Below are 56,491 nucleotides of genomic sequence, written 5' to 3'. Positions count from 1 at the left end.
CCGGGCCGCCCTGGACGACGCCCGCAGGCGCGGGCTGCCGGTCCTGGCGACGTGCCCGTTCATCAAGGCCTGGATGGTGCGCCACCCCGAGTACGCGGAGCTCGCGTACGAGAACCGCGGCCGGGTGAGCGACTGATGGCCGCCAAGGAGGGCGCTGGATCCGGCGCCGACGCCCGGCGTCCGGCGCCGAAGGCGTACGAGGCCGCGGGCATCGCGGTGACCTTCGACCCCGGGATCTGCCGGCACGCGGCCGAGTGCGTACGCGGGCTGCCGTCGGTGTTCGACACGGCACGCCGACCGTGGATCATGCCGGACGCGGCCGAGCCGGGGGTGCTCGCCGAGGTGGTCCGGCGCTGCCCGACGGGCGCGCTGCGCTACCGCCTCGCCGACGGCGGGACGGAGGCGCCGGACCGGCCGACCTCGGTGCGCAGCATGCCGGACGGGCGGCTGCTGGTACGCGGGGAGCTGCGGGTGACGGACGCCGAGGGTGTCGTCCGGGAGACACCGAGGGCGATGCTGTGCGGCTGCGGGCGCAGCTCCGGCCAGCCGTACTGCGACCGGAGCGGTGCGTGCGGTGACGACGGCGGCGGTGCGGCGGGCGGCGAGCGCCGGGCGGACGGGGGCTGACCGGCGGGTCGCGGCCGACATCCGACAGCCGACAAATCACAAATGACAGAAAACAGATAACAGACGACGGCTGACAGATTTTGAAATCTGTCAGCCGTCGTGTCATAGTCGAATCAAGCCACCCAGCACACCCCGCCCCTCCGCCCCCGCCCTTTCCCTCCCATCGCCAGGAGCACTCCGTGTCCACCACCCCCCGGATCCACCCGCGCACCCTCGGTGCCACCGGCCCCACCACCTCCGCCCTCGGCCTCGGCTGCATGGGCATGTCGGACCTCTACGGCCCGGCCGACGAGGCGGAGAGCATCGCCACCATCCACGCCGCGCTCGACGCCGGCGTCACCCTGCTCGACACCGGCGACTTCTACGGCATGGGCCACAACGAGCTGCTGATCCACGACGCGCTGCGCGGCCGCGACCGCGAGAACGTGCAGATCAGCGTGAAGTTCGGCGCCCAGCGCAGCCCCGACGGCCAGTGGCTCGGCTACGACGCCCGCCCGGCCGCCGCCAAGACCGCGCTCGCCTACACCCTGCGCCGCCTGCGCACCGATTACATCGACATCTACCGCCCGGCCCGGCTCGACCCGGCCGTCCCGGTCGAGGAGACCGTCGGCGCGATCGCCGACCTGGTCAAGGCCGGCTACGTCCGCCACATCGGCCTGTCCGAGGTCGGCGCCGACACCCTGCGCCGCGCGGCCGCCGTCCACCCGATCAGCGACCTGCAGATCGAGTACTCGCTCATCTCGCGCTCCGTCGAGAGCGGGATCCTGCCCGTCGCCCGCGAACTGGGCATCGGCGTCACCGCCTACGGGGTGCTCTCGCGCGGCCTGCTCAGCGACCACTGGAACAACGACCGGGCCCTCGCCGGCAGCGACTTCCGCGGTCACAGCCCGCGTTTCCAGGGCGAGAACCTCACCCACAACCTCGCCCTGGTCGAGGCGCTGCGCGAGGTCGCGGCCGCACGGGGAGCCAGCGTGGCGCAGGTCGCGATCGCGTGGGTCGCCGCGCGCGGCGAGGACATCGTGCCGCTGGTCGGCGCCCGCCGCCGCGACCGGCTCACCGAGGCCCTCGGCGCCCTGGACGTCGCCCTCACCGAGGCCGACCTCGCCGCCATCGAGGCCGCCGTCCCCGCCGGGGCGGCCGCCGGAGACAGGTACGCTGCCGCTCAGATGGCCCACCTCGACAGCGAGCACTGACCGCGGCACCCGCCCCGGCCTGCGGTTTGCCGCCGGGGCGGGCCGGGCACCGCCACAGCAACACCGTCGCAAGCACCACGACCACGACCGCCGCACCACCGCCCGCTGAACAGGCGGCGGCGCTCCACCGTAAGGACGTACTCCGCCGTGACCACGGACAGCGCACTCACCTCCGAGCAGATCCTGAGCGCGACGGAGGACGTTCTCAGGCGGTTCGGGCCGGCCAAGGCCACCGTCGTGGACGTCGCGCGGGTCCTGGGCGTCAGCCACAGCAGCGTCTACCGGTTCTTCCCCAGCAAGGCCGCGCTGCGTGAGGCCGTCACCCAGCGCTGGCTCGACCAGGCCCATTTCGAGCTGCAGTTCATCGCCGACGAGCCGGGCCCGGCCGCCGAGCGGCTGCACCGCTGGCTGGCGACGCTCTTCGCCGCCAAGCGGAAGAAGGCGCTCGACGACCCGCAGTTGTTCGCGACGTACATGACGCTGGTCGCCGAGAACAGCACGACCGTCGAGGCGCACGTCGGCACGCTGGTCGGCCAGATCGCCCAGATCGTCCGGGCCGGCATCGAGCGCGAGGAGCTCCGGCCCGCCGACGTCGCCCCGACCGCACGCGCCGTCTTCGAGGCGACCGCCCACTTCCACGACCCCGCGTACGCCGCCGAGTGGGCCGGCCCGCAGGCCCAGCAGCGGTTCGAGGCGCTCTGGACGCTGCTCCTCGGCGGCCTCCGGGCCGCCTAACGGGGCCGGCCGGGACAGCGGGCCGGCCTCCGCGGTCACGACGGCCGCTGCGCTCGCCCCGGGAAATCCGCTCGCCCGCGGATGCCCGGAGCGGACACACTGGCACGCACAGTTGATCTCACCCGGAGGATGACATGCGTGCCACTGGTCCCGTCCTGGACAGCCTGTACGGGCTCGCCCTCGGTGATGCCTTCGGTGACCGCTGGTTCTCCGTGTCGCCGGACGAGGCACCCGCCGCGCTGGCGGCCCGGCTGCCCCGGCCGGCGCCCTGGCACTGGACGGACGACACGGCCATGGCGCTTGTCCTGGTGCGGCACCTGGTCCGCAACGGCGAGGTCGTCCAGGATGCGCTGGCGGACGGGTTCGCGGCGGAGTACACCGGTAACTACGGCCGGAAGTACGGTCCTTCGATGCACCGCGTGCTGCGCGAGATCCACGCCGGGGCCGGTTGGCAGGCCGTCACCGCACGGCAGTTCGACGGCCAGGGCTCGTACGGGAACGGCGCCGCGATGCGGGTCGCCCCACTCGGCGCCTGGTTCGCCGAGGACCTCGACACCGTCGCTCGGCAGGCCGAACTGCAGGCGCTCACCACACACTTCCACCCGGAGGCGGTGACGGGCGCGGTCGCCGTCGCCCTCGCGGCGGCGCTGGCCGCCCGCAGTCGCGGCCAGGACGCGCCCGGCCGGGCCGAGTTGCTGGCCGAGGTGGCCGGCCGGCTGCCCGACAGCGACGTGCGCTCCGGCCTGCGGATCGCGGCCCGTCTCCCCGGGCACACCTCCGTCCGGCACGCCGCGCAGGTGCTCGGCTCGGGGCTGAAGATCTCCGCGCCGGACACCGTGCCGTTCGCCCTCTGGTCCGCCGCCGGGCAGTTGGACTCCCTCCCCGAAGCGATCTGGCAGACCCTGGCGGGCTGGGGCGACATGGACACCACCTGCGCCATCGCGGCCGGCGTGGTCGCCGCCCGGACCGGCCTCGCGGAGGTGCCGGCCGGCTGGTCGGCCGCCCGCGAGGAGCTGCCGGCCTGGGTCTCCGACGCGGCCGTCGGGACGTGACGGGACGTGAACGGACCGGCCGGGCCCCTTCCTCGGGGCCCGGCCGGTCCGGTGTCGGGGGCAGGTGACGGCAGCGGTACAGGTGTCCGCCGCCGGCGGATCCGCCTGTCAGTTGCGGGAGTTGCCGAAGAAGATCCGGTAGAGGATCAGCAGCACCAGTGCCCCGCCGATCGCCGACGCCCAGGTCGTCAGGTCGAAGAAGTGCGCGGTCACCTTCCGGTCCAGGAAGCGCGAGGCGATCCACCCGCCGACGAAGGAGCCGGCGATGCCGATCAGGGTGGTCACCACCAGGCCGCCCGGGTCCCTCCCCGGCAGCAGCAACTTGGCCAGGGCCCCGGCCACCAGGCCCAGCACGATCCACGCGACGATGCCCATCCGTCCTCCCACCCTCCACGACGCGGCCCCGACCGGGCCTCTCTCCAGCGGAGGACGCAGCCGCACACCCTTGCGGTTCCGCCCGGCCGAGCACACCCGCGCCCGTCCCACCCGCCACACCCGCACCACCGGGCGTGGCAGCCGCCACCGGGGCGGCCCGCGCCGCGATACTGCGGCCATGCGCATCCTGATCGCCACCGCCGGATCGCGCGGCGACGTGGCCCCCTTCACCGGGCTCGGTGCCCGCCTCCGCGAGGCCGGTCACCAGGTGGCCGTCGCCACCCACACCTCGTTCGCCGAATCCGTCCGTGCGGCCGGCCTGGAGTTCCGCGCCCTCCCCGTCGATCCGCGGGCCGAGCTCGCCTCGGGCCGCGGCCAACGCCTCCTCCGGGCCGGCAGCGGACCGCTCGCTCTCCTGCCGCTGCTCCGGCTCGGCCGGGCCTTCATGCCCGCCCTCGGCGACGGCATCGCCGCGGCCACCGAACAGGGCGCCGATCTGCTCCTGACCACCAGCACCACCGCCGCGCTCGGCCAGGTCGCCGCCGAGGCCGCCGGCATCCCCACCCTCACCCTGAATCTCCAGCCCCTGGCCCCCACCCGCGAGTTCGCCCCGGCCGTGACCGGGACGCGGTCGCTCGGCCGGACCGGGAACCTGCTCGCCGGTCATGCCGTGCAGGCCGCCACGGACCGTCTGTTCGGCCCCGCCGTCCGCCAACTGCGGCGCCGGCTGGGGCTGCCGTCGCGGAGTGCCGCCCGGGCCCGCCGCGACCATCTCGTCCTGCACGGCTTCTCCCCCGCCGTCGTGCCCCGCCCGGCCGACTGGCGGCCGGGGCTCGACGTCGTCGGCTACTGGTGGCCGCACTCCGATCCCGGCTGGCAACCGCCGCCCCGGCTGGCCGACTTCCTCGCCGCCGGGCCGCCGCCGGTGTTCGTCGGGTTCGGCAGCCTGGTCGTGCCCGATCCCGAACGCCTCACCGTCACCGTCCTCGCCGCCCTGCGGGCCGCCCGGGTCCGGGCCGTCCTGCAACGCGGCTGGAGCGGCCTCGCCGCGGAGGACGACGAGTCCGTCCTCACCATCGACGACGCTCCGCACGAGTGGCTGTTCCCCAGGACGGCCGCCGTGGTGCACCACGCCGGAGCCGGCACGACCGCGGCCACCCTCCGGGCCGGCACGCCCGCCGTGCCGGTGCCCGCGCAACTGGACGCGCCGTTCTGGGCCGACCGCCTCACCCGGCTCGGCACCGCCCCGGGGCCGGTCCCCTTCGCCGCCCTGACGCCGGGCCGGCTGGCCACCGCGATCCGCCAGGCCGTCGACACCCCGCACCATCGCACCCGGGCCCGGGCGGTGGCCGCCACCCTCGCCGCGGAGGACGGCACCGCCGCCGTCCTCACCGCCATCGACCGACTCACCGGCCGAGCAGGCCGAACCAGCTGAACGGGCCGAGCAGGCCGAACGGGCCGAGCCGGGCGGACCCGACCGTCCCCCGTCAGCCGTGCCCACCCCGCGCCCGACCACCCCGCCCCGTCGCCATGGTGAGCCCGACGTACAGCAGCAGGGAGGAGGCGAAGCCGACCGCCCAGCCGTAGTCGGCGAGCCCCTTGAGCGGCGGGACGAGGCCGTCCGCCGGGAACGGGCCGCCGTGCGAGCCGCCGACCGCGAGGAGGCCTCCGAGCAGCAGGGCGGCGACGGCGCGCCAGTTCCAGCCGGCGGCGTACCAGTAGGCGCCGCCGGGGCGGTAGAGGTCGGCGAGGTCGAGGCCGGTCCGGCGGAGCAGCCAGTAGTCGGCGATCAGGATGCCGGCCACCGTGCCGAGCAGTCCGCCGACCACACCGAGCCAGGTGAGGATGTAGACGTGCGGGTCGGAGATCAGCTTCCAGGGGAAGAGGGCGATCCCGACGACGCCCGTGATCAGCGCCCCGGTACGGAAGGTGACCAGGCGGGGCATCAGGTTGGCGAGGTCGTAGGCGGGCGAGACGACGTTGGCGGCGATGTTGACGGACAGGGTGGCCACCAGCACGGTCAGCAGGGCGAACAGGATGCCGGCGGGGCTCTCCATCCTGGCGGCGAGGGCGATCGGGTCCCAGATGGGTTCGCCGTAGACGGCCTGGGAGCCGGAGGTGACGAGGACGGAGAGCAGCGCGAACAGGGTCATGGTGGTGGGCAGGCCGAGGGCCTGGCCGCGGATCTGGGCGCGCTGGCTGCCGCCGAACCGGGTGAAGTCGGGGATGTTGAGGGAGAGCGTGGACCAGAACCCGATCATGCCCATCAGCGCGGGGAAGAAGACCTTCCAGAAGTCGCCGTCCCAGCCGAGCCGGGAGGGCTGGTCGAGCAGCGGCCCGAACCCGCCCGCCTTGACGGTGATCCAGGCCAGCAGCGCGAGGGCGCCGACGATGACGAAGGGCGCGGCCCAGTTCTCGAAGCGGCGCAAGGTCTCCATGCCGCGGGCGATGACGGCCATCTCGATCAGCCAGAACAGCAGGAAGGAGAACCACTGCGTCCACGGGTAGCCACCGAACTCGGCGGCGGTGCGCCAGGATTCGCCGAGGAGTTTGCCGGCGAGCAGGAAGATGCCCTCACCGCCGATCCAGGTCTGGATGCCGAACCAGGCGCAGGCGACGGCGGCCCGCACGAGGGCGGGGAGGTTGGCACCGCGCAGGCCGAAGGAGGCGCGGGCGAAGACCGGGAACGGGATGCCGTACTTGGTGCCCGCGTGGCCGGTGAGCAGCATCGGAGCCAGCACGATCAGGTTGGCCAGGCCGATGGTGAGGACGGCCTGCTTCCAGTCCATGCCGAGCGCGACGAGGCCGGAGGCGAGGGTCCAGGAGGGGATGTTGTGGGCCATGCCGACCCAGAGCGCGAGGAAGTTGTAGGTGCTCCAGGTGCGGCGGGCGACGGGGACGGGACGGAGGTCCTCGTTGGTGAAGCCGTTGCCCGGCAGGGCCGCGGCGGCCGGGTCCAACTCGACCCGGCCGTCGGCGTGCCGGACCTGCCGCGGCGGGCCGGCGCCGGCGCCCCCGGTCGCGGTGGTCTCCCTCACGGGCGTTCGCCGCCTCGCAGCCGCGGGATGACGTCGGTGCCGTAGGCGTCGATGGTGGCTTCGACGGCGTCGTGCATGGCGTAGACGGCGAACTGGTCGACGCCTAGGTCGCGGAGCTGTTCCAGGCGGGCGAGCTGGGCGTCCGGCGGGCCGATGAGACAGAAGCGTTCGACGATCTCGTCGGGGACGAATGCGGTGTCGGGGTTTCCGGCCCGGCCGTGGTGGCTGTAGTCGTAGCCCTGCCGGCCCTTGATGTACTCGGTGAGGGCGGCGGGGACGAGGGCGGAGTGCTCGCCGTAGTGGGTGACGAGGTCGGCGACGTGGTTGCCGACCATGCCGCCGAACCAGCGGCACTGCTCGCGGGCGTGGGAGAGGGCGGCCGGGGAGTCGTCGGCCGTCACGTACGCGGGGGCGGCGACGCAGATGGTCAGGGCGTCGGGGTCGCGGCCGGCCTCGGCGGCGGCCTTGCGGACGGCCTTGATCATGTACTCGGTGAGGTAGGGGTCTGCGAGCTGGAGGATGAAGCCGTCGGCCTGACGGCCCGTCAGGGCGAGGGCCTTCGGACCGTAGGCACCCATCCAGATCGGCAGGGCGGCGCCTTCGCGGACCCAGGGCAGGTGCATGTCGGTGCCGTCGACCTCGACGGTGCGGCCCTCCGCCAGCTCCTTGATCGCGTGCATGGCCTCGGAGAGCCGGGCGAGGGTGGCGGGGCGCCGGCCGGCGACACGCATCGCGGAGTCCCCGCGGCCGATCCCGCAGACGGTGCGGTTGCCGTACATGTCGTTCAGGGTGGCGAAGAGGGAGGCGGTGACCTCCCAGGTGCGGGTGGAGGGGTTGGTGACCATCGGCCCGACGGTCAGCCGGGTGGTCTCGGCGAGGATGCGGCTGTAGATGACGAAGGGCTCCTGCCAGAGCACGCAGGAGTCGAAGGTCCAGCCGTGGGTGAAGCCGGCCTGCTCGGCGCGGAGCATCCGGTCGATGAGCAGGCGGGCGGGCGGGTCGGTCTGCAGGACGAGGCCGATGTCCATGAAGTCTCCAGAGTCGTCGGGGCAGCGGGAGCGTCGGGATGGTGGGAGCGTCGGGATGGTGGGAGCGCGCGTGCACGCGGACGCGCCCGCGCGAGCAGGTGCGGAGTCACGGGACGCCGGGGCAGCCCGCCCGGGGCCGGGTGGCCCGGCCCCGGGCGGCGCCGGCGGCGTCGGACGCCGGCGGGCGGTGCTGACGTCGTCGGGCGGTGCTGACGTCATCGGGCGGTGCTGACGTCGTCGGACGCCGGCGGGCGGCGTCAGACCAGGTACTGGCAGGTGTCGCGGCGCAGGAAGGTCCCGTGGCCGGCCCGGCCGAGCCACCGGCCCTCGTCGAGGACGACGGTGCCGCGCGAGAGCACGGTGCGGGCACGGCCGGTGAGTTGCCGGCCCTCGTACGCCGAGTAGTCGACGTTCATGTGGTGGGTGGCGGCGGAGACGGTCTGCACGGCGGTGGGGTCGTAGATCACCAGGTCGGCGTCGGCGCCGGGGGCGATGGTGCCCTTGCGCGGGTGCAGGCCGAACATCCGGGCCGGGGTGGTGCAGGCGATCTCGATCCAGCGGCGGCGGGTCAGGTGCCCGTCGACCACGGCCTGGTGGAGCAGGTCCATCCGGTTCTCCACGCCGGGCAGGCCGTTGGGGATCTTCGAGAAGTCGCCCCGGCCGAGCTCCTTCTGGCCCACGTAGCAGAACGGGCAGTGGTCGGTGGAGACCACCTGGAGGTCGTTGGTGCGCAGGCCCCGCCAGAGCGCGGCCTGGTGCTCGCGGGGGCGCAGCGGGGTGCTGCACACGTACTTGGCGCCCTCGAAGCCGTCGGCGCCGTCCTCGGCGAGGTTGTCGGTGGAGAGGAAGAGGTACTGGGGGCAGGTCTCGCCGAAGACGTTGAGGCCGGTGTCGCGGGCCCGGGCGATCTCGGCGAGGGCGGACGCGGCGGAGACGTGGACGACGTAGAGCGGGCTGCCGGCGACCTGGGCGAGCTTGATGGCGCGGTGGGTGGCCTCGGCCTCCAGGAGTTCGCGGCGCACTTCGCCGTGGTACCGGGGGGCGGTCCGGCCGGCGGCCAGGGCCTGCTCGACCAGGACGTCGATGGCGATGCCGTTCTCCGCGTGCATCATGATCAGCCCGCCGTTGGCGGCGCCGCGCTGCATGGCGCGCAGGATGCGGCCGTCGTCGCTGTAGAAGACTCCGGGGTAGGCCATGAACAGCTTGAAGGAGGTGGACTCGCCGGAGTCGACGAGGGCGTCCATCTCCTTGAGCACACCGTCGTTGACGTCGGAGACGATGGTGTGGAAGGCGTAGTCGACGGCGCAGTTGCCGTCCGCCTTGGCGTGCCAGCTGTCGAGGCCCTCGCGCAGCGAGCCGCCGACGGGCTGGACGGCGAAGTCCACGATGGTGGTGGTGCCGCCCCAGGCGGCGGCGCGGGTGCCGGTCTCGAAGGTGTCGGACGCGGCGGTGCCGCCGAACGGCAGCTCCATGTGGGTGTGGGCGTCGACGCCGCCCGGGATGACGTAGTGGCCGGTGGCGTCGATGACGGTGTCGGCGGTCCAGGCAGCGGCGGCGTCGCTGCCGGTGGCGGCCAGGGCCACCACGCGTTCGCCCTCGACGAGGACGTCGGCGTGGAGTTCGTCGGCGGCGGTGATGACGAGGCCGCCGCGGATGACAGTACGGCTCACGGTGTTCGCCCTCCTCACGCCTCGGTCAGTGGTCCGTAGGCCTCGGGGCGGCGGTCCCGGTAGAACGCCCACTGCTGGCGGACCTCCTCGATGAGCCCGAGGTCGAGGTCGCGCACGACGAGCTCCTCCTCCTTGTCGGAGGCGACGTCGCCGACGAACTGGCCGCGCGGGTCGACGAAGTACGAGGTGCCGTAGAAGTCGTTGTCGCCGTACTCCTCGGTGCCGACGCGGTTGATGGCGGCGACGAAGTACTCGTTGGCGACGGCGGCCGCGGGCTGTTCGAGCTGCCAGAGGTAGGCGGAGAGGCCGCGGCTGGTGGCGGAGGGGTTGTAGACGATCTGGGCGCCGGCCAGGCCGAGCGCGCGCCAGCCCTCGGGGAAGTGGCGGTCGTAGCAGATGTAGACGCCGACCCTGCCGACGGCGGTGTCGAAGACGGGCCAGCCGAGGTTGCCGGGCTTGAAGTAGTACTTCTCCCAGAACCCCTTGACCTGGGGGATGTGGTGCTTGCGGTACTTGCCGAGGTAGCTGCCGTCGGCGTCGATCACGGCGGCGGTGTTGAAGTAGACGCCGGGCTGCTCCTCCTCGTAGACGGGGACGACGACGACCAGGCCGAGTTCGCGGGCGAGGTCCTGCATCCGGCGGACGGTGGGGCCGTCGGGGACGGCTTCGGCCCAGCGGTAGTGCTCCGGCTCCTGGACCTGACAGAAGTAGGGCGCGTTGAAGACCTCCTGGAAGCCGATGATCTTCGCGCCCTGGGCGGCCGCCTCACGGGCGTACCGCTCGTGGAGGGCGATCATCGTCTCCTGGTCTCCGGTCCACCGGGTCTGGACGAGGGCGGCGCGGACGATCTGCGACATGGGTACCTCCGCAACTCCGTGGCCCGGCCGGGGGGACGGGCCTGCGGTCCGAGGGTTGACGGGGCGGTTCTGCCTGCGGCTCCACGGGCGTCGACGGGCGTGCCGGCATGCGCGCCGACGCGCCTGTCTACGTGCGTAGAACGTGGTGCGTAGACCGTAGGCCCGGCCTCGGTGGCCTGACAATACGTCGGGTGCGACGCGGCCGGGGCGATCCGGTGGGGCGGACACGCAGGTGCGAGTAGATGGGATGAAACGGTCATCTACCCCGCCAGCGCGCTCCTTACTCATTCGGGTGAATCCTGTGCGCGGTACTGCGGATCGGGGTAAGACGCGCCATGATGCTGCTCCGCTGTGTCACCGGCCGGTGGCCGATGGTGATCGCCGCGAGCGGCCACCGGTGATCCGCGGCGGGTCACCGGGGTTCGACGGACGTCCTGCGGGGAGGTCGGCGTGGCAGCTGTGTCCGAGGGGTCCCCGGTGCCCGGCGACGAGCCGGCGGCGGGCACTGTGCCCACGCCGAATGACGTGGCGGCGGCCGAGGACGTGCCGGTGGCCGAGAACGTGCCCCCGGCCGAGGACGTGCCGGTGGCCGGCGGACCGTCGGCAGCCGGGGTGCGGCCGGAGCGGGGCGGACGCCCGGTGCCGCCGTGGGCCGGCGTACTGCTCGCACTCGCCGTACCGCTGCCGTTCGCCGCGGGCCGGCTGGCGGCCGCGCGGCCCGGCCCGGCTGTGCGTGGCATCGCCCTGCAGCTGGCCGGCGCCCGGGGCACGGTCGAGGCCGTCGTGGGCGGACAGCTCGCCGCCCACCGTGCGGCGCTGGTCGCCGACCGGTGGCTGCTCGGCGGCTACGCCCTGACCCTCGCGGGGGCCGGGCTGCTGGGCCACTACGTGCTCACCCGGACGCACTGGCGGCGCGCCGCACTCGCCGCCGGCGGTGCCGGGCTGCTCGCGGCCGCCTGCGACCTCACGGCCAACGTGCTGCTCGGCGCGGCACTGGACGGGCCGCCCGGGGCGGCCGGGGCCGGTGCCCCCGGTGACGGCACCGGCTCCGATGCGCCCTTCGCCGCCGCGACCGCGCTCGCCACACTCAAGTGGCTGCTGCTTCTGCCGGCCTCGGTGGTCGCCGCGGTCGTCGTGGCCGTCACCCTCCACCGCGCGTTGCGCGGCCTGCTGCGGGGCCGGCCGGAGCCGGCCGACGACCCGGCGGCCGCGCGCGGAGCCGGCGGCCCGGCCGGGGCCGGGCCGGCGCTGGTCCCGCCGTGGCCGGTGGCCACCGCGCGCGGCCGCCACTGGCCGCCCGGCCGGCGCCCGCACCCGCCCCTCGACCACCAGGCCCGCTGGCGCAACGGCGCGGTGGTGCCGCCCGGGCGGGAGCACGCCCGGCTGGGCTTCTGCGTCTCCGGCGGCGGCATCCGCTCCGCCTGCCTGACCCTCGGCGCCCTCCAGGAGCTCCGGCCCTGGCTCAAGCAGGCCCGCTACCTGGTCTCCGTCTCCGGCGGCGGCTACACCGTCGGGGCCCTGCAGCTGGCGCTCAGCGACTCGGCGCCCGGCAGCCCGGTGCACGCCGTCTCCGGACTGACGGCGGACACCGTCCTGGAGCCCGGCTCGCCGGAGGAGGACCACCTCCGCCGGCACGCCAAGTACCTGGCGGACGGCGCCGGGCAGTGGCTGGTGGCCCTCGGGACGCTGCTGCGCGGCCTGGTCACGGCCCTGACGCTGCTGCTCTCCGCCGTCCTGGTGCTCGGCCTCGGGCTCAGCCGCTTCTACCACCTCGTCCCGCTGACCGACCTGGACGGCCTGGCCGCCGTCGGCCTGCACACCGGCGGGGCCGGCGGCCGGGGCCCGGGCCCGCTCGCCGTCCGGATGCCGGCCGTCCTCGCCCTGCTCGGGCTGCTCGCGACCGCCGTCGGCTGCTGGCTGCTCCAGCTGCTGGCGTTCTCACTGCTCGGCTGGAACTCCCCGCTCCCGCGCGCACTGCGGTGGCTCTCGTACGGCGCGCTGGCGCTGGCGGCGCTGCTGACCACGGGCGTCCTGGTGGTGCCGGGGCTCGCCTGGGGCGCGATCGCCCTGCAACAGGCGCTCGCGGTCGGCGCGCGCCGGACCGGCGCGGGGCTCAGCCTCACCGTCCTGCTCAGCTACCTGGCCTTACTGCTCGGCATCCTCTGGAGCGGGCGCCGGGCCATCGAGCAGGGCGCGGCGGCGATCGGCGGCCTGCTGCACGGCGCCCGACGCCTCGGCGGCGGGCTGGGGATCAGGATCACCGAGTACCTGGTGGTCTGGGCGGCGCTGGCCGCGCTGTCGGTGGGGGCGCTGCTGGCCCTCGGCTGGGCGGTCGCCACCGGTCATGCCTGGCCGCCGGCCGCGCAGGTGCTGCTGCCGCTCGTCCTCGGCACCGTCGGGCTCAACCTCGACCAGACCTGGATGGGCCTGCACCCGTTCTACCGGCGCCGGCTCGCCTCCGCGTTCGCCGTCCGCCGGGCCACCACCGAGGACGGCGAGGTGCTGGCCCGGCCGTACCGCTTCTACCGCGAGCAGACCCGGCTCAGCCACTACGCCGCACGGCACCCCGACTTCCCCCAGGTGGTGTTCGCGGCGGCGGCCAACCTGTCCGGCAGCTCCCGCACGCCGCCCGGGCGCCGGGCGGTCTCGTTCACCTTCTCGTCCGACTACGTGGGCGGGCCGGACGTCGGGTACGCCCGGACGGACCTGCTGGAGCGGCGCACCCGGCGGCACATCGCCCGCGACCTCACCGTGCAGTCCGCGATGGCCGTCTCGGGTGCCGCGTTCTCCTCCGCGATGGGCAGTCAGTCCCGCTCCTACCAGGGCCTCTTCGCACTCACCAACGCGCGCCTCGGCACCTGGCTGCCCAACCCGGCCGTGCTGGGGCCGCTCTGGGCGCCCGACCGGGACTGGCGGCAGGCGCCGCAGCCAGTCGTCCGCCGGCTCCCCTACCAACTGCGCGAGCTGTGCGGGCGGTTCCCGATGGAGGACCGCTTCCTCCTCACCACCGACGGCGGACACTACGAGAACCTCGGGCTGGTCGAGCTGCTGCGGCACGGCGTCCGGACGGCGGTCTGCCTCGACGCCAGCGGGGACACCTCGTACGCCGCCACCCTGGCGGCGGCGATCACGCTGGCCCGCGAGGAGTTGGGCATCGTCATCACCCTGCACGAACCCGAGCTGCTGATCCCGGGCAGCGCGGGCGGCGAGCCGCTGCGCGGACTGGCGGCACGGCTCGCCGACCGGCTCTCCGCCCGGGCGGTGATCACCGGGGACATCCGCTACCCGGGGCCGATCACCGTCCCCGGCGAGGAAGCGAGCAGCACGGACAGCAGCACGACGGACGGCAGCACCGCGGAGGCGGGCGGCGGCGGGGGCGCCGCGGACGCGGAGCGGGCGTGCCACGGCACCCTGATCGTCCTCCAGGCGGTGCTGACCACCGACATGCCCTACGAGTTGCACTCCTACGCCGTGGCCAACGCGGCCTTCCCGAACGACTCCACCGGGGACCAGTGGTTCGACCACCGGCAGTTCGACGCCTACCAGACCCTCGGCCGCCACCTGGGCGCGCAGGCCGCGCCCGTGCTCAAGGCCGCGCTGGCCGGCACCGGTCCGTCGCCGGCCCGGCCCGCCCCTCCGGGCCCGCCGTCCGCCGGGGCCGCACCCGACGCGCCCACCGCAGCCGTCCCCCCGGCCTCCCCCTCCACCACGCCGCGCATCCCGTCACCGGCCCCGCCGGCCCTCCGACGCGCCGCACAGGAGTGACGGGGCTCGCTTGACTCACGCCGGTTCCGTCGGGAAGGATCCGGCTCATGGACACCGGCACCACTCTGGTCTGCCGCCTGCACGTCGATCTGCGACGCCAGGCGAGTTCCATCTGTGCCTGTTGACCTTGCCTTTCCCCGCCCGGCCCGCCCCGTGACGTCTTCCGGGGACCGCGTCGTGCACCCGCACTCCTGACCCTCCCCGCCCGGCGTACCCGTGCCGAAAACCGGCACCACGGCACCCGCATCCGCCTCCGCGCCCGGGCACGGCCATCGCTCGCCCCGCCTTCCCCGAGGACGCCCACATGAGCCTGGACCTCGCCATCGGCACGACCGCACCCGCCGAGACCGGCACCGGCACCGGCACCACTGCACCGGCCGCCGAGGTGGCCGGGGGCACGGCGCCCGCCGCCCCCGGCGAGCCCCGCGCCCCGCTCACCCCCAACACTCTGCGCCGGATCGTCCGCGACCTGGCCGAGCAGCCCGACCAGTGGATCCACCACGTCCGGCTCTCCACCGAGGAGCGCTGGTACCGGCGGCTGACGGCCGACGAGGACCACGAGGTCTGGCTGATCAGCTGGCTGCCCGGGCAGTCGACCGGCTTCCACGACCACGGCGGCTCGCGGGGCGCGTTCACCGTCGCCCTCGGCGAGCTGGAGGAGCTCTCGCTCGGCGGTCCCGAGCAGGGCCTGCTGATCCGCCGGGTACCGGCCGGCACCACCCGCGCGTTCGGGCCGGAGTACGTGCACGACGTCCGCAACACGGCGTCCGGCCCGGCCGTCACGCTGCACGCCTACTCGCCGCCGCTGAGCTCGATGGCGCACTACGAACTGCGGGCCGGTGGCCTGGTCCGCACCTCCCAGGAAGGACCGGAGCAATGGTGACCACCGTCGACGACCTGGTGGCGCGCTCCCGCGAGGGCGTCCACCGACCCCGGGGCCGCGAGGCCCACCAGGCCCAGCTGGACGGCGCGCTGCTGGTGGACATCCGGCCCGCGGCGCAGCGGGCGGCCGAAGGGGAGATCCCCGGTTCGCTGGTGATCGAACGCAATGTGCTGGAGTGGCGGCTCGACCCGACGGGCAGTCACCGGATCCCCGAGGCGTCCGGGTACGACCTGGAGGTGATCGTGGTCTGCTCGGAGGGCTACGCCTCCAGCCTGGCGGCCGCCTCGCTGCGCGAGCTGGGGCTGAGCCGGGCGACGGATCTGGACGGCGGTTTCGTCGGCTGGGCCGCCGACGGGCTGCCGACCCGGCCGGGCGGTTGAGCAGCCGGGCGGTTGAACCGGCCCTGCCGCTGAGCCGGCCCTGCCACCAAGGGGCCCGACGGCCGCGTGACTGAGCAGTCGGGCGGACGAGCAACCGGGCGGTCGCCGGGCACGACCTGGCGCCGCCCGGCGACCGATCGCCCCCGTCGGCACGGTTCCCCAGGGACAGGAGATGATCCAGTTCATAGGGTGATCGGAGTTTCCACCGGTCCGATGCTGGGCAGCCACGCGGGCGGAAGAACGCCCGCGTAATTGATATGACAGAGGGACAGTCGTACTACGTATCGTCACCTGTGTCGACAAGCCGCCACTGACCCAGCCACCGAACGACCGCCACCATCGGCGCCGCCACCGCGGGGCGCCGAGACGAGGAACTCCCCGTGATCAGATTCGACGGCGCCGGCAAGCGCCACCCCGACGGCACCATCGCCGTCGCGGGCCTGGACCTCGACGTGCCCACCGGCCGCACCACCGTCCTGGTCGGCCCGTCCGGCTGCGGCAAGACCACGCTGCTGCGCATGGTCAACCGGATGGTCGAGCCGACCTCGGGCCGGGTGCTGCTGGACGGCACGGACGTCGCCGAACTGGAGCCGGCCAAGCTTCGCCGCGGCATCGGGTACGTCATCCAGCAGGCCGGGCTCTTCCCCCACCGCAAGGTGATCGACAACATCGCCACCGTCCCCCTCCTGCTCGGCTGGGACCGGAAGCGGGCGCGCGCCCGCGCGGCCGAGCTGCTGGAGCTGGTCGGGCTGGCGCCCGAGACCGCCAAGCGCTACCCGTTCCAGCTCTCCGGCGGCCAGCAGCAGCGCGTCGGCGTGGCCCGGGCACTGGCCGCCGACCCACCGGTGCTGCTGATGGACGAGCCGTTCAGCGCCGTCGACCCGGTGGTCCGCGCCGGGCTCCAGGAGGAACTGCTGCGGCTACAGGCGGAACTGCACAAGACCGTGCTGTTCGTGACGCACGACATCGAGGAGGCCGTCCGGCTCGGCGACCAGGTGGTGGTCCTGCGCGAGCAGGGCCGGATCGCCCAGCTCGCCGACCCGCACACCCTGCTCACCGCGCCGGCCGACGACGCCGTGGCCGCCTTCCTCGGCCGCGACCGCGGGCTGCGCGGGCTCGGTCTGCGCCCCGCCGCCGGCATCGCCGTCCGCCCGGTGGCCGACGGCCCGCACCACGGCGGCTGGGAGCTGACGCTGGACGACGGCAACCGGCCGATCGGCTGGATCGACCGGACGGCGGCCACCGCCACCCTGCACCCGGCACCCGGCTACCGGCCGGCGGCCGACACCCTGCGCACCGCGCTGGACGCCGCCGTCCTCTCCCCCGCCGGGATCGCCGTCGCCCTGGACGCCGACGGCCGGGCCACCGGGACGGCGAGCCGGGAGGCCGTCCTCGCCGCGCTGGCCGGCCCGGTGCCGGTGACCGTGAACGGCGCGGTCCGGGCCGCCGCCGGGCCCGCGCCGGACGCCCCGGACCCGCTCGACGACACCCCGGATGCCTCCGGCGCCCCCGGGGTGCCGAAGACCCCGGCCCGGACCGAAGCGGGCGGAGCCACCGGTGGACGATGAACCGATCGTCCGCTGGTACTGGATCGGCGACCACCTCGGCTACCTCGGCGGCCTGCTCGCCGACCACGCAGTGATCGCCCTCGTCCCGGTCCTCGTCGGCCTGCTGCTGGCCGTCCCGCTCGGCCTGGCCTGCACGCGACACCCGCGGCTCTACCAGCCGTTCGCCGCCGTCTTCAACGTCGTCTACGCGCTGCCCTCGCTGGCCGTCTTCGTGGTGCTCATCCCCTACACCGGGCTGGCCACCCAGGCCACCGTGATGATCCCGCTCACCTTCTACGCGGTCGCCGTCCTGCTGCCGACCACGGTGGACGGGCTGCGCGCCGTCCCCGATCCCGTCCGCCAGGCGGCGAGCGCGATGGGCTACGGGCCCTGGCACCGGCTGGCCGCCGTCGAGCTGCCCGCCGCCGTGCCGTACCTGGTGGCGGGGCTGCGAGTGGCGGCGGTCTCCAGCATCTCGCTGGCCAGCGTCGGCGCACTGGTGGGGCGCGGCGGGCTGGGCTACCTGTTCATCGACGGCTTCCAGCGCACCTTCCCCACCCCGATCGTGGCCGGCATCGTGCTGATCGCCGCCCTGGCCCTGGTCGTGGACCTGCTGCTGCTCGGCGCCCGGCGGCTGCTCGCGCCGTGGGCCGTCCGCGAGAAGGGGGCCGGCCGATGAACTGGCTCTCCTGGCTGGGGGACTTCTTCTCCTCCCCGGACCGCCGCAGCGGCCCGGACTCGATCGTGCACCGCGTCACCGAGCACCTGCTGCTCTCCGGTGAGGCGCTGCTGCTCGCCGCGCTGCTGGCCGTCCCGCTCGGGCTGCTGATCGGCTACACCGGGCGCGGCGCCGCCGCCGTCACCTCGCTGGCCGGCGCCGCCCGTGCGCTGCCCACCCTCGGGCTGGTCACGCTGGCGGTCCTGCTGGCCGGGGTCGGCGACACCGCCGTCCTGATCCCGCTGGTCGCACTCGCCGCGCCGCCGCTGCTGGTGGCGGCCGTCGAGGGGGTGCGCGGCACCGATCCGGACGTCCGGGACGCAGCGCGCGGCGTCGGGCTGACGCACCCGCAGGTGCTGTGGCAGGTCTGCCTGCCGTCGGCGCTGCCCACCCTGCTGGCCGGGTTCCGGACCGCGACGGTACAGGTCGTCGCGACGGCCACGGTCGCCGCGTACGTCGGCCTCGGCGGTCTCGGCCGGTACGTCATCGACGGGCTGGCGACCAGGAACTACGCCGTCACGGTGGGCGGCGCACTGCTGGTGGTGCTGCTCGCCGTCGGCGCCCAGCTGTTCTTCGCCCTGCTCTCCCGGTACGCCCTGCCGCCCGGGCTCCGGGCCCGCCGCCGGGCCCGCTGATCCTCGTTCACGCCCCGCTGTCCACAGCCCGACTCGTTCACGCCCGACTTGTTCACGTCCTGAAAGGACACACATCACCATGTCGACATCCGCGTTCGCTCCGCACAGAAACGGCCGCCGGGCCGTCGTCCTCGGCACCCTCGCCGCGCTGGCGCTGGGCACCGCCGCCTGCTCCTCCTCCGGCGGGGACCCGCTCGGCGGCGGCTCCTCGTCCGCGGCCGCGCCCGGCGCGACGGGCGCCGCGCCGGCCGCGGGCTCCGGTTCGACCGTGGTGGTCGGCTCGGCGAACTTCCCCGAGAACGTGCTCCTCGGCTCGATCTACTCGCAGGCGCTGAAGGCCAAGGGCGTCAAGGTCGAGGAGAAGTTCAACATCGGCAGCCGCGAGGTGCTCTACGGGCAGTTGCAGAACGGCAGCCTGACCGTGCTGCCCGAGTACAACGGCGCGCTGCTCTCCTACCTGGGCGGCAAGGCGGCCTCGCCCACCAAGGACGAGGTCAACGCGGAGCTGGTGAAGACCCTACCGGCCACACTCGGCATCCTGGACTCCTCGCCCGCCGAGGACAAGGACACCCTGAGCGTCAGCCAGGAGACCGCCGACAAGTACAGCCTGAAGAGCATCGCCGACCTCGCCGCCAAGGCGGGCGAGTTCGTCCTCGGCGGCCCGCCGGAGTTCAAGTCCCGCCAGGAGCAGCCCTTCAAGGACGTCTACGGGCTGACCTTCAAGGAGTGGAAGCCGACCGGCGAGACCACCGCGAACGCGGTGAAGGACGGCTCGGTCCAGGTCGGCAACGTGTTCTCCACCGACCCGAAGATCACTCAGCTGAAGCTCGTCCCGCTGACCGACCCGAAGAACGTGTTCGGCGCGCAGAACGTCACGCCGCTGGTCAACAAGGCCGGGGTCGACGCGACCGCGACGGCCGCGCTCAACGCGGTGTCGGCCAAGCTGGACACGGCCGGCCTGCTGGCCCTGATGAAGAAGGTCGCGCTCGACAAGGAGGACCCGTCGGCGGTCGCCAAGGAGTGGCTCAAGGCCAACGGCCTGGGCTGACCCCGGCATCCGCGGGTGGGCGCGGCGGCCCCGGGGGGCGACCCCGGTGCCGCCGCCCCGCGGTGTGCTCCCCGCGCCGGGCTCCCCCGGCCGGGGGATCTTCCCTTGAGCGCCGCGGACATGACAGTGTGGCGGGATGCGCACTCGTCTCCTCGCCGCCACCCTCACGGCATTCGCCGCGGTGAGCCTCGCCGCCTGCTCCAGCTCGGACTCCGGCACCACCGCGGCCGGTGTCTCCGGCTCCCCCAGCGCCTCCGCCTCCGCCACCGCCTCCGCCGCCACCACCCCGGCAGCCGGCACACCGAGCGCCCCCGGCGCGAACACCCCCGCCGCCGGCGACCCCACGGCGCCCGCCCCGACCGGCCCCGCCGCGGGCAGCACCGACGGGCCCGCCCCCGGCAGTACCTCGCCCGGCGCACCGGACGCCCCGGCCGCGAACAGCCCGGCGCCGCCCAAGCCCGCTCCGCCGGCCGACGCCGGGCTCCCCAGCAAGCCGGGCGACGGCGCCACTGCCAAGCTGGTCGCCGCACTCGACGCGATCGACCCGGCGATCGTCGGCGGCAAGGCCGACCAGGCCGTCGACCGCGCCCGCAACCAGTGCCAGTCGATGTACCAGTTCCCCAAGGACCGGGCCAAGCTCGTCGAGCTGGCCAACCAGCGCTTCACCGCACCGGACCACCCGCAGGGCTTCGGCACCGAGAAGGCCGAGAAGATCCTCGACGCCCTGCGCGCCACCCTCTGCCCGCCGGCCTGACGACCCGGCCCGCCCCGATCGGCCCGGTGTCCTGAGCGCCGGGCGACCGTGGCCGCGCGCGGCGACCCGCGCGCGGCCACGGTGCACCGATCGGCAGCGCCACCGTCGCGGCACCAGGCCGCACCGCACGCGGCGTCGGCCACCGAAGCTCGAACTTCTGTGCGGCCGGGCCGAAGCCTGGTGTACGGTCGGCACCAGGTGAGCCGGGAAGTCTGGTCGGCATGATGATGCCGCCTGCCCGAGGGAACGCCGTGAACGCCACCGCCGCCGACCAGCCCCGCAACCACGCTCCCGCCACTCCGGACGCCGCGCCGGACGCCGCGCTGCCCATGCCGCCCGCGCTGCCCGACCGACTCGGTCCGCTGGTCCGGGCCGACGGCCGCTGGGTCGTCGGGGACGCCGCCGGCAGGGCCCATCTCACCTTCGAACGCGAGGGCCTGGTCCACCACGTCGCGGGCCGGGACGCGTACCTGGTCGAGTGGGACCGCCTGATGGAGCTGGGGGTGGCGGTCACCGTCGACCGGTTCTCCAGCTCGAAGTTCGGCGGCCTGTTCAGCAAGGGCTCCGGCATCACCGTCCACGGGTCCTGCGTACAAGCCATGGTCCGCCACCCGTACGACATGTGGTCGGCCGAGTTCAGCCACCACCGCGGCTTCTACTCCGCCCGCGAGATCGTGCTCCTCCAGGGACTCCTCGGCGTCGTCGTCGACCGGAAGCGGGCGGACCTGCTCGGCGACGACGCCTGGCTGACCGCCGCCGTCCAACGCGTGGCCCAGCACCACTTCGCCGTCAAGTGGCGCAGCGCGGACGATGTCACGGCGATCGTCGACGAACTGCTCGCTCGGACTTCCTGACGTCGCCTCGGGCACGGCGGACCGGCGCAGCAAGCACAGCAGCACAACAGGCGGGGCGGTTCGTCGTCCGGGGCGTCCGGATCGGGCGGAGCGGTCGGATCAGCCGAACCGCCCGCTGCGCACCGGACCGCTGGAGCGGCACCCCTCGCGCGGGCCGGCCGGCCAGCGGGCGCCGACCGCGCGGGCGAAGCCGGCCAGTAGCTCGTCCGAATCGGCCGGGGTCGCACCGTCGCCGGGGTCCGCGGCCGGATCCGCGGCGCGGATGTCGGCCGCCAGCTCCTCCGCGCTCCGCCCGTCCGGCTCGCCACCGAGCGGCTCCCAGGGCGCACGGACCACCTGGCCGAGCAGGCCGCAGACGTCCGCGGCGACGCCCGGCGGGGTGGTCCAGCAGGTCGCGTGCTCGTACAGCACCTCGCCCGGCGCCCGCTCGCGCAGCCGGTCCCGCAGCTCGCCGTCCACCGCGCTCAGGTCGTACGCCACCACCACGGTGTTGGCGGTGCCCGGCCGGTAGGGCTGTACGGGCAGGCCGAACAGGCCCGCGGCGGCCAGGCCGAGCGCGCGGTCGGAGCGGCCGGGCAGCAGGGAGACCGAGTGCGGGCGCGTCCCGGTCGCCGCCAGGATCACCCCCAGCCGCTCCAGGCCCCGCCGGCAGAGCTCGTGGCTGTCCTGGAGGAAGGCGAACCGGCCGGTCATGCCCGCGTCCCAGCCGTACGGGGAGAGGGTCGCGAGCAGGCCGCCGGTGAGTGCGAAGTGCCAGGCGCGCAGGGCCTGGTGGCCGAGCGGGTCGGGGCCGCCGGGCTCCGCGGTGGCGGCGACGGTCGCGACCCGGTCCAGGCAGCGACGCAGCCGGTCCGCGGCGGGCTGCCACTCGCCGGCGTCGGCGGGCAGGCGGTCGAGGACGGCCCGGGCACCGGCGGCATCCCCGGCCATCAGGGAGTTGTAGGCGATCAGGTAGCGCTCGGGCCAGTCCCGGAGCAGCTCGTCGTGCTCGCTCAGCACGGCGACGGCCTCCCCGTGGCGCTCCTCGTCCTCCAGGGCGATCGCGAGTTCGGAGAGGATCGCCGGACGCCGGTCGGTGCCGCCGCGGTGCCGGCCGAGCAGCCCGCGCGACGGGGCGGCCGCGCGCAGGCCCTCGGTGAGCGCGGGGACGGCGAGGAAGGCGGCACCGCGCCCGACGCAGGCGTAGCCGTACCGGTAGAGCGCGACGGGGTCGGCGGGTGCGGCGACCAGGCCGCGGGCGGCCTCGGCGAGGTCGTCGAAACCGCCCGCCGCGGCCAGCCGCTCGACCAGCGGGGCCGCCTGGACGGCCGGCAGGTCCGGTGCCGAGGAACGGAGTTCGCGCATCGCGGCGCTCACGTCACCGGCTTCCAGCAGGCTCCAGGCGGTGTCCAGCGGGGTCGTCGTCACAGGTGTTCCTCCAGAGGTGGGTGTGTGGGGTGTGGTGGATGCGGGGGCGCGGCAGGCCCACCGGCGGGCGGCGCAGCGGACGCCCGGCCGGGTGGAAGAGCCGGCCGGCGGGCGTGGGCGAACGGGGGTACAGGCTCGCCCCCGCACCTGCGCGCGCCGGAGGACCGGCGGTGGATGCGGTCGGGAGAGCACCGCTGCACGGGGAGCGGCACTCGCCGCGCCGGTGACACGCCGGCGGCCCGTGCGGGTGCAGGCACAGGCACAGCTACGGGTACAGGTACGGGCGCAGGGTACGGGGTGGCACGGGCCGGCCGCCGATGACCGGCGGCGGGCGGGGCTCACCGGCTCGGGCGGTGGCCGCCCTTCCTGTGGAGATCGCGCATGGGAAGGATCATGTCCGAACGGCTTCGCCCGCCGCAAGCGGATTGTTCGTCCGGCGACCGCCCCTTCGGTGCGCTGACGAACTGTTAGGACTCTTGACAGAGAACTGGTCTAGTCCAACCATAAGCATGTCGATCCGACCGGGATGCACTGTGGGGGTGTGACCACCGGCGGCTGAGGCACTGCCTTGCCCTGCTCCGCTCCGCCCCCGACCCGTACGGCGTACGCGCACCCGCGCACCGTGGCCCTTCCGTTCCACCCGCTCCACTCGCTCCACCCGTGGCGCCGGTTCGACGCGACCACGGGGCCACGGCACGTCCGCACACCCGCACGTCGAGCTCCTCAGGCACGTCCGCACGTCAGGCACCCCTGTACGCCCCTGCGCACCTGCACGCCCCCACGCAGTCGCACCGCACGGTCGCGGTCGCACTGCTCCACGGTCGCGCAGCGGCGGTCACCTCGCTACCAACGTCCTGCCCCACCAAGTCTGTTGGAGAATCCATGCGTCTACGCAGAACGATCCAGGCCGCTCTGACCGCCTGTGCCACGCTGGTCGCGTCGGCCGGGCTGGTCGCCGCCGGGACGAGCTCGGCCGAGGCCGCGACCCCGCTCCCGAACCGGGTGTTCGCTCCGTACTTCGAAGCCTGGACCGGCCAGAGCCCGGCCGCGCTGGCCGCCCAGTCCGGTGCCAAGCACCTGACCATGGCGTTCCTGCAGGCCGCCACCAAGGGCTCGTGCACGCCGTACTGGAACGGCGACACCTCCATGCCGGTCGCCTCCTCCACCTTCGGCGCCGACATCGCCACCATCCGGGCGAACGGCGGCGACGTCATCCCGTCCTTCGGCGGCTACACGGCGGACAACACCGGCACCGAACTCGCCGACAGCTGCACGGACGTGAACCAGATCGCGGCCGCCTTCGAGAACGTCATCACCACCTACGACATCAGCCGGATCGACCTCGACATCGAGGACAACTCGCTGACCAACACGGCCGGCATCGACCGCCGCAACAAAGCGATCAAGGTCGTGCAGGACTGGGCCGCCGCCAACGGCCGCTCGATCCAGTTCTCGTACACGCTGCCGACCACCACCAGCGGCCTGGCCTCCAGCGGCCTGGCCGTCCTGAAGAACGCGGTCAGCAACAACGCCCGGATCGACGTCGTCAACATGATGACCTTCGACTACTACGACAACGCGGCCCACGACATGGCCGCCGACACCCAGACCTCGGCCACCGGCCTCTACAACCAGCTGGCCAAGCTCTACCCGACCAAGACGCCCGCCCAGCTCTGGGGCTCCATCGGCATCACCGAGATGGTCGGCATCGACGACTTCGGCGCGGCCGAGACCTTCACCGTCGCCAACGCCACCACGGTGTACAACTGGGCCGTCTCCAAGGGCATCAACACGCTCTCCTTCTGGGCCCTCCAGCGGGACAACGGCGGCTGCCCGGGCACCGGCGGCCGGGACGACTGCTCCGGCATCAGCCAGGGCACCTGGGACTTCACCCACATCTTCGCGCCGTTCACCAGCAGCAACCCGGTGGGCAACGACTTCTCGGTGGCCGTGAACCCGAACTCGGGCACCGTGGCAGCTGGTTCGTCGACCAGCGCGACCATCTCCACCGCCGTGACCGCCGGTTCCGCGCAGAGCGTCAACCTCACCGTCACCGGCGCCCCCGCCGGCGTCACCGCCACCGTCACCCCCGGCAGCGTCACCGCCGGCGGCACCGCCACCCTCAACATCACCACCACCTCGGCCGTGGCGGCCGGGAGCTACCCGCTCACCATCACCGGGAGCGCGGCCTCCGGCACCCACACCGGCAGCTACACGCTGAAGGTGACCAGCACCCAGCCCGGCAACGACTTCTCGGTGGCCGTGAACCCGAACTCGGGCACCGTGGCGGCCGGTTCGTCGACCAGCGCGACCATCTCCACCGCCGTGACCGCCGGTTCCGCGCAGAGCGTCAACCTCACCGTCACCGGCGCCCCCGCCGGCGTCACCGCCACCGTCACCCCCGGCAGCGTCACCGCCGGCGGCACCGCCACCCTCAACATCACCACCACCTCGGCGGCGGCGGCCGGGAGCTACCCGCTCACCATCACCGGCAACGCCACGTCCGGCACCCACACCGGCAGTTACAACCTGACCGTCACCGGGGTCACCCCGCCCGGTGGCCTGGTGAACGGCGGCCTGGAGACGGGCAGCCTCGCCCCGTGGACCTGCCAGAGCGGCGGCGCGGTCGTCTCCACCCCGGCCCACTCCGGCACGCACGCCCTCCAGGCGGCCGCCACCGCCGGCCAGACCGGCCAGTGCTCGCAGACCGTGACGCTCCAGCCCAACACCTCGTACACGCTGAGCGGCTGGGTCCAGGGCAACTACGCCTACCTGGGCGTGAGCGGCGGCGCGACCGCCAGCACCTGGACCAACGCGTCCGGCTGGACCAAGCTCTCCGTCCCGTTCACCACCGGCGCCTCGGGCACCGTCACGGTGTACCTGCACGGCTGGTACGGCCAGGGCAACGTCTTCGGCGACGACTTCGCCGTCGCCTGACGCTGCGGCAACACCCGTCACGGTGCTCCGTGACCCCGCCGGGGGTGGCGCGACCAGTCGGTCGCGGCACCCCCGGCGGTGCGTCCGGGGCCCCGGTCGTCCGGCCCCTTCGGCCGGACCGGTCGTGTCATAGGATCACCGACCATGACGGACGGGGCGGGGACCGCGACGGGCAGCACACAGACACCACCGACCGGGCCTGCCGGCTCTGCCGGGCAGGCGGGGTCGGCAGGGCAGGCAGGACAGTCCGGGCGGGTCGGACAGATCGGACCGGTCGGGCCCGCGGGGCCGGACGCGGCGACGCAGCTCGCCCCCGCGGTGGCACCCGCCGCCGCGCCGCCGTACGGCGCCGGTTCCCCCTACCTCACCACCACGCCCGCCGCCGCGCAGCCCGACTGGGCCGCCATGGCCGAGCAGCACGAGCTGGCGCTGCGGCGGAAGAAGCGCCGCCGGATGATCGGCGCCGGTGTCCTCGCCACCGCGCTGGTCGGCGGCATGACCGCCGTCGCGGTCAAGGTGTCCGGGGCGGCCCCGGAGGACCGGCAGAGCAGCGCGATCACCGTCGGCCCGCAGCCCTCGGCCACCGCGGCCACCGCGGCCACCGGAGCGGCCCCCACCGAGCCGCCGTCCGTCACCGCGCCCGGCACTCCGAGCGCCCCACCCTCCCCCGGCGCCACCGGCACCGCGCCCGGCAGCCCGACGGCTGCACCGACGCCGTCGCCCGGAAAGTCCGGCGCCAAGCCCGGCACCGCCACCACCCCCGGCAGGCCCGGAGCGAGCGCCACCCAGGGCGCCCCGCCGCCCGCGGCCCCGCCGGCCGCACCCCCCGTCGCGGCTCCCGCCCCGTCCGGCGCCGCCCCGCGCGATCCGCTGACCGTCATCTCCGAGGCCGCGACCGACACCGCCCCGCTCGACCCGGGCACCCTGTTCGCCGCCCCGAACCTCACCGTCGGCGGCCGGACCTGGACCAGGATCGCCACCAGCAGCACCGACACCTGCTGGCAGGCCACCACCGGCGGTCTCGGCGACGTCATCAGCGGCCAGTCCTGCCGCAAGCTGCTGCGCGCCACCTACACCTCCGGCGACAGCGCCATCACCGTCGGCGTGGCCGTCTTCGACCACAAGGCCCAGGCCGACGCCTCCGGCCAGGCCCACAAGGGCCAGGTCCAGGGCCTGACCACGCCCAGCGGCATCGCCTGGTGCATCACCGCGGGCTGCGCCAACACCCATACGACGATCGGCCGTTACGGGTACTACACGGTCTCGGGCACCTACCGCCCCGGCGGCAACACCCAGGACGCCGCCGCCACCGCCGGCGGCCCCGAACTCGCCGCCTACGCCCGCACCCGTCTGCTGGCCCGCGGCCAGGCGGTCGTCGGCGTCTGAGCCCCGGGCCGGCCGGCCAACTGCCGGCCGCCGGAGACCGGCCGGCTCGCTACCCCGCCGGGGCCGGGGCGGCCGCGGCCCGGCCGGCGGCGAGCCGGGGCCGGCAGAGCAGCAGGTAGGAGGCGGCGGCGAGCAGCGCGCAGCCGAGGACGACCACGGCCAGCAGGACGGCCGAGGGCTCGCCGCCCAAGCTGCTCAGCGGGGCGACGACCGCGCCGCAGAGGAAGTTGCCGGTGCCGAGCAGGGCGGAGGCCGAGCCGGCGGCCCGCGGGGCGACCAGGCTCAGGGACTGCGCCGCGGTGTTCGGCAGGACCACGCCGAGACTGCCCATCAGGACGAAGAGGGCCGGACAGACCCCGTACAGGCCGAAGTCCCAGACGGCGGTGACCAGCACCAGGGCCACCCCGGCGGCGATCGCCACGCCGAGCCCCGAGAGCATCAGCACACCCGGGGTGAACCGGCGGGCGAGGACGCGCCCGTTCAGCTGGGTCACGGCGACGATGGCCAGGGAGTTGAGGCCGAACAGCAGGCTGTAGGTCTGCGGCGAGACGTGGTAGACGTGCTGGAGCACCACCGAGGAGCCGCTGATGTAGCCGAACAGCGAGCCGAAGGCGAAGGTGCTGGTCAGGACGAGGCCGAGGAACGGAAGGTCGCGCAGCAGGCCACCCATGGTCCGCAGGGTGCCGGTGAGCCCGCCGCGGTGGCGGTCGTCGGACGGCAGCGTCTCGCGCAGGGCCGCGAAGGCGACCAGCGCCAGCAGCAGGCCGAGGGCCGTGAGCGCGCCGAAGGTGCCGCGCCACGAGGTGACGCGCAGCAGCTGCGCACCGACGAGCGGCGCGAGGATCGGGGCGAGACCGGATATCAGGCTGATCGAGGCGAGGAAGCGGAGCATGGCCACCCCGGCGAACCGGTCACGGGCGACCGCCCGCCCGATCACCAGGCCCGCCGCACCGGCGGCGCCCTGCACGAACCGGGCGGCGACCAGGACGGGCAGGCTCGGGGCGAACACGCAGACCACACTGGCCACGGTGTAGACGACGAGCCCGACGAGCAGCGGCGGACGGCGGCCGAAGCGGTCGCTGAGCGGCCCGAAGATCAACTGGCCGGCGGCGACGCCGAACATCGAGAAGGTGAGCGTGAGCTGGACGGCGGCCGGCGCGGCCCCGAGGTCGTCCGCGATGGCGGGCAGACCGGGCAGGTAGAGGTCGGTGGTGAGCGGGCCGAGCGCCACCAGGCCGCCGAGGACGGCGATGGTGGCGCGACCGGGGGCGGCGGAGCCGGTGCGGCCGGTGGTGGCGGGGGCGGTCGACGTCTCACCGACGGGGTCGGCGGTCGGACCAGGCATGGGGCTCCTCACGGGACGGCGCTGGGTGTCTTCGCTCCGTCCTACCCCAGCGCTCCGGCCCCGCGATACCCGGGGTCGGCCGCGCGGGTCCGCGACCGCGGGGCGGCAGGGGCACCCGGCGCCGGTTTCCCGGACCCGCGAGGCCCGGGCCGGTGCCCGGCCGGTGCTCGCCCCGATACTGCTCGCCCCACTACTGCGCGGCCCGATACTCCGCGGCCCTGCTACTGCCCGGCCCGCCACCGCCCGGCCCGGCTCAGTGCTTGGCCTCCCGGCCCGCGCGCAGGGCCGCCTGGACGGCCGCGCCGTCCTGCCACGCGTACAGCTGGTTGCCGGTCAGGGTGACGTTGTAGTGCCCGCAGCTGCCGGTGACCTTCGAGGCGACCCCCTGCGGGAACCAGCCCGGCTTCAGGGCGGTCGGAACGGCGTGCACCGTCCGGCTGGGCGTGACGGTGCTGCAGCCCGCGGGCAGCCGTCCGTCCGGCAGGGTGGCGGTCAGCAGGCGGTCGTCACCGGTGGTGGACATCAGGTACCGGACGGAGGAGGCGTTGTCGGGCAGCCAGCCGGGCACCGCCCGCCGGTCGGCCTTGGCATCGCTGCCGGAGGCGTAGCTGGCCTGCTCCTGGTGACGCCCGTCGTACCACTCGGAGACCCGCGGACCGACCGCGACCGCCGCGACGGCGACAGCCATGCCGGTGCCCGCGATTCCCAGTGCGACCTTGCTCACGACGCCGTTCATGCCCCGCCCTGCCCTCTCCTTGTCCGGTGCCACCGCCGTCGGTGCCCGTCCTGGTCTGTCGTCCCCGTACCGCTCGTTCCGGTGGCGGCCTGTCCCGGCCGGCCGGCTCCGGTCGGCCGGTCCTCCTGGGTGACTCCATCCTGACCCGGTGTGGGCTGCCGGGGCGTCACCTGGAGGTCGTGACCGTTTCTCCGACCGCAGGGGTACGGCCTCCACCTTCAGGTGGATACGTCGCGCCCCCGTCTCAGGGTTCACCGACGGGGGCGAGCCCCGTGGCGGACCGGGCGGCGGCCCCGGTCAGACGCCCGCCGGCACGGGGGCCGCCACCGGGAAGGGACGGCCGTCCAGAGTCCAGTGCGGGTCGATGGGCCGACCGAGCGCCGCGTACACCTGGGCGGCGACGTCCGGGTGACGGATCTCGCCGGCCGGCGGGGCGGCGGGGATGCCGGGGCCGGCGCAGGCCACCCAGGCGGTGCGCTCCTCCGGGGTGCGGCCGCCGTGACCGCCGGCGTCGACGTGCCCGTGATCGGTGACGACGATCACCGTCCACGCCTCCTCGGCGTACCCGGCCCGGCCGCGCACCGCGTCGAGCAGCCGGCCGAGGCGTGCGTCGGCGGTGCGCATGGACGCCCGGTACTCGTCGCCGCAGCCGAGGAAGTGCGCGGTCTCGTCGACGGCCCCGAGGTAGACGAAGGACGCCTCCGGGTCGGCGGTCGAGAGCACGTGCACGGCCTCCCGCGTGACCTCCTCGTCGACGGTCTCCCAGGCCTCGGGGGTGTCCTCCGCGGGGGCGATGTAGGAGAGCCGGCCGGGCGCGCGGAACAGCGGCCCACCCGACTCCTTGATCACCAGCGGGTCCCAGCCGGCCGCGACGAAGGTGCGGCGGCGGTCCTGCCGGGCGAGCCGGGTGGCGAAGTCGGGGAAGACGTCGAGCCGGTTGCCGGCCAGGTGGTTGCCCCAGACACCGTGCTTGGCGGGCTCCACGCCGGTGACGATGGTGGCCCAGCAGGGCCCGGACATGGTGGGCGTGGAGTCCGCCACCGTGACCGGCACCAGGAAGCCCGCCTCCGCCACCTCCGCGAGCCTGGGCATCGGCACCTGCTCCAGCAGGTCGTACCGGACGCCGTCGATCCCGACGACGAGGACCCGGGGTCGGGGCAGCGGAGCTGTGAGCATGATGGTGGGGCTTCCTTTCGCGGTGCACACGCGGCCGCGCCCTCGCAGACGCCGCCGACCGCGACATGGTGCCCGGCCCGGGGTACCGGCCGGTGTCGCCGGGAGGAACGGCGGGTGTCCGGCCGACGGCGGAACCACCGGCTCCCCTCCGAGGGGCGTCAGCCGTCAGCCGTCGGCCCCGACCGTCGGCGCGCCCCCGGCCCCGACGAACCGCCGGTCGGCCGGCCGCAGCGCCGCAACCGGGCCCGCGGCCCGCAGGACCACGTCCAGCACCCGGGCCGGGTCGGCGGCGTAGCAGTGGGCGAACCACGGCATGTTGGCCTCGACGACGGCCCAGCGCTCGGCCGGATCGTACGGGTCGAGCAGCGGGCCGACGTCGAGGGCGACGGCGCTCGGCAGGCTCGTGGCGACGGCGGCGAGCAGACGGCGGGCGAAGTCGGTGGCCCCGGCAGTGAGCGGGCCCGGGTCGAGCCGGCCGAAGCGGGCGTAACGGCTGCCCGTGACGACCTCACCGTCGAGGACGAAGAGCCGGTACTCGGCGCCGAACGTCACCGGCTCGCTGACCAGCACCGGCGTGTCGGGCCCGATCCGCTCACCGTGGCGCGGCAGGCGGGAGCCGTCGGCGTAGACGGCCGGCGGGAGCGACTTGTCCGAGGGCGGCTTCACGAAGGCCGGCCGGGTGAGCGTCCACGCGTCGGCGAGGGTGGTCAGTTCGATCCGCCGGCCCGTGAACTCCTCGGGCAGCCGGACGAGCCAGTCGTCCTCCGGTTCGAGCAGGGCGAGGCCGAGCCGCCCGGCGATCCGTGCGCCGGCGAGCGGGCCGCCGTACCAGTGGACGGGCCGCCCGGCCAGCCGCTCGACGGTGTCGGCGCCGGCCAGGACGGCGGTCTCCAGCCCTCGTGCGGCGGCGGCCCCGGCCAACAGGACGCCGGTGCTGGTCTCCTGGGCCGGGACGAGCAGCACGGGCGCAGCAGCGGGGCCGGTCACGACCTGGGCCGGAACTCGTGGACCACCTCGATGCGGCCGACGATGTGCCGGTTGAACTCCGGCAACTCGTCGGCGGGCACCCAGAGTTCGAGGATGGTCCGGCCACCCGCCTGCTGCACGGGGTAGCGGGCCAGGAAGGCGGTGTCCACCTCGAACCGGGTGACGTAGCCGACGCCGGAGGCGGGGACGTTCCAGTCGCGGGCGATCCGGATCGCATAGTCCTCGTTGAGCACCGGGTAGAAGATCGGCTGGTCGGGCAGCCGGGGCGGCCAGGCACGCCGGTCGGCGGCCTCGACCAGGGCCAACTCCCGGGGCCCGGTGGGCCGCCAGAGCGTGGTGGTCGAGGTGCTGGTGAGGGGTGTCCGACTGCTCATGGGGCGAGACGGTAGCCGGGCCGGCGCCGGCCCGGCCACCGCATTTCGGCCGTGGGCCCGCTGTCAGCGGTAGGCGGACTCGCCGGTGATCGCCTCGCCGAGGACAAGGGTGTGGATCTCGCTCGTCCCCTCGTACGTCAGCACCGACTCCAGGTTGTTGGCGTGGCGCAGCACGGGGTACTCGGTGGTGATGCCGTTGGCGCCGAGCACCGTACGGGCGCTGCGGGCGATCTCCAGTGCGGCGCGCACGTTGTTGAGCTTGCCGAAGCTGATGTGGGCGGGCCGGGCGGCGCCCTCGTCCTTCAGGCGGCCGATCCGCAGGGCCACCAGGTAGGCCTTCTCGACCTCCAGCATCATCTCGACCAGCTTCTGCTGGGTGAGCTGGAAGCCGGCGATCGGGCGGTCGAACTGGATCCGGCTCTTCGCGTAGTCGAGGGCGGCGGTGTAGCAGTCGCGCGCGGCACCGACGGTGCCCCAGAGGATGCCGTAGCGGGCCTCGTTGAGCGAGGAGAGCGGTCCGCGCAGGCCGGTCACGCCGGGCAGGACGGCGTCGGCGGGCAGCACGACCTCGTCGAAGGCGAGCTCGCTGGTGACGGAGGCGCGCAGCGAGAGCTTGCCGTGCACGTCGGTGGCGGTGAAGCCGGGGGTGCCGGGCTCGACCAGGAAGCCGCGGACGCCGTCCTCGGTCTGCGCCCAGACCACGGCGACGTCGGAGATGCTGCCGTTGGTGATCCACATCTTGGAGCCGGAGAGCACCCAGTCGGCGCCCTCACCGGCGCCCTTGCGCCGGGCACGGGTGCGCATGTTGGCCGGGTCGGAGCCGAAGTCGGGTTCGGTGAGGGCGAAGCAGCCGATGAGCCGGCCGGCCGCCATGCCCGGCAGCCAGCGCTGCTTCTGCTCCTCGGAGCCGTAGGCGTGGATCGCGCGCATCGCCAGCGAGCCCTGGACGGAGACGAAGCTGCGCAGGCCGGAGTCGGCGGCCTCCAGCTCCATGCAGGCGACGCCGTAGGCGACGGCGGTGGAGCCGGTGCAGCCGTAGCCGTCGAGGTGCATGCCGAGCACGCCGAGGGCGCCGAGTTCGGGGGCGAGTTCACGGGCGGGGAAGACGCCGCGCTCGAACCAGTCGGCGAGGTGCGGGCGGATCCGTTCGTCGGTGAACTTCCGCACGGTGTCGCGGATCAGCCGTTCCTCGTCGGTGAGGAGGTCACCGACGGCGAGCAGGTCGGCGGGGTCGATCCGGGTCGGCTTCGCCATGGAAGCTCCTTGTCGTCCTTGTAGTCTCGGCGGCTTCCGGCCCAGGCCGGTGGCAATGCCGCCGGCTGTGCCCGGTGGCGGTGCCGGCCGCGGCGGGTACCGGTGAGTATGGCGCACGCGGCGGGGCCCGGGGCGGTCCGGGACGAGGGAGTGAGCGTGTACACAGTCGAGCGATTGACGGCGGGCGGACGACGGGCCGGAGCCTGGTCGGCACCGTGCCCGACTGCGCCACGGACCGGGCGGGCAACCCCGCACCCTACGACCGTCCTCCTGGGGCCCTCTCAAGGCCTCCTCAAGGACCTCACCGACGGTCCGCGTTCGCCCGCCTCGGTAGGATGATCACTTTCGCAGCTTGGGACACCGAACCGAGGGGTGGGGCATGGCGCGCTGGGCACTGGTCGTCCAGGAGACCGAGGGGGTCGGGAACGACCGCATCTGGGGCACCAACGTGCTCGGCGAGATCGAGGGCACCCGCGAGGAGGCGCTCGCCGAACTGAAGCGGCTCGTCCCGACGTACAGCCCGCAGCACCCGTTCAACAGCCGGCAGCGCACGCTGCTCCGGGACGGCGACACCTACCTGCTGATCTCCAAGGGCAGCATGCGCGACTACCACTGCGTGTTCAAGGTGTGGGAGCTGCTCTGGGACAGCACGCGGCCGGAGATCCAGCAGGAGCGCCTGACCGACGGCGCCACCGGCTGACCGGGGCCGTTCCCGCCGGCCCCGCAGGCCCCGTCCCGGCGGCGCACCTCCCGGCGGGCCGGCGGCCGCGTCGCCGGCCCGGCGTCAGGCGACCCCGCAGAGGCGGAGCAGCGCCGTGGTCGCGGCGCCCGCCACCACCACGACGGGGAACGGTGCGCGGCGCAGGGCGAGCAACCCGGCCACCAGGACACCGGCCGGGCGGGCCCAGCCGGCGAAGCCGTGGCCCTGCGTGAGGGCGCCGGTCGCGACCAGGGCGACCAGCAGGACGGCGGCGGCCACGGCGAGCAGGTGGCGCAGCCGGTCGGAGAGGGTGAGCCGGTGCCCCAGGGCGGGGCCGGCGAACCGGAAGGCGAAGGTCCCGGCGGCGAGCAGGAGAACGGCGAGCAGCGGCATCAGCGGACCTCTTCGGCGATCGGTGCGGTCTGCCCACCGGTCTGCCCACCGGCAGGCTCGGCCGCGGTTTCGGCCTCGGGCTCAGCCGCGGACTCAGCCGTGCCGCCCGGGGCCCGGACGGCGAACAGCAGGCCGGCCAGGGCGCAGAGGACGGGCAGCCCGCCCGGCAGGAACGGGGTGGCGGCGACCGCGACGACGGCGCCGGCCAGGGCGGCGGTGCGGGTGCCGCGGTCGGTGAGCGACGGCAATACGAGGGCGAGCAGGACGGCGGGGAACGCGGCGTCGAGACCGAACGCATCGGTGTCGCCGATGAAGCCGCCGGCGACGGCGCCGAGGACGACGGCCGCGTTCCAGACCACGAACAGGGCGATCCCGCAGAGCCAGAACGCGGCCCGGCGGCGGCGCCGGTCGGGCTGGAGCAGGGCGAAGGCGACCGACTCGTCGGTCAGCACCTGCGCGCCGAGAAGGCGTCGCCACCAGGGCCCGTCGAGCACGTCGGCGACGGTGAACCCGAACGGCAGCAGGCGCGCGTTGAGCACCAGTCCGGTGACGACGGCGGCCAGTGCGCCGCCGCCGGAGAGGATGACGCCGACGGCCGCGAACTGGGAGCCGCCGGCGAAGACCAGGACGGACATGGCGATCGGCACCCACAGCGGCAGGCCGCCGGAGACGCTGATGGCGCCGAAGGAGGCACCGACGAGGGCGTCGGCGAGGCAGACCAGGGCGATGTCACGGAGCGTGGCGCGGTCGAGTGTTCGGAGGAGCGAACGCATGTCCAGTAGAGTGAACCCGATGGCTGTCGTTCGTCAAGGCGAACGCGTGGACGTGTGGAGCGAACGCGGATGACTGTGCACAACGGCGGAGGCGACACCGGCGGGGCCGCGCCGACGGGCTCGGAGCTGATCGGCCTGATCTCGGCCTCGATCCGGCGCGAGCGCGAACGCGCCGGACTCTCGATGGCCGAGCTGGCCCGGCGGGCCGGGATCGCCAAGTCCACGCTCTCCCAGCTGGAGTCGGGCGTGGGCAACCCCAGCGTGGAGACGCTCTGGGCGCTCGGCGTCGCGCTGGACGTCCCGTTCAGCCGGCTGGTCGACCCGCCGCGGCCGGTGGTGCGGGTGATCCGGGCCGGCGAGGGCCCGGTGACCCACTCCGAGCGGGCCGACTACGCCGCCACCCTGCTGGCCTCCTGCCCCCCGAACGCCCGCCGCGACATCTACCGGATCGAGGCCCAGCCGGGCGAGACCCGGGCCTCCGACCCGCACATGCCGGGCACCGTGGAGCACGTCCTGCTCGGCGCCGGACGGGCGCTGGCCGGGCCCGCCGGGGCGCCGGTCGAGCTGCACCCGGGCGACTACGTGAGCTACCCGGGCGACGCCCCGCACGTCTTCCGCGCCCTGGAGCCGGGGACGCTGGCGGTGATCGTGATGGAGCACGTCTGACTGGCGGTGATCGTGATGGAGCACGTCTGAGCCGACGCCCGGACGGGAGACCGGACCAGCGCCCCGGACCGGCCGCCCGGACCGGCGGCGACCCCGGGGCCGGCCCGGCGACCCGCCCGCCTCAGCTCGTCAACAGCCGGTCCAGGAAGGCGTTCCCGAACACCCGGTGCGGGTCGTGGCGGTCCAGGACGGCGACCGCCTCGTCCCAGCCGGGGCCGCCGCCGTCCCGGTGGCTCGCGGGGATCACCCGGTCGAGCACGTCCGGATCGGCCCATGCGGCCCCCTCGGTGTACGCCCAGCCCTTGGACCACTCGACGCGCAGCCCGGCCCGGGTGCCGTCGAAGGTGCGCAGCAGGAACTGTTCGAGCTCGCGGGCGAAGCGGTGCAGCCCGGGCGTACCGGGCAGGGAGAGCACGTCGAGCCAGACGGCGGTGTCCCACTCGGGGTGATCGGGGCGCGGCCGCAGCGCGGACAGCAGCGGCGGCCGGGCACCGGGGACGCCGCTCCAGGCGGGATCGTCCAGGCCGGTGACCCGGATCTCCACCGCACCGTTCACCGGGAACTCGCCGCGCGCCCGGTACTCGGCGAGCAACGTCCGGTAGTACTCGGCGAATTCGGCGACGACCCACTGGAGGTCGGCGCGCCGGGCGAGCACCGCGTACCCGTTGGCGGTGACCCGCAGGGTGGTGGGCCGGACGTACTGCAGCAGGGTGCGGGACGGGCCCCAGAGGTCCGAGCCCAGGCCGCCGGCCAGCAGGTGGGTGAGCACGTCGCCGGAGAGCAGGTCGCGGAGCAGGCCGCCGGAGAGCAGGACGTCGGTGATGTCGCCGGTGAGTGCCACCTTGGCGATCAGGTACTGGAGTTGGCCGAAGAGCGGGGCCGATCCCCAGGCCCCCGAGACGAGTTGGCCGGCGAGCCGGGCGACCGGCTCCGGGATGTTGTCGGAGAACGGGTAGTTGTAGGGCTCGTCGACGACCCGGGAGGCGAAGGGACGGGACGGGGCGACGCTCCAGGTCTTCAGCCACGGGTGGTCGGTGTAGGCGAACCAGATCACCTCGGCACGGCCGTCCCGGTCGACGAAGTCGGCGAGGGTACGGGGGCGGCCGAGCAGGCCGGAGCTGCCGGGCCGGGCGAAGAGCTCGCTCGCCGGGATGTCCAGCCGGCTGACGCAGCGCAGCGGGCGGTCGGGGCCGGCCCGCAGCACCACCTCGGTGACGAAGGCCCGGCCCAGGTGGACCAGGAACGCGGCACTGTCGGCCTCGGAGCGGTCGAAGGTGCGCAGCGCGTACCGGCCGGCGACCGGGTCGTGGACGACGGCGGTCAGCCGGGTGACCTGGTTGCTGAGCGAGCCGTAGCCGTGGCCGTCCGGGCGGATCTCCCCGGTGGCCGGGACGGCGGTGCCGTGGCCGCCGATGGCGAGCACCCCGCCGACGGTGAGCTCCCCGGGCGCGGGGCAGTTGGCGACGCCGAGGCCGCGCCCGGCCAGGTGGGCGAGCAGCTCCTCCATGGTCGCGCCGGTCTGCACCCGGACGGTGCCCGGGGCGTCGGCGGCGATCGCGGTGAGGTGGCGCGTGGTGTCCAGCAGCAGGACGCGGGCGGCCTCGGCGGTGCCGTCGGCGACGGTGAGCGGGGCCCAGGTGTGCCGGTACCCCTGGGCGCGCAGCCGCCAGCCGTTGGTGCGGGCCCAGTCGGCGAGCAGCGGCACCTCCTCGGGGGTGCGCGGGGCACAGGTCCAGAGCTGGTCGGTGCGGACCTCCCCGGACCAGTTCTGGTAGACCCGCTGGTAGAGCTCGGTGCCCGCGGGCAGCCCGGGCGGTGCCGGGGTGGCGGCCTGCGCGTGGTCCGGGCCGATCGTGCCGCGCAGCAGCCAGCCCGCACCGCCGAGTGCGGCCGCGGCACCGAGGACGCGGCGCCGGCTGAGGCCCGCCGCGGCCCCGCCGCGCACCTCGCCCTGCACGTCGCCCCGCTCGTCGCCCCGCTCGTCGTGTCCGCCGTGCTGTTCTGCCGTCATGCCCGCCCCTTGGTCCGTGTGCCCGGCTGTGTCCCCGGCCGGTGGGTGCCCGGCCGGTGTCCTCCGACCGGTGCGCCCGGGCCCGTGGGCCGGGCCGCCCCGGCCGCTGCTGCTCCCCCGGCTCGGGGCGAGCGTACGGAGCGAACGGTTCGGGCCCGGGCCGACAGCTCGCGATCTTCACTCGAACGAGTGAAGATTGCTCGATCCCGCGGCGGGCTCGTGGGTCACGAGCGATCCCCGCACCGGATCATTCGCGCACCACCCCGGGTCACCACCGGTCCCCCGGAGGCCGCCCTCCGCGCTGGAGCCGGACGGCCACCGCCTCGGCCCGGCCGTCCGTGCCGACGCCACCGAGCCCGCGCCCACCGACCGGAGGCCCCGCGCGGAAATACCCGGGGCCCGCCCGCGGCTGTGGTGATCAGGTACGGGCACACGCACGGGCACGTACCGCGGCGCGTACACGTAAGAAGACACGTACACGGACACGGACAGCACGACCGAGACCAGGACCGGCTGCGGGCCGGCCAGGAGGTGCAGCGCGCGATGGGCGACGAGCAGGGGACGGCGACCGGCCGGGAGTACCGCATCGAGCACGACTCGATGGGCGAGGTACGGGTGCCGGCCGCGGCGAAGTGGCAGGCGCAGACGCAGCGGGCCGTGGAGAACTTCCCGGTGTCCGGCCAGCGGCTGGAGCGCGCGCACATCGCGGCGCTGGCCCGGATCAAGGCCGCGGCCGCGCGGGTGAACGCCCGGCTCGGGGTGCTGGACGAGGAGACGGCGGAGGCCGTCGCGGCCGCCGCCGAGGAGGTCGCCGAGGGCCGCTGGGACGCGGAGTTCCCGGTCGACGTGTTCCAGACCGGCTCGGGCACCTCGTCCAACATGAACACCAACGAGGTGATCGCGACGCTGGCCACCGAGCGGCTGGGCCGGCCCGTTCACCCGAACGACCACGTCAACGCGAGCCAGTCGTCCAACGACGTGTTCCCGTCCTCGATCCACATCGCCGCCACCGCGGCCGTCACCCACGACCTGATCCCGGCGCTGGAGCACCTCGCGGAGGCGCTGGAGCGCAAGGCGGCCGAGTTCGCGCAGGTGGTGAAGTCGGGCCGGACCCATCTGATGGACGCCACCCCGGTGACCCTCGGCCAGGAGTTCGCCGGGTACGCGGCCCAGGTCCGGCACGGCCGGGAACGACTGCTGGCCACCCTGCCCCGGGTGGCCGAGCTGCCGCTCGGCGGCACGGCCGTGGGCACCGGCATCAACACCCCGCCCGGCTTCGCCGCCGCGGTGATCGAGGAGGTCGCGCGGTCCACCGGGCTGCCGCTGACCGAGGCCCGCGACCACTTCGAGGCGCAGGGCGCACGAGACGGCCTGGTCGAGCTGAGCGGCCAGCTGCGCACCGTCGCGGTCGGCTTCACGAAGATCGCCAACGACCTGCGCTGGATGGGCTCGGGGCCGCGCACCGGCCTCGGCGAGATCAACCTGCCGGACCTCCAGCCCGGCTCGTCGATCATGCCCGGCAAGGTCAACCCGGTGCTGCCCGAGGTGGTGCTGATGGTCTCCGCGCAGGTGATCGGCAACGACGCCACGGTGACGGTGGCCGGCGCGAGCGGGAACTTCGAGCTGAACGTGATGCTCCCGGTGATCGCCCGCAACGTGCTGGAGTCGGTGCGGCTGCTCGCCAACAGCGCCCGGCTGCTGGCCGACCGGACGGTGGACGGCATCACCGCCAACGTCGAACGGGCCCGGGAGTACGCGGAGTCCTCGCCGTCGGTGGTCACCCCGCTGAACCGCTACATCGGGTACGAGGAGGCGGCCAAGGTCGCCAAGCAGGCGCTGGCCGAGCGGAAGACGATCCGTCAGGTGGTGCTGGAGCGCGGCTACCTCGACCGCGGGCTGCTCACCCGGGAGCAGCTGGACGAGGCACTCGACGTACTCCGGATGACCCGGCCGTAGCACCCCCGCGCCGGTGCCCCGGGCAGCCCCGCCGAAGGGGTGCCCGGGACGTGCGCCGGGGCGCGGACGACGGCCTCGCCGTCCGCGCCCCGGTGTCGGGCGGTCCCGGGCGTCGGCCCGGAGCCTCAGCCCTTGGCTCGGCCTGCCCGGCCGCGCCGCATCGACGCTCCGTTCGACGTCATGGTGGCCATGGAGATCGCAGCGAGCCCCAGCAGGAACATGACGGCACCCGTGATCAGGCAGGTGACGATGTTCTTGCCGCGGTTCACCTCTCCGGACACCACCCAGGGGGAGATGATGGTCCACGCGCCGAGCAGCGTTGCCGCCCAGGCCCGTGCGTGAGTGCGCTCGTACGCCGAGCCGTAGCCGGCCATCAGCACGCAGTAGGCGAGACCGACGATCAGGCAGGTGACGGTCAGCGTGCTGAACGCGGTGAAGCCGACGATCCATGGCGAGGCCGCCAGGAACAGACCGGCGAGAACGGCCAGGGCCTCGACGGCCTGGGCCCGGGGGGTCAGGGTGACCCGCTCGTACTGCTCTCGGAGTTCGACGATGTCCGGATGGTGCTCCATGCCCATCGGGATCTGGGTAGACACCGATACCACCTCCTAGGGTTGGAACATGGAAGGCGCTAGCCCAGTACCATTCTGGCGCCGATCCGACGTTTTGCACCTTTTCTCCTGACCCCTTAACCTGCCCGCCCGCGCCTCCCGGGCCGCGCGGTGAGCTGCGTCTCACCCGGGCGGGGCACCCTTGCCTATGCAACTCGTTGCATAGCAGGATGCCGGTCATGGCACTGGAGCACGCGATCCTCGTCTCGCTGCTGGAGCAGCCCGGCTCCGGCTACGAGCTGGCGCGCCGTTTCGACCGTTCCATCGGACGCTTCTGGACCGCCACCCACCAGCAGATCTACCGGGTGCTGCGGCGGATGGAGACCGACGGCTGGATCTCCTCGGAGGAGGTCTCCCAGGACGGCCGGCCGGACAAGAAGGTGTACTCGGCCGCCGGACCGGGCCGCACCGCGCTGGCCGGCTGGCTGCGCGAACCGGTCGAACCGGAGACCGTCCGGCACGAACTCGCGGTCAAGATCCGCGCGGCGGCCTTCGACGACCCGGCCGCGCTGATCTCCGAGGTCGAGCGCCACCGTGCGGGCCACGCCGCCCTGCTGGCCCGCTACCTGCACGGCGAGCAGCGTGACTTCCCGGAGCCCGGCGCGCTCGACCCCCAGCAGCAGTTGCAGCACGTGGTCCTGCGCGGCGGCATCGAGTACGAGCGGATGACCCTCGCCTGGCTGGACGAGGTGCTCGCCACCCTGCACCGGCTCACCTGACGCCGGCGCCGCGCCCTCACCGCGCGCCCCGGTAGGGCACGCGTCCCAGCACCACCCGTTCCAGCGCCACCCGTTCCAGCGCCACCCGTTCCAGCGCCACCCGTTCCAGCACTGCCCCGCCGTCGGCCGGACCGGCCACGGCGGCCACCCACCCTCGACCCCCGGGAGCCCGTGATGCTCTTCAACCCGCGCACCTACGACCCCGTGCAGTTCGACGAGCCGACCCGCCGGCTGCTGCGCGCGACCGTGGACTGGTTCGAGTCCCGCGGCAAGAAGGCGCTCCTCGACACCTACATCGACCGCAGCTGGTACGCCGACTTCCTCGAATTCGCCGCCCGGGAGGGCCTGTTCGCGGAGTTCCTGACCCCGTCCTCGGCCGATCCCGCCAAGCGCTGGGACACCGCCCGGATCGCCGAGCTGAACGAGATCCTCGGCTTCTACGGCCTCGGCTACTGGTACACCTGGCAGGTCACCATCCTCGGCCTCGGCCCGGTCTGGCAGAGCGAGAACGAGGCCGTCCGGGCCCGCGCCGCGCAGCTGCTGAGCGAGGGTCACGTGATGGCCTTCGGTCTCTCCGAGCGCAGCCACGGCGCCGACATCTACTCGACCGACATGATCCTCACCCCGGACGGCGAGGGCGGCTTCACGGCGACCGGGCCCAAGTACTACATCGGCAACGGCAACGTGGCCGGCCTGGTCTCGGTGTTCGGCCGCCGCTCGGACATCGAGGGCCCGGACGGCTACGTGTTCTTCGCCGCCGACAGCCGCCACGAGGCGTACCACCTGGTCAAGAACGTCGTGAACGCCCAGATGTACGTCAGCGAGTTCCGGCTGGAGGAGTACCCGGTGCGCGCGGAGGACGTGCTGCACACCGGCAAGGCCGCCTTCGACGCCGCGCTGAACACCGTGAACGTCGGTAAGTTCAACCTCTGCACGGCGTCGGTCGGCATCTGCGAGCACGCCATGTACGAGGCGGTCACGCACGCCCACAACCGGGTGCTCTACGGCAAGAAGGTCACCGACTTCCCGCACGTGCGGCGGGAGTTGACCGACGCCTACGCCCGCCTGGTGGCGATGAAGCTGTTCGCCGACCGCGCGGTGGACTACTTCCGCACCGCCTCGCCCGAGGACCGCCGCTACCTGCTCTTCAACCCGATGACCAAGATGAAGGTCACCACCGAGGGCGAGAAGGTCATCGACCTGATGTGGGACGTCATCGCGGCCAAGGGCTTCGAGGCGGACACCTACTTCGACAAGGCGGCGAAGGACATCCGCGGCCTGCCGAAGCTGGAGGGCACCGTCCACGTCAACCTGGCACTGATCCTCAAGTTCATGGCCAACTACCTGTTCAACCCGGCCGACTACGCGCCGGTGCCGACCCGCCTCGACGCGGCCGACGACGAGTTCCTGTTCCGCCAGGGCCCGGCCCGCGGCCTCGGCGCGATCCGCTTCCACGACTGGCGCACCGCGTACGACGCGCACGCGGACGTCCCGAACGTCGCCCGGTTCCGGGAACAGGCCGACGGCTTCTGCGAGTTGCTGCTGAAGAACGCGCCCAGCGCGGAGCAGCAGGCCGATCTCGACTTCCTGCTGGAGATCGGCCAGCTGTTCGCCCTGATCGTCTACGGCCAGCTGGTGCTGGAGCAGGCCGGGCCGGCCGGGCTGGAGACGGACGTCCTGGACCAGATCTTCGACGCGCTGGTGCGGGACTTCTCCGCGCACGCCACCGAGCTGCACGGCAAGGCGTCCACCACCGAGGCGCAGGCCGCCTGGGCGCTGGCGCACGTCCGCCGCCCGGTCGCGGACGGCGAGCGGGCGGCGAAGGTGTGGGCCCGGGTGGCCGCGCTCTCCGGCGCCTACGAGATGCAGCCGTAACGACGGCGGGCCGTGGGAGGTGGGGGTGCCGGCGGCGGCCGGCACCCCCTTCTCCCGATCGGGCTCCCGGCTCCCGGCCGGGGCTCGGAGCCCCGGCCTTCCGGCGGGCCGCGCCGGACGACCGGAAGCCGGGCGGCTAGAAGGTGAGCTTCCAGCTGTCGATGTAGCCGGTGTCCTGCGGCCCGACGTCCTGCACCTTGAGCTTCCAGGTGCCGTTGGCGGCGACCGCGGAGGCGTTGACGGTGTAGGTGGTCTGGACGTTGGGCGCGGAGTCGTTCCCGCTGGAGTTCTTCAGCCGGAACGTCGTGCCGTTCGGCGCGACCAGGTCGATCACCAGGTCACCGCGATAGGTGTGCTTGATGTCGACGCCGACCTGGAGTGCGGCGGGGGCGTTGCCGGTCCGGCCGGTCACGGCGACGCTCGACGTCACCGCCGCGCCGTTGTCGGGGATCTGCACGTCGGCGGCGTTCTCGAAGACGGTGCCGGTCGGCGGCGTGGTGTCGCCGGCCGAGAGCGTCCAGATCGCGTACGCGATGGCGTCGCTCATCCGGTCCAGCGCGGTGTCGTTGATGTTGGCGCTGGTGTCGCAGGCCGAGTGGTAGCAGCGGTCGAACGCCTGGCCGGCCGTCCCGCCCCACTTGGCAGCCTGGGCAGCGGTCTTGGTGTAGTCGGCGCCGCTGAACAGACCGCCGACCCGGATGCCGGCGTTCTGGAACGGGGCGTGGTCGGAGCGGCCGTCGCCCTCGAAGTCCTGCTCGGTGCTGATGCCGATGCCGGCGAAGTAGTCGCGGAACAGCGCGTCCAGCGCGGTGTCGTAGCGGTAGGTGAAGTAGCCGGGGTTGGGCGAGGCGATCATGTCGAAGTTCAGGTAGGTGTCGATCTTCGAACGATCGGTGGCGGCCAGGCTGTTGACGTAGTTCTTGGAGCCGACCATGCCGTACTCCTCGGCGCCCCACCAGCCGAACCGCAGGTGCTTGGTGGGCTTGAGCCCGGCGCGGGAGACGGCCAGCGCGGTCTCCAGGATGCCGGCCGAGCCGGAGCCGTTGTCGTTGATGCCGGGGCCGGCGGTGACGGAGTCCAGGTGGGCGCCGGCCATCACGACGTGCGAGGTGTCGCCGCCGGGCCAGTCGGCGATCAGGTTGTAGCCGGTCGATCCGTTGTAACTGAAGGTCTGCAGCGCGGTGATGAAGCCCGCCGCGTCCAACTTGCCCTTCACGTAGTCGATCGAGGCCTTGTAGCCGGTCCGCCCGTGGGCGCGGTTGCCGCCGTTGGCGGTGGCTATCGACTGGAGCTGGGCCAGGTGCGCCTTCACGTTGGCGACCGGGATGTCCGGCGCTGCGACGGCGGTGGCGGCGGGGGCCGCGACGACGCCCGCGGGGGCCGGAGCGGTGGGGACCGCGACGGCGGCGGGCGCCACGGCGGTCGTGAACAGGGCGGCGGCAAGGGTGACGACCGCCCCGGTCGGCAGGACGGATCGGCGCAGGCGGGATCGCCGCGAGACACGCTCGGTCAAGGGAGGCTCCGGTTTCTGGTGGGGCAGAACGGAAGCGTGGAACCTCGCGGACGACCTGGGGTCGGGAAGACGGGGAGGAGCGCGGTCCCGGACGGAGAGGGGTCCGTGCGGGGCCGGTGATCGGGCAGAGCTGAGCTGCGGTCGGGGATCAGGCGGAAATCAGGGGCGCGCCCGCGAAGTTGACGCGACCATGATGATTGGGCCAACGCCCGACCCCGTCAAGGGGCCCAGGGCGGACAGGTGGCGACAAATGGCTGACAGCCGACAGGTTTCATCATCCGTCAGCTGTGATCCGTTCGCCGTGATTCGGCACCACCCGAGGTGGGAGCACCCCCTTCGGGTACGACCGGCATCCGCGGCAGCACCGCCCGGACGAGTGCACCGCCGGCATGGTTCACAGCACTGAAACCTCCGCCCAGCTCCTCGGCCCGCTCGGCCATCGACCGCAGACCGAGCCCCTGGCCGCTGCGGTGGCCCTCGCACCGGCCGGACGCCGCACCTCGCAACGCCCCCCGCCCGGCGCCCGCTCCCCCGCCCCTGTCCCCGTCCACAGCTCCGCCGTCGCCACCGGTTCCACCGCCACCGGCTCGGGCTCCGCCCCCGAGAGCGTCCGTCCGGACGACGGCCGCCCGGCCCGGGAAGCCCCGCCCGTCGTCCCGGGCCTCCACCACCACCTCGTCCGGCCGCACCCGCAGCGTCAACCGGGCCGCCGTGGCGCCCGAGTGGCGCAGCACGTTGTTCAGCGCCTCACCACTGATCCGCAGCACCGCCACTTCGACGGCCGCCGGGAGCGCGGGCGGCGGATCCGGGTCGAGCACCAGGGCGAGCCGGACGCCGTCCCCGTCCAGACCGGCGACCAGCCTGCGCAACGCACCGGCCAGCCCCTCGCCGGCCAATGCGGCGGGCGCCAACCCCTCGGTGATCCGCCGCAGTTCGACGATTGCCTGCCCGATGCCGGCCGACACCGCGAGCAGCGACCGGGCGGCCGGAGAGCCCTCGGGGACGGCGGCACGCGCGGTGTCGACCCCGAGCCGCAGCCCGGAGAGGGTGGGGCCGAGGCCGTCGTGCAGGTCGTGCCGCAGCCGGCGGCGCTCCTCCTCCCGGGCCAGCACGATCTGCCGCCGCCCGGCCTGGAGTTCCTCGTACAGGCGGAGCGAGGCGATGGCGGGCGCGGACTGGTCGGCGAGGAAGCGCAGCACCTCGTGGTCCTGGGCGTCCAGCACGGGCTGGCCGGCGCGTGGCGGCGCGTACAGGTCGCCGATCACGGCGCCTTCGTAACTGAGCGGGAACACCTGGCTGTCGGGGGCCACCGTGCCGACCGAGGCGAGTTCGTGCGGGCCGTTGCGGGTGTGCAGGACGACCCGGGCGCCGGGCAGGCCGAGTGCGTTGACCACGGTGTCGCAGAGCAGCGGCGGGGCGTCCGCCGGGCTGACGGCGCGGCTGAGCCGCTCCGCGAGCTCGCGCACCACCTGGTAGGGGCGGGCCCGGTCGCCGTAGTAGAACCGGTCGACGGCTCGGAGCACCCAGCGGGTGGTCGGGCCGAGCAGTCCGCCGATGGCCAGGGCGCCCGCGGCGAGCAGTTGGGCCCCCGCGCTGCTGGCCTGCGGCAGCGCACGGCGCAGCAGCAACGCGATGCCCAGGTATCCGGCGATCAGCAGGGCGGTGAGCGCGAGCGCGCTGAGCATCCGCCGGGTGGCGCGGTCCAGGTACCGGGAGCGGTCACGGGTGAAGGCGTAGCCGACCGCGCCGAGCATCCAGAGCGCGGATCCGGTGAAGTACGCAACCGCACCGAAGCTCTCCGAACTGCCCAACCGGAGCGCGAGGTTGGTGGTGAGCAGCCAGACCAGGTAGGGGACGAGCACGGCCGCGACCGTGCGGTGCGGCCGGGGCGAGCGCCGCCAGCGCACGGCGGCCACCGTCAGGTTGACCGCGACGAGCGCCCAGGAGACCAGCGTGACCCGCCACTCGTCGAGCGGCAGCCCCTCCCCCTGCGGCACCAGGACGTCCCCGACGTAGGGCAGCGGCACACCGAGCCGCACCACACAGGCGTGGAGTGCGCTCCACAGCACGAGCGCGCCGACGTAGAGCCGCCCCGGACCACCGGGCAGCCGGCCCCCCGGCAGCCAGAGCGGGAGGGCCACCGCCAGGAAGACGAAGAGTGCGACCGAGGCGAGCAGCACGGCCGCACCGACGGCCTCCGCCACCGGTCCGGCGCCGGCCGAGGCGGTGGCGAGCAGGAGGAACCGGGAGAGGCAGCCGCCCAGGCCGGCCGCCATCATGACCAGGCCGAGGCTGCGGCCGGCGGCGCGGTCGCCCGGCCCGGGGCCCTCGGCCGGCACGGCGGCGCGGTGGGCGGCGCCGGGCGCAACGGTGCCGGGCGCAACGGTGCCGGGCGTCGTGGCGCCGGGCGCCGTGGCGGTCGGCTTCGTGGCGCTGGGCGCCGTGCCGTGCCTCGCGTCGTGCGGGCGGATGCGAGCGGCAGCGGGCCCGTCCGGCCCGGCCCGGTGGGCGAGGATCAGCAGCCCGGAGAGCGCGAATCCGAAGCCGAGCAGCACCGTCTGGCCGTCGTGGAGGAAGAACGGCTCCGCCCAGGCCGCGTCCTGCTGGATCAGCGCCAGCAGCACCCAGCCCAACCCGCAGAGCAGGGTCAGCCCGCAGACCGCGTACGCACGGGTCAGGCCGGGCCCGGCGGGCGGGGCGGGCCGGGCGGCGGGCACCGGACCGACGACGTGCTCGGCAGCACGGTCGGCGGTGCGGTCAGTGGTGCGGTCGGCGGCGGCCGCGGCCGGTTCCCTCATCTGGCCCTCCTCCTCCCCGCATCCTCGGTGTCCTGCCGTCCCAGGGGCGTGGGACGGTGGTCCGGTTCCGGTCCCGGCCCGCGCCGGCCGGGCCCGGCCGGAGTCCGGGCCAGGACCGCGGACGGCCCGGGCGCGAGGTCAGCTGTCGCCGAGGCCCATGTCCCGGGCCCGGGCGACCGCCTCGGCGCGGGTCGCCACGTGCAGCTTCTCGAAGATGTGGGTGACGTGGTTGCGGACCGTCTTCTCCGCCACCACCAGCTCGCGGGCGATCCTCCGGTTGTCCAGGCCGCGGGCCACCAGGTCCAGCACCTCCGCCTCACGGGCGGTCAGCGCGGGGAACAGCTGTCCCGCCTCGCGCAGCCGGGCGCCCGCCAGCAGCTCGGTGATCCGGCCGGCCACATCGGCGCCGAACACCGCGCCGCCCGCCGCGACCGTCCGCACGGCGTGCAGCACCTCCTCACGGCCCGCGCCCTTGACGAGGTAGCCGCGCGCGCCCGCCTGGAGCGCTGCCAGCAGGCTCCCGTCGTCGTCGGCCATGGTGAGCATCAGCACCGGAGGGGCGGGTGGCTGGGCGGCGAGCCGCCGGGCGGCCTCCAGGCCGGAGCCGTCCGGCAGGGAGAGGTCCATCACGACCACGTCCGGACGGTGCCGGGCGACCGCGTCCGGTACCGCGCCGACCCGCTCCGCCTCGGCCACCACCACGATGCCCTCGGCACTCTGCAACGCCGCCCGGAGACCCTCGCGGAACAACGGGTGGTCGTCCACGATCAGGACCCGGACGAGTGAGGCGTCCCGCCCGCCGTCGCGTTCACCGCCGGGCTCCGCACCCCGGGCGGCCTCCGGGCCGGCGTCCTCGGGGTGGCTGTCCTCGGCGCGGCTGTCCTCGGGGCGGTCGGGCGGCTGCCGGTACTGCCCCGGGGCGGGCTGCGGCTCGCCCCGGAGGCCCGGCTCCGGCTGCGGAGCGGGCTGGGCGGCGGAGTGCTGTTGGTCCACCTGGCCGACACTACCAGCGATGGTCGGGTGACTTTCCGTGACATGCTCGGAGTGTTGCCCGCCCACCCGGGCCGTTCGGCACTCACGGCCGGAACGAGACCACTGCCTCATGCGTCCGGGACGGCGGGCCGGTCAGACTGCCACCAGTACCCGGACGAACGGCCGTCCCGGCACCCGGCGAACGGGCCGTCGGCGGCCCACACCCCCAGCCGCGTCCCCAAGGCGGTGCCATGATCACGGTGACCTCTCCCCGCCCCCGGGCGTCCGCCCGGTCCGCCGCCCGCCGGACGGCCGCCCGCCGGCAGCTCACCGGCGCCGCCGTCTGCACGGCGGTCTGCCTCGTGGTGGGCACGCTCTGGGTCTGCTACGTGCTGGTCCACCTCGGCGCTCCGGGCGTCGACCGCCCGCGGGACCAGCTCGCCATCCTGCTCTACGCCCTGCCCACCGCCGGCGCGGGCATGCTGCTGCACGCCCACCGCCCGGGCAGCCCGCTGGGCTGGGTGATGCTGGTCTACGCCCTCACCTCGATGCTGCCCAGCGCGGCCGGGGCGCCGCTCTGGGTGGAGGTCTCCGACCCCGGGCTGGTGGGGGCCGTCGCCGTGCTCCGGTCGGTCTGCGACACCATCAGCCAGACGCTCTTCTACGTGCTGCCGCTCTGGCTGCCGTACGGGCGGCTCACCGGACGGCGCTGGTGGCTCTACATCGGCGCCGTCGGGCTCTGGGAGCTCCCGGACGGCATGTCGTTCCTGAGCCGGCCGACCGTCTACGGCCACCCCAATCCGCTCGCCGACAGCCCGCCCGCGACCTTCTTCGGCTCCCTCTCGGACCGGCTCGCCGACCTCTACGCCCCGATGGGCTACCTGCTGGTCGCCGTCGCGGTCGCCGTCCTGCTGTACCGGGTGCTCCGGCCGGCGCAGCCGCCCGGAGCACCGCACCCCGCGCACCCCGCGCACCGGGCGCACGTGGCGGCGATGCTCGGTGCGTACCTGCTCTGGGCCGGCATGCAGGACTACTACACCCGCCGGTTCCAGTACGAGTACTGGCTCAGCTACGCGCTCTTCACCGCCGCCGGGGCCGTCTGGGCGGTCGCCGTCGCCCACCTGGTGATCCGGGACGGCGGCTGGCGGCTCGACCGGGCCGCCCGGTCCGTCCTGACCGGGCTGCTCCTGGCCACCGGGCTCACCACCCTGTTCGTGGTGTTCGCGGCCGTCCTCTCCGGCTGGCTGGTGCCGGGGCGGGGCGGGGCGGCGCTCCTGCTCATCGCGCTGGTCTTCGGGCTGGGCGGCTGCCTGCCCCGGGCCGCCCGGTGGGCCGTCGGCCTCGTCGACCGGCTCTACTACGGCGACCGCGCCCAGCCCTACCAAGTCCTGCGGACGCTCGCCGGCCGCGTCCGGCAGACCGTCGACCCCGAGCGGCTGCCGGCGGCACTCTGCACCACGGTCGCCGAGGAACTCCGGCTGCCCGGTGTCGCGCTGACCGTCACCACCCGTGCCGGACGACGCCCGCTCGCCTCCGTCGGCCGCCCGGACGAGCCACGCCAGGGCTTCCCGCTGGTCCACCGCGGCACGGTGATCGGGGAGTTGAGCGTCGCACTGCGCGACGGTGAGGAACGGCTGGACGCCGGTGACATCGACATCCTCCAGTCGCTGGCCGACCAGGCCTCGCCCGCCGTGGCCTCCCTCCAGTTGCAGGAGGACGTCCAGGCCAGCCGCGAGCAGATCGTCGCGGCCCGGGAGGAGGAACGGCGTTGGCTGCGCCGGGACATCCACGACGGCCTCGGGCCGGCGCTCGCCGGACTGCGGCTGAGGATGGACAACGCGGCGGCCTCCCAGGCGGGGCCGGGCCCGGGGACGGACCCCACGCGGACGACGAGCACCGGAGGCGCGAGCCTGGACGGCACCGGGGACGGGAACGGGGGCGGCGGCGGGGGCGGGGGCGGCGGCAGTGGCCTCGCGGAGACCTTGCGGCGGATCTCGGAGGACCTCGCGATGGCGATCAAGGAGGTCCGCCGGATCACCGACCGGCTGGGCCCCGCCCCGCTCGGCGAGTTCGGTCTGAGTCGCGCCGTCCGGCAGCTCGCCGCCAACTTCAGCGGCGCCGGGCTCACCGTCACCACGTCGATCGAGCCCGATCCGCTGCCCGACCTGCCGGCCGCCGTCGAGGTCGCCGCCTACCGGATCACCGCCGAGGCGCTGAACAACGTCCTGCGGCACGCCCGGGCCCGGCAGGCCCAGGTGGCGATTCGGGTGGACGCGACGGCGCTCACGCTGACGGTGCTGGACGACGGCGTCGGGGTCGTGGAGCCGGCCGGCGGGGACCAGCCGGCGCAGCACGCCGGAGCGCCCTCGGAGGAGGGGTTCGGGCCGGCCTGCGGCGGACCGGACCATGACGCGGCCAGCGGGGCCGGCAGCGGGGTGGGACTCCGCTCGATGGCCGACCGGGCCGCCGAAATCGGTGGCAGCTGCACGGTCGGACCGCTGCCGCGCGACCACGGGACCAGGGTGCTGGCGGTCCTGCCGCGGTCCCCGTCGAGGGGCGAGGCCTGACGGCCGCCCGACCGACCGCCCGCCCGCCGAGCACTGGGCACTGAGCACCGGCGGACGACGGACCGTCCCCGGTGCGGGCGGCACCGGGGACGGCGATCGGTATCGGAAATCGGGGACGTTGATATCGGGGACATGGAGGTCGGGGGGACGGGAAATCGGCCGACGGGACGGATGCGTGCCGGGGGGACCTCAGGCTTTTTTGCAGTCCTTCTCGCCGGGCTTGCAGATCCTGCCCGTATCGGTGGTGTCCGGGGCGAGCCCGGACTTCGGGGGCGCTTCGCATTCCGCGCCCGCGCCGACGACGACATTCTTGATCACGACGGTTGCCGCTGCGAAGCCGACGAGGACGGACGCGACGCCGAGCGCCTTCGTCGCGGTGTTCGTTGCCATGGCCGGTGCTCCAGACTCTTTCGTCTACGGACTCTTCGTCTTCCGAGCGGTCGAACCGTCCGGCCGCTCTTCCCTCACGATGCGCCGGGGGACGACCCAGGCACATGGGCCTGCCGTCCCGTCCCGGTCCCACTGCGGGCGCAACGACCGGGACGGACAGCGTTCACGCAGGTCAGAGCCCGCGGAGCGGAGGGCCCCGCACGGGAGCCGCCACCGGTCCACGGTGGTGGCGTGGCGGTGGCGGTGGGTACGGCGGCGGTGGGTACGGCGGCGGTGGGTACGGCGGCGGTGGGTACGGCGGCGGTGGGTACGGCGGCGGTGGGTACGGCGGCGGTGGGTATGGCAGCGGTGGGTACGGCGGCGGCCGGGGTGGGCGCCGGCCTCACTCCTGCGGCGCCGTGGCGGCGGTGCCCGCCGACCAGGGCCCGTCCGGCGTGAACAGCCGGTCATCGGTGGCGCGTTCGTAGGGCATCCCGGCGGGCATGGCGAGCACCTCCAGCTGGAGGCCCCACGGGGTGCGGAAGTAGACCCAGCGGTCGCCGTCGATCGGGCCGCCGTCGGCCACGGTCTGCGGCTCCCCCAGCACCTCGACGCCGGCCTGCGCCCGCAGATGGGCCACGGCCAGGTCGACGTCCTCGACGGCGATGGCCAGGTGGTGGCCGCCCCAGTCGCTGTTGGCGGGCAGGACGCGCCGCTGGCCGGGAGCGGTGTACTGGAACAGCTCCAGGTTGCCGACCGGCCCGAACCGCAGCATCGCGATGTACGCCACCGCGTCACGGTGGACGCCGAGTTGGCGGGTCATCCAGTCACCGCCGGACGGATCGGTAACCGGGCCCAGACGGTAGAGCAGCCGGGCGCCGAGGACGTCCGTGAAGAAGTCGACCGCCTGGTCGAGGTCGGGGACGGTGAAGGCGACGTGGTGGACGGCGTGGGCACCGGGGATGCCGGTCATGGCGTCCTCCTCTCAGGGCCACCGGGTGGCCGGGTGGTGGGGAGACCGAACCTCGGTCGGCGCGCGAACGGGCCCGTCGTACCCGGGCCCGTCGTACGCGGGTGATTGGTGCAAGGCGTCGCGCTGGTTGGCGACGGCACTCATCAGGCTCAGGCCACCGTCGACGGTCAGCGAGACACCGGTGGTGTAGGCCGCGTCCGGGCTGGTCAGGTGAACGATCGCGGCGGCCACCTCGGCCGCTCGGCCCGGTCGGCCCACCGGAATGCCGGGCCGAGCCTGTCGGGCCGGGTCGCCGTCGTCCGGGCCCCCGTCGTCCGGGACGCCGTTCATCCGGGTCGCCGTCTCCCCCGGACTGACCGCGTTGACGGTGATCCCGTGTGGTGCCAGTTCGAGCGCGAGGACCTTCGTCAGCGCGCCCAACCCGCCCTTGGCTGCACAGTAGGCACCGCCGCCGAGGATCGGCGTGAACTCGTGGACGGAGGTGACGTTCACGATCCGCCCTCCCCGGCCCTGGCGGACCATCCGGCGGGCGGCGGCCTGCAGGCATGCGAACGGACCGGTGAGGTCCACCCGCAGGATCCGTTCCCAGTCCGCGAGCGTCTCGGCCAGTGCGGGTGAACGGTGGTTGATCCCCGCGCAGTTGACCAGGATGTCGAGGCCGCCGAGGTGTTCGGAGGCCCCGTCGACGGCGCGGGCGGCCGACACCGGGTCGGCCAGGTCCAGCGGCAGCAGCATGGTCCGCCCGCCGGCCAGCGCGGCCGTCCGGCGGGCGGCGGCACGGTCGGTGCGGTAGCCGATCGCCACCGTGTGGCCGCCCCGGGCCAGCGCCACGGCGGTCGCCCGGCCGATGCCGGAGCTGGCACCGGTCACGATCGCCACCGAGGGCCGCCCCGAACTGCCGTTGCTCTCCGTCGGGTTCATCGGTTCGCCTCCTCGGCGGTCGGCGGGTGGCGGGGTGCTCACGGCCCGGTCCGGCGCTCGGCCCGGCGGCGGGCCAGGGTTTTCCTGGTCGCCGCGGTGCCACGGGGGGCGGCAAGGGTCAGGCAGAGCAGCTCGGCGCCGAGCGGGCCGGCCTCCAGGTGGAGCGTCACGGCCCGGCGGGCCAGCAACAGGTCACCGTCGACCGCGAGGTGATCCGGCTCGCCGGTGCTCCGGCCGACCAGGAGGGAACCGCGCAGGACGTGGAGCACGGTCTCGGCCTCGGCCTGTCCGGGCATCGCGTGACGGGCGCCGGGGCTCAGGCGCAGGTGGTCGAAGGACTCGCAGGGGCTCATGAGCATGGACCGGCGGGCGAGGCAGCGCAGCCGGACGCGCTCGCCCGACGGGCCGAGGATGACGGCGGCGGCGCCCGAGGCAGTGGTGACGATCATCCGGGCTCGCCTCCTTCCGAATGGTCGGGGTGGGTCGGGTGGTCCTCATCCACGGGATGAGAGGGGTGGCTCGGGTGGCGCCGACGGCTCGGGGTGTCAGGACCGGGGGCCGTTTCGGCGCGCGGCGGGCGGCCGACGACGGCGAGGACGGCGTGGAAGTACTCCAGGCCCGCCGCACCGGCGGTCAGGACCGTCCGGGTGCCGAGCGGCAGGGTCAGCGCGGTGCCCTCGACCAGCGGGACTCCCGGGTCGGCGTCCTCCCGCGCCGCATCGTCGGGCACGGTGGCGGTGCCCGAACCGGCGGTGACGTAGAGCGCGTGCTCGACGGCGTCGGAGACGACCTCGGCGCTATGCCCCGGATCGAGCCATTGCAGGCCGACCACGCGCAGCGGACCGGTCAGGACCCTGCTCGGGTCGACGGCGCCACGTCGGCGCAGGTCGGTAATGACGGTGCCCGTCATGACGGGAACTCCCTCCGGTCTCCGGCGGTCCGGGTGCTGGTCCGCCTCTGCGCTCCACGATGTGCCGCCCGTCGTCCCGGCCGCACGGGCAGCCGGTCCCGTCCTGCTCCCGCCAGCTGCCCGGTCGGGCCGTCCGGTCATTCGGTGGTGACGGGCCGGGGGTCGGGGGCAGGGCCCCGGCTGTGCGGGACGACTGTCCGTGCCAGGCCCTCGACCGCCGAGCGGAGGAGCGCGGCGTCGACCCGGGTCAGCAGCCGCCCGCCGCGGCAGTGCGGGTGCCCGAGGCCGTCGAGCAGCACCAGCCCGGGCTCCGCCACCGCGGCGAGGGCGGCGGCCGACGTGCGGGCAGCGGCCCCGGCCGGCAGCGCCGTCGCCGAGCCGTTCCGGGCCAGCAGCTCGCGGTGCGCACACTCGGCGGAACGGTCGAGCAGACCGCCCAGGACGGCGATCCGGGCCGCGAGCAGCAGCCCCAGCGCCCCGGCATCGCCGGGCGCGAGCGCGCTGGTGGTGGGCGGCACGCTCCGCAGCGCCGCGCCGAGGCTGCGCCCGTAGCCGAGCGCGAGGGCCGGACCGGTCTCGAACGGATCGAAGCAGACCAGGGCGGCCCGTGCGTCCGCGCACAGGACGACGCAGGCGGCGACGGTCCGCGCCGTGTGGCGGGCCCGGGGGCGCAGCATCCGGGCGAGCACCTCGTACTGGGCCGGGCAGACGGCCAGGACATGCCGGATGACCTCGACCAGGCCGGCCCGGTTCTCCACCGCCGGCCGGCCGGCCAGGACGTCGCTGCGGATCCAGACCAGCGTGGGTGCCCGCCCCGGGCCCGGGAGCGCGCCCGCAGGTGGGGCGCCGCCCGGGGCCGGGACCGGGCGCGGCAGTGCGAGTGCGGGGCCGCACGCGGCCGCGAGAGTGGTCGGCAGCCGGACGTCGGCCGTGACGCCGCAGGCCTGCTCACCGCCCAGGGCGATCACCACCGTCCGGCCCTCAGGCGCCCACCCGGCACCGGGCAGGGCGCCGGTCCCGCTGTCCGAGCCGGCGGCCGGTCCGGCCGGGGCACCCGCCGGCACCGCGTGGACGGTGCAGGGGGCCTGCGCGGACGCGAGGGCCCGGACGCGGGCAAGTGCGGCGGCGGGGGTGGCCGCGTCGGTCACCAGGAGGAAGCGGTGGGCCCGCAACCCGGCGATCAGCTCGGCGAGTTCCGTCCAGGACTGCTCACCGCAGCGCACGAGCACGGGGAAGTGCGTTGGTCCGGCCTGGATCCGGCGGTCGAGTTCGGCGGTGCGGCCCATGGCGGCTCTCCTCCCGCTCTGTCTTCGACCACGACCATGGGCCGCCCGGCGCCCCGGGCGCCTGAGCCGCGGCTCCCGTCCCGGCCGGTCCCGACCCCGGCCCCGGTCCCGCCCGACCCCGGAACAGGCCCGGGAGCAGGCCCGGGACCGGGCGGGGGAGGGCGGGGGAGGGCGTCGGCAAACAGGCAACAGTTGACGGATAACAGATGATGAACTCTGTTATCCGTCAACTGTTAATCAACAGCTGTCAGCCGTCCACCGCTACGGGGCCCACTCCCGGGCCCGCCACCGGGCCCGCCACCGACTCCTCCTCCGGCCGGCGTGCCGGAAGCCGCCGGCTCAGCTCCGCCGGCAGGACGGTGACGCAGAGCAGTTCCGCGCCCAACGGCCCGCCGTGCAGGTGGACGCCCCGCCCGCACGGGGCGAGCAGCAGCGCGCCGCGCGCCAGCCTGCGGCGCGGCGCCCCGGGGGAACGGTCGACCACCTCCACCGTTCCCCCGAGCAGGTACCAGACGGCCTCGGTCCCACCCCGCCCGACGAGGTCGTAGCAGACCCCCGGCCCGAGCCGGATGTGCTCGACCGACTCGCACTCGCTGTGCAGCATGCCCCGGCGGGCCAGGCAGCGGGTGCGGATGCGCTGGTGGCCCGGTCCGAGCAGCATCCGCGGCCCGCCGGCACCGGTGACGATCACCGCCCACCACCCCCCACGCCCGCCCCCACGTCTCCCCCCGCCCCCGCCACCACCAGCTCGGCGTGCACGTACTCCAGCCCGTCCCGGCCGGCCGTCAGGGCCACCGCGGTGCCGAGCGGCAGGGTGAGCGCCGTCCCCGGCCGCAGCGGCAGCCGCACTCCCCCGGCAGCGGCCCGGCCACCGCCGGCCGTCACGAAGAGCGTGTGCTCGACGCCGTCCGCAGCATGCGTGACCCGCTCCCCCGGCACCGTCCGGGCGAACCGCAGCAGGCGCAGCGGGCCGCCGATGACGGCGGACGGGTCCACCGGGCCGGTTCGCCGCAGATCACGGATCACCGTGCTGCCGACGGCCTCGGCACCGTCCGCCGCCGGCAGTTCGACGACCAGCCACTCCAGCGGGCCCGCACCGAGGTTGCGCAGACCGTGCCTGGTCCCGACCGCCGTCAGCACCGCGTCACCGGCGCCGACCGCGTACGGGCGGCCGTCCAACGTGACCTCGCCCTGCCCGGCGAGCAGGACGTAGACCTCGCCGGTGCGGGTGTGCAGGTGCTCCCCGCTGACGCCGCCGGGCGGGATGCGGGCCCACTCGACGGCCTCCCACTCCCCGGCGAGCCCGGCACGACCGGCCAGGCACGTCCACTGGGTGACGCCGGCCGCGCCGTGCACCCCGTGGACGTTCGCAGGTGCGCGGGTGCCGGCCACCACGATCGCGCTACGCACGGACCTCACGCCCCTCACGCCCCTCACGCCACCCGCGGCCCCCACCGTCACCAGTGCCGTCACCACTGCCGCCGCCGTCCGCGGCGGGCCCGCCGGGTACTCGGTCGGCAGCTGTCCACGCTCTCAACCATCTTGCCGCGTAGGCGAGTTCACGATCCGCCAGATCGTCGACGAACACGGCCGACCCGATCCCGGCGGGCAGCGGCAGCCGCTGTCGGCCGTCACGGTGGCGGACGGTGTCCGCGAGCGCCTCGCCGAGCGTGACCGGCTCGATCAGCGGGTGCCAGACGGGGAGCCGGAGCCGGCG

53 protein-coding genes (2 of these 53 cut by a window edge) are annotated in these 56,491 nt (G+C 74.6%); 24 read left to right on the top strand and 29 right to left on the bottom strand.

Going from position 1 to position 56,491, the window contains the following annotated elements:
- The 5 genes from OH807_RS32990 to OH807_RS32970 all read left to right on the top strand — a co-directional run.
- Positions 1-136, top strand: the 3' end of a protein-coding gene (locus tag OH807_RS32990; RefSeq protein WP_406206483.1) for a GNAT family N-acetyltransferase. It extends 167 nt beyond the left edge of the window; only the last 136 of its 303 coding nucleotides appear in the window; its start codon lies beyond the left edge, outside the window; its stop codon occupies positions 134-136.
- Positions 136-627 carry a (4Fe-4S)-binding protein gene (locus OH807_RS32985; protein WP_406206480.1) on the top strand — a complete coding sequence of 164 codons (492 nt, stop codon included), beginning with the start codon at positions 136-138 and terminating at the stop codon, positions 625-627. The genes OH807_RS32990 and OH807_RS32985 overlap by 1 nt, the downstream gene beginning before the upstream one ends.
- A 197-nt stretch (positions 628-824) precedes the next feature.
- A complete protein-coding gene (locus OH807_RS32980; protein ID WP_406211324.1) occupies positions 825-1,820 on the top strand; it encodes an aldo/keto reductase in 996 nt (331 codons plus the stop codon).
- Between the two features lie 147 nt (positions 1,821-1,967).
- Positions 1,968-2,555, top strand: a complete 588-nt coding sequence (locus tag OH807_RS32975; protein ID WP_406206477.1) for a TetR family transcriptional regulator — start codon at positions 1,968-1,970, stop codon at positions 2,553-2,555.
- 134 nt (positions 2,556-2,689) lie between these two features.
- Positions 2,690-3,607 carry an ADP-ribosylglycohydrolase family protein gene (locus tag OH807_RS32970; RefSeq protein WP_406206474.1) on the top strand — a complete coding sequence of 306 codons (918 nt, stop codon included), beginning with the start codon at positions 2,690-2,692 and terminating at the stop codon, positions 3,605-3,607.
- A 108-nt stretch (positions 3,608-3,715) separates the two neighbouring features.
- Here OH807_RS32970 and OH807_RS32965 read toward each other — a convergent pair whose 3' ends face one another.
- Entirely contained in the window at positions 3,716-3,982 is a 267-nt protein-coding gene (locus OH807_RS32965) for a GlsB/YeaQ/YmgE family stress response membrane protein (RefSeq protein WP_406206471.1), read from the bottom strand.
- Between the two features lie 178 nt (positions 3,983-4,160).
- Here OH807_RS32965 and OH807_RS32960 point away from each other — a divergent pair, with 178 nt between their 5' ends.
- The gene (locus OH807_RS32960) at positions 4,161-5,417 is read left to right on the top strand and encodes a glycosyltransferase (protein ID WP_406206468.1); all 1,257 of its coding nucleotides are present in this window, start codon (positions 4,161-4,163) and stop codon (positions 5,415-5,417) included.
- Positions 5,418-5,469: 52 nt separating this feature from the next.
- Here OH807_RS32960 and OH807_RS32955 read toward each other — a convergent pair whose 3' ends face one another.
- The 4 genes from OH807_RS32955 to OH807_RS32940 form a co-directional block, all read right to left on the bottom strand.
- Positions 5,470-7,020 carry an NCS1 family nucleobase:cation symporter-1 gene (locus OH807_RS32955; RefSeq protein ID WP_406206465.1) on the bottom strand — a complete coding sequence of 517 codons (1,551 nt, stop codon included), beginning with the start codon at positions 7,018-7,020 and terminating at the stop codon, positions 5,470-5,472.
- A complete protein-coding gene (locus tag OH807_RS32950) occupies positions 7,017-8,048 on the bottom strand; it encodes a TIGR03842 family LLM class F420-dependent oxidoreductase (protein WP_406206462.1) in 1,032 nt (343 codons plus the stop codon). Before OH807_RS32950 ends, OH807_RS32955 begins: the two co-directional genes overlap by 4 nt.
- A 257-nt stretch (positions 8,049-8,305) precedes the next feature.
- Complete coding sequence (gene hydA / locus OH807_RS32945; protein WP_406206459.1) at positions 8,306-9,718, bottom strand: dihydropyrimidinase; 1,413 nt, start codon at positions 9,716-9,718, stop codon at positions 8,306-8,308.
- Positions 9,719-9,732: 14 nt separating this feature from the next.
- Positions 9,733-10,575: a nitrilase-related carbon-nitrogen hydrolase gene (locus OH807_RS32940; RefSeq protein ID WP_406206456.1), complete on the bottom strand. Its 843-nt coding sequence runs from the start codon at positions 10,573-10,575 to the stop codon at positions 9,733-9,735.
- Positions 10,576-11,025: 450 nt separating this feature from the next.
- Here OH807_RS32940 and OH807_RS32935 point away from each other — a divergent pair, with 450 nt between their 5' ends.
- From OH807_RS32935 to OH807_RS32890, 10 genes are all read left to right on the top strand, one after another.
- Positions 11,026-14,340 (top strand): hypothetical protein, encoded by a 3,315-nt coding sequence (locus tag OH807_RS32935; RefSeq protein WP_406206454.1) that lies wholly within the window; start codon positions 11,026-11,028, stop codon positions 14,338-14,340.
- Between the two features lie 47 nt (positions 14,341-14,387).
- Positions 14,388-14,465, top strand: a complete 78-nt coding sequence (locus OH807_RS32930; protein WP_106981192.1) for a putative leader peptide — start codon at positions 14,388-14,390, stop codon at positions 14,463-14,465.
- 179 nt (positions 14,466-14,644) lie between these two features.
- Positions 14,645-15,223 carry a cysteine dioxygenase gene (locus OH807_RS32925; RefSeq protein ID WP_406206451.1) on the top strand — a complete coding sequence of 193 codons (579 nt, stop codon included), beginning with the start codon at positions 14,645-14,647 and terminating at the stop codon, positions 15,221-15,223.
- The gene (locus OH807_RS32920; RefSeq protein WP_406206448.1) at positions 15,217-15,603 is read left to right on the top strand and encodes a rhodanese-like domain-containing protein; all 387 of its coding nucleotides are present in this window, start codon (positions 15,217-15,219) and stop codon (positions 15,601-15,603) included. Before OH807_RS32925 ends, OH807_RS32920 begins: the two co-directional genes overlap by 7 nt.
- 380 nt (positions 15,604-15,983) lie before the next feature.
- Positions 15,984-17,171, top strand: a complete 1,188-nt coding sequence (locus tag OH807_RS32915; RefSeq protein WP_406206445.1) for an ABC transporter ATP-binding protein — start codon at positions 15,984-15,986, stop codon at positions 17,169-17,171.
- Entirely contained in the window at positions 17,161-17,829 is a 669-nt protein-coding gene (locus OH807_RS32910) for an ABC transporter permease (RefSeq protein WP_406206442.1), read from the top strand. The genes OH807_RS32915 and OH807_RS32910 overlap by 11 nt, the downstream gene beginning before the upstream one ends.
- The gene (locus OH807_RS32905) at positions 17,826-18,503 is read left to right on the top strand and encodes an ABC transporter permease (protein ID WP_406206439.1); all 678 of its coding nucleotides are present in this window, start codon (positions 17,826-17,828) and stop codon (positions 18,501-18,503) included. Before OH807_RS32910 ends, OH807_RS32905 begins: the two co-directional genes overlap by 4 nt.
- Before the next feature lie 79 nt (positions 18,504-18,582).
- A complete protein-coding gene (locus OH807_RS32900) occupies positions 18,583-19,551 on the top strand; it encodes an ABC transporter substrate-binding protein (protein WP_406206436.1) in 969 nt (322 codons plus the stop codon).
- A 136-nt stretch (positions 19,552-19,687) separates the two neighbouring features.
- Positions 19,688-20,305, top strand: a complete 618-nt coding sequence (locus tag OH807_RS32895) for a hypothetical protein (RefSeq protein ID WP_406206433.1) — start codon at positions 19,688-19,690, stop codon at positions 20,303-20,305.
- Positions 20,306-20,556: 251 nt separating this feature from the next.
- The gene (locus OH807_RS32890) at positions 20,557-21,159 is read left to right on the top strand and encodes a hypothetical protein (RefSeq protein ID WP_406206430.1); all 603 of its coding nucleotides are present in this window, start codon (positions 20,557-20,559) and stop codon (positions 21,157-21,159) included.
- Positions 21,160-21,258: 99 nt separating this feature from the next.
- On the opposite strand, the gene OH807_RS32885 is transcribed toward OH807_RS32890, so the two are convergent.
- Positions 21,259-22,566 carry a hypothetical protein gene (locus OH807_RS32885; RefSeq protein ID WP_406206428.1) on the bottom strand — a complete coding sequence of 436 codons (1,308 nt, stop codon included), beginning with the start codon at positions 22,564-22,566 and terminating at the stop codon, positions 21,259-21,261.
- A gap of 882 nt (positions 22,567-23,448) precedes the next feature.
- Between OH807_RS32885 and OH807_RS32880 the strand changes: the two genes are divergently transcribed.
- Both OH807_RS32880 and OH807_RS32875 read left to right on the top strand, forming a co-directional pair.
- A complete protein-coding gene (locus OH807_RS32880) occupies positions 23,449-25,503 on the top strand; it encodes a glycosyl hydrolase family 18 protein (RefSeq protein ID WP_406206425.1) in 2,055 nt (684 codons plus the stop codon).
- 318 nt (positions 25,504-25,821) lie between these two features.
- Entirely contained in the window at positions 25,822-26,889 is a 1,068-nt protein-coding gene (locus tag OH807_RS32875) for a hypothetical protein (RefSeq protein WP_406206422.1), read from the top strand.
- Positions 26,890-26,938: 49 nt separating this feature from the next.
- Here OH807_RS32875 and OH807_RS32870 read toward each other — a convergent pair whose 3' ends face one another.
- The 6 genes from OH807_RS32870 to OH807_RS32845 all read right to left on the bottom strand — a co-directional run bounded on the left by OH807_RS32870 (position 26,939) and on the right by OH807_RS32845 (position 32,761).
- Positions 26,939-28,234, bottom strand: coding sequence for a multidrug effflux MFS transporter (locus OH807_RS32870; RefSeq protein ID WP_406206419.1), 1,296 nt, complete (start codon positions 28,232-28,234; stop codon positions 26,939-26,941).
- 253 nt (positions 28,235-28,487) lie between these two features.
- Entirely contained in the window at positions 28,488-28,958 is a 471-nt protein-coding gene (locus OH807_RS32865; protein ID WP_406206416.1) for a hypothetical protein, read from the bottom strand.
- Positions 28,959-29,267: 309 nt separating this feature from the next.
- The gene (locus OH807_RS32860; RefSeq protein WP_406206413.1) at positions 29,268-30,146 is read right to left on the bottom strand and encodes an alkaline phosphatase family protein; all 879 of its coding nucleotides are present in this window, start codon (positions 30,144-30,146) and stop codon (positions 29,268-29,270) included.
- A gap of 165 nt (positions 30,147-30,311) precedes the next feature.
- The gene (locus OH807_RS32855; RefSeq protein WP_406211322.1) at positions 30,312-31,109 is read right to left on the bottom strand and encodes an ATP-grasp domain-containing protein; all 798 of its coding nucleotides are present in this window, start codon (positions 31,107-31,109) and stop codon (positions 30,312-30,314) included.
- A gap of 20 nt (positions 31,110-31,129) precedes the next feature.
- Entirely contained in the window at positions 31,130-31,507 is a 378-nt protein-coding gene (locus OH807_RS32850) for an ADP-ribosylation/crystallin J1 (protein WP_406206410.1), read from the bottom strand.
- Between the two features lie 63 nt (positions 31,508-31,570).
- Positions 31,571-32,761, bottom strand: a complete 1,191-nt coding sequence (locus OH807_RS32845; protein ID WP_406206408.1) for an acyl-CoA dehydrogenase family protein — start codon at positions 32,759-32,761, stop codon at positions 31,571-31,573.
- Positions 32,762-33,140: 379 nt separating this feature from the next.
- Here OH807_RS32845 and OH807_RS32840 point away from each other — a divergent pair, with 379 nt between their 5' ends.
- Entirely contained in the window at positions 33,141-33,461 is a 321-nt protein-coding gene (locus OH807_RS32840) for a hypothetical protein (protein WP_406206405.1), read from the top strand.
- Positions 33,462-33,545: 84 nt separating this feature from the next.
- On the opposite strand, the gene OH807_RS32835 is transcribed toward OH807_RS32840, so the two are convergent.
- Both OH807_RS32835 and OH807_RS32830 read right to left on the bottom strand, forming a co-directional pair.
- Positions 33,546-33,854: an AzlD domain-containing protein gene (locus OH807_RS32835; protein WP_406206402.1), complete on the bottom strand. Its 309-nt coding sequence runs from the start codon at positions 33,852-33,854 to the stop codon at positions 33,546-33,548.
- Positions 33,854-34,627 (bottom strand): AzlC family ABC transporter permease, encoded by a 774-nt coding sequence (locus OH807_RS32830; RefSeq protein ID WP_406206400.1) that lies wholly within the window; start codon positions 34,625-34,627, stop codon positions 33,854-33,856. The genes OH807_RS32835 and OH807_RS32830 overlap by 1 nt, the downstream gene beginning before the upstream one ends.
- Positions 34,628-34,810: 183 nt before the next feature.
- On the opposite strand from OH807_RS32830, the gene OH807_RS32825 reads away from it, so the two are divergent.
- Complete coding sequence (locus OH807_RS32825) at positions 34,811-35,293, top strand: helix-turn-helix domain-containing protein (protein WP_406211320.1); 483 nt, start codon at positions 34,811-34,813, stop codon at positions 35,291-35,293.
- A 121-nt stretch (positions 35,294-35,414) separates the two neighbouring features.
- On the opposite strand, the gene OH807_RS32820 is transcribed toward OH807_RS32825, so the two are convergent.
- Positions 35,415-37,304, bottom strand: coding sequence for a cholesterol oxidase substrate-binding domain-containing protein (locus tag OH807_RS32820; protein ID WP_406206397.1), 1,890 nt, complete (start codon positions 37,302-37,304; stop codon positions 35,415-35,417).
- Between the two features lie 543 nt (positions 37,305-37,847).
- On the opposite strand from OH807_RS32820, the gene OH807_RS32815 reads away from it, so the two are divergent.
- Positions 37,848-39,260 carry a class II fumarate hydratase gene (locus tag OH807_RS32815; RefSeq protein ID WP_406206394.1) on the top strand — a complete coding sequence of 471 codons (1,413 nt, stop codon included), beginning with the start codon at positions 37,848-37,850 and terminating at the stop codon, positions 39,258-39,260.
- A 125-nt stretch (positions 39,261-39,385) separates the two neighbouring features.
- Here OH807_RS32815 and OH807_RS32810 read toward each other — a convergent pair whose 3' ends face one another.
- Positions 39,386-39,856, bottom strand: a complete 471-nt coding sequence (locus tag OH807_RS32810; RefSeq protein WP_406206391.1) for an SPW repeat protein — start codon at positions 39,854-39,856, stop codon at positions 39,386-39,388.
- 194 nt (positions 39,857-40,050) lie between these two features.
- On the opposite strand from OH807_RS32810, the gene OH807_RS32805 reads away from it, so the two are divergent.
- Positions 40,051-40,590: a PadR family transcriptional regulator gene (locus OH807_RS32805; protein ID WP_406206388.1), complete on the top strand. Its 540-nt coding sequence runs from the start codon at positions 40,051-40,053 to the stop codon at positions 40,588-40,590.
- Positions 40,591-40,606: 16 nt separating this feature from the next.
- Here OH807_RS32805 and OH807_RS32800 read toward each other — a convergent pair whose 3' ends face one another.
- A complete protein-coding gene (locus OH807_RS32800; RefSeq protein ID WP_406206386.1) occupies positions 40,607-40,738 on the bottom strand; it encodes a hypothetical protein in 132 nt (43 codons plus the stop codon).
- A 26-nt stretch (positions 40,739-40,764) separates the two neighbouring features.
- On the opposite strand from OH807_RS32800, the gene OH807_RS32795 reads away from it, so the two are divergent.
- Complete coding sequence (locus OH807_RS32795; RefSeq protein WP_406206383.1) at positions 40,765-42,465, top strand: acyl-CoA dehydrogenase family protein; 1,701 nt, start codon at positions 40,765-40,767, stop codon at positions 42,463-42,465.
- A 136-nt stretch (positions 42,466-42,601) separates the two neighbouring features.
- Here OH807_RS32795 and OH807_RS32790 read toward each other — a convergent pair whose 3' ends face one another.
- The 3 genes from OH807_RS32790 to OH807_RS32780 form a co-directional block, all read right to left on the bottom strand.
- Positions 42,602-43,897 (bottom strand): M28 family metallopeptidase, encoded by a 1,296-nt coding sequence (locus OH807_RS32790; protein WP_406211318.1) that lies wholly within the window; start codon positions 43,895-43,897, stop codon positions 42,602-42,604.
- Between the two features lie 362 nt (positions 43,898-44,259).
- The gene (locus OH807_RS32785) at positions 44,260-46,776 is read right to left on the bottom strand and encodes a histidine kinase (protein WP_406206380.1); all 2,517 of its coding nucleotides are present in this window, start codon (positions 46,774-46,776) and stop codon (positions 44,260-44,262) included.
- A gap of 138 nt (positions 46,777-46,914) precedes the next feature.
- Positions 46,915-47,547 (bottom strand): response regulator, encoded by a 633-nt coding sequence (locus OH807_RS32780; protein ID WP_406211316.1) that lies wholly within the window; start codon positions 47,545-47,547, stop codon positions 46,915-46,917.
- A 452-nt stretch (positions 47,548-47,999) separates the two neighbouring features.
- On the opposite strand from OH807_RS32780, the gene OH807_RS32775 reads away from it, so the two are divergent.
- Positions 48,000-50,315 carry an ATP-binding protein gene (locus tag OH807_RS32775; protein WP_406206377.1) on the top strand — a complete coding sequence of 772 codons (2,316 nt, stop codon included), beginning with the start codon at positions 48,000-48,002 and terminating at the stop codon, positions 50,313-50,315.
- A 189-nt stretch (positions 50,316-50,504) separates the two neighbouring features.
- On the opposite strand, the gene OH807_RS32770 is transcribed toward OH807_RS32775, so the two are convergent.
- From OH807_RS32770 to OH807_RS32730, 9 genes are all read right to left on the bottom strand, one after another.
- Positions 50,505-50,705: a hypothetical protein gene (locus OH807_RS32770; RefSeq protein ID WP_406206374.1), complete on the bottom strand. Its 201-nt coding sequence runs from the start codon at positions 50,703-50,705 to the stop codon at positions 50,505-50,507.
- Between the two features lie 382 nt (positions 50,706-51,087).
- Complete coding sequence (locus tag OH807_RS32765) at positions 51,088-51,657, bottom strand: VOC family protein (protein WP_406206371.1); 570 nt, start codon at positions 51,655-51,657, stop codon at positions 51,088-51,090.
- Between the two features lie 12 nt (positions 51,658-51,669).
- Entirely contained in the window at positions 51,670-52,578 is a 909-nt protein-coding gene (locus OH807_RS32760; RefSeq protein ID WP_406206369.1) for an SDR family oxidoreductase, read from the bottom strand.
- 38 nt (positions 52,579-52,616) lie between these two features.
- Positions 52,617-53,027: a hypothetical protein gene (locus tag OH807_RS32755; protein ID WP_406206366.1), complete on the bottom strand. Its 411-nt coding sequence runs from the start codon at positions 53,025-53,027 to the stop codon at positions 52,617-52,619.
- Positions 53,024-53,488 carry a hypothetical protein gene (locus OH807_RS32750; protein WP_406206363.1) on the bottom strand — a complete coding sequence of 155 codons (465 nt, stop codon included), beginning with the start codon at positions 53,486-53,488 and terminating at the stop codon, positions 53,024-53,026. Before OH807_RS32750 ends, OH807_RS32755 begins: the two co-directional genes overlap by 4 nt.
- Positions 53,489-53,625: 137 nt before the next feature.
- A complete protein-coding gene (locus OH807_RS32745; protein WP_406206360.1) occupies positions 53,626-54,774 on the bottom strand; it encodes a hypothetical protein in 1,149 nt (382 codons plus the stop codon).
- A gap of 247 nt (positions 54,775-55,021) precedes the next feature.
- Positions 55,022-55,465 carry a hypothetical protein gene (locus OH807_RS32740; protein WP_406206357.1) on the bottom strand — a complete coding sequence of 148 codons (444 nt, stop codon included), beginning with the start codon at positions 55,463-55,465 and terminating at the stop codon, positions 55,022-55,024.
- Positions 55,462-56,184 carry a cupin domain-containing protein gene (locus tag OH807_RS32735; RefSeq protein ID WP_406206354.1) on the bottom strand — a complete coding sequence of 241 codons (723 nt, stop codon included), beginning with the start codon at positions 56,182-56,184 and terminating at the stop codon, positions 55,462-55,464. The genes OH807_RS32740 and OH807_RS32735 overlap by 4 nt, the downstream gene beginning before the upstream one ends.
- Positions 56,177-56,491: the 3' portion of a sedoheptulose 7-phosphate cyclase gene (locus OH807_RS32730; protein ID WP_406206352.1), read on the bottom strand. It continues 1,038 nt past the right edge of the window; 315 of the gene's 1,353 nt are visible here — the last part of the coding sequence; its start codon lies beyond the right edge, outside the window — the gene reads right to left on this strand; it ends in the stop codon at positions 56,177-56,179. Before OH807_RS32730 ends, OH807_RS32735 begins: the two co-directional genes overlap by 8 nt.

Source organism: Kitasatospora sp. NBC_01560 (assembly GCF_045208415.1).
In the GTDB taxonomy this organism is placed as follows: domain Bacteria; phylum Actinomycetota; class Actinomycetes; order Streptomycetales; family Streptomycetaceae; genus Kitasatospora.
This window is presented reverse-complemented; position numbering and strand designations above follow the sequence as displayed.

What these genes read in the sequence shown, in the direction of transcription:
- OH807_RS32745 (WP_406206360.1), bottom strand. Translation starts at nt 54,774, where the DNA reads ATGGGCCGCACCGCCGAACTCGACCGCCGGATCCAGGCCGGACCAACG.
- OH807_RS32920 (WP_406206448.1), top strand. Translation starts at nt 15,217, where the DNA reads ATGGTGACCACCGTCGACGACCTGGTGGCGCGCTCCCGCGAGGGCGTC.
- OH807_RS32850 (WP_406206410.1), bottom strand. Translation starts at nt 31,507, where the DNA reads ATGAGCAGTCGGACACCCCTCACCAGCACCTCGACCACCACGCTCTGG.
- OH807_RS32895 (WP_406206433.1), top strand. Translation starts at nt 19,688, where the DNA reads ATGCGCACTCGTCTCCTCGCCGCCACCCTCACGGCATTCGCCGCGGTG.
- OH807_RS32785 (WP_406206380.1), bottom strand. Translation starts at nt 46,776, where the DNA reads ATGAGGGAACCGGCCGCGGCCGCCGCCGACCGCACCACTGACCGCACC.
- OH807_RS32940 (WP_406206456.1), bottom strand. Translation starts at nt 10,575, where the DNA reads ATGTCGCAGATCGTCCGCGCCGCCCTCGTCCAGACCCGGTGGACCGGA.
- OH807_RS32805 (WP_406206388.1), top strand. Translation starts at nt 40,051, where the DNA reads ATGGCACTGGAGCACGCGATCCTCGTCTCGCTGCTGGAGCAGCCCGGC.
- OH807_RS32815 (WP_406206394.1), top strand. Translation starts at nt 37,848, where the DNA reads ATGGGCGACGAGCAGGGGACGGCGACCGGCCGGGAGTACCGCATCGAG.
- OH807_RS32820 (WP_406206397.1), bottom strand. Translation starts at nt 37,304, where the DNA reads ATGACGGCAGAACAGCACGGCGGACACGACGAGCGGGGCGACGAGCGG.
- OH807_RS32905 (WP_406206439.1), top strand. Translation starts at nt 17,826, where the DNA reads ATGAACTGGCTCTCCTGGCTGGGGGACTTCTTCTCCTCCCCGGACCGC.
- OH807_RS32835 (WP_406206402.1), bottom strand. Translation starts at nt 33,854, where the DNA reads ATGCCGCTGCTCGCCGTTCTCCTGCTCGCCGCCGGGACCTTCGCCTTC.
- OH807_RS32925 (WP_406206451.1), top strand. Translation starts at nt 14,645, where the DNA reads ATGAGCCTGGACCTCGCCATCGGCACGACCGCACCCGCCGAGACCGGC.
- OH807_RS32950 (WP_406206462.1), bottom strand. Translation starts at nt 8,048, where the DNA reads ATGGACATCGGCCTCGTCCTGCAGACCGACCCGCCCGCCCGCCTGCTC.
- OH807_RS32985 (WP_406206480.1), top strand. Translation starts at nt 136, where the DNA reads ATGGCCGCCAAGGAGGGCGCTGGATCCGGCGCCGACGCCCGGCGTCCG.
- OH807_RS32860 (WP_406206413.1), bottom strand. Translation starts at nt 30,146, where the DNA reads ATGCTCACAGCTCCGCTGCCCCGACCCCGGGTCCTCGTCGTCGGGATC.
- OH807_RS32960 (WP_406206468.1), top strand. Translation starts at nt 4,161, where the DNA reads ATGCGCATCCTGATCGCCACCGCCGGATCGCGCGGCGACGTGGCCCCC.
- OH807_RS32900 (WP_406206436.1), top strand. Translation starts at nt 18,583, where the DNA reads ATGTCGACATCCGCGTTCGCTCCGCACAGAAACGGCCGCCGGGCCGTC.
- OH807_RS32770 (WP_406206374.1), bottom strand. Translation starts at nt 50,705, where the DNA reads ATGGCAACGAACACCGCGACGAAGGCGCTCGGCGTCGCGTCCGTCCTC.
- OH807_RS32795 (WP_406206383.1), top strand. Translation starts at nt 40,765, where the DNA reads ATGCTCTTCAACCCGCGCACCTACGACCCCGTGCAGTTCGACGAGCCG.
- OH807_RS32840 (WP_406206405.1), top strand. Translation starts at nt 33,141, where the DNA reads ATGGCGCGCTGGGCACTGGTCGTCCAGGAGACCGAGGGGGTCGGGAAC.
- OH807_RS32870 (WP_406206419.1), bottom strand. Translation starts at nt 28,234, where the DNA reads ATGCCTGGTCCGACCGCCGACCCCGTCGGTGAGACGTCGACCGCCCCC.
- OH807_RS32845 (WP_406206408.1), bottom strand. Translation starts at nt 32,761, where the DNA reads ATGGCGAAGCCGACCCGGATCGACCCCGCCGACCTGCTCGCCGTCGGT.
- OH807_RS32765 (WP_406206371.1), bottom strand. Translation starts at nt 51,657, where the DNA reads ATGACCGGCATCCCCGGTGCCCACGCCGTCCACCACGTCGCCTTCACC.
- OH807_RS32755 (WP_406206366.1), bottom strand. Translation starts at nt 53,027, where the DNA reads ATGATCGTCACCACTGCCTCGGGCGCCGCCGCCGTCATCCTCGGCCCG.
- OH807_RS32760 (WP_406206369.1), bottom strand. Translation starts at nt 52,578, where the DNA reads ATGAACCCGACGGAGAGCAACGGCAGTTCGGGGCGGCCCTCGGTGGCG.
- OH807_RS32965 (WP_406206471.1), bottom strand. Translation starts at nt 3,982, where the DNA reads ATGGGCATCGTCGCGTGGATCGTGCTGGGCCTGGTGGCCGGGGCCCTG.
- OH807_RS32825 (WP_406211320.1), top strand. Translation starts at nt 34,811, where the DNA reads ATGGCCGAGCTGGCCCGGCGGGCCGGGATCGCCAAGTCCACGCTCTCC.
- OH807_RS32750 (WP_406206363.1), bottom strand. Translation starts at nt 53,488, where the DNA reads ATGACGGGCACCGTCATTACCGACCTGCGCCGACGTGGCGCCGTCGAC.
- OH807_RS32880 (WP_406206425.1), top strand. Translation starts at nt 23,449, where the DNA reads ATGCGTCTACGCAGAACGATCCAGGCCGCTCTGACCGCCTGTGCCACG.
- OH807_RS32930 (WP_106981192.1), top strand. Translation starts at nt 14,388, where the DNA reads ATGGACACCGGCACCACTCTGGTCTGCCGCCTGCACGTCGATCTGCGA.
- OH807_RS32830 (WP_406206400.1), bottom strand. Translation starts at nt 34,627, where the DNA reads ATGCGTTCGCTCCTCCGAACACTCGACCGCGCCACGCTCCGTGACATC.
- OH807_RS32775 (WP_406206377.1), top strand. Translation starts at nt 48,000, where the DNA reads ATGATCACGGTGACCTCTCCCCGCCCCCGGGCGTCCGCCCGGTCCGCC.
- OH807_RS32970 (WP_406206474.1), top strand. Translation starts at nt 2,690, where the DNA reads ATGCGTGCCACTGGTCCCGTCCTGGACAGCCTGTACGGGCTCGCCCTC.